The 49,889-nt window shown below is 47.5% G+C and carries 46 protein-coding genes and 1 pseudogene; 32 read left to right on the forward strand and 15 right to left on the reverse strand.

Annotation, left to right across the window (positions count from 1 at the left end):
• The first annotated feature begins 292 nt into the window (after window positions 1–292).
• The gene (locus tag C3B52_RS31545) at window positions 293–1,849 is read left to right on the forward strand and encodes a hypothetical protein (protein ID WP_103110304.1); all 1,557 of its coding nucleotides are present in this window, start codon (window positions 293–295) and stop codon (window positions 1,847–1,849) included.
• On the opposite strand, the gene C3B52_RS31550 is transcribed toward C3B52_RS31545, so the two are convergent.
• A complete protein-coding gene (locus C3B52_RS31550) occupies window positions 1,831–2,358 on the reverse strand; it encodes a GNAT family N-acetyltransferase (RefSeq protein ID WP_103110305.1) in 528 nt (175 codons plus the stop codon). The genes C3B52_RS31545 and C3B52_RS31550 overlap by 19 nt on opposite strands.
• Window positions 2,359–2,380: 22 nt before the next feature.
• Window positions 2,381–2,743, reverse strand: a complete 363-nt coding sequence (locus C3B52_RS31555; RefSeq protein ID WP_103110306.1) for a VOC family protein — start codon at window positions 2,741–2,743, stop codon at window positions 2,381–2,383.
• A 109-nt stretch (window positions 2,744–2,852) separates the two neighbouring features.
• Between C3B52_RS31555 and C3B52_RS31560 the strand changes: the two genes are divergently transcribed.
• The 12 genes from C3B52_RS31560 to C3B52_RS31615 all read left to right on the forward strand — a co-directional run bounded on the left by C3B52_RS31560 (window position 2,853) and on the right by C3B52_RS31615 (window position 14,135).
• The gene (locus C3B52_RS31560; protein ID WP_103110307.1) at window positions 2,853–3,740 is read left to right on the forward strand and encodes an AraC family transcriptional regulator; all 888 of its coding nucleotides are present in this window, start codon (window positions 2,853–2,855) and stop codon (window positions 3,738–3,740) included.
• 164 nt (window positions 3,741–3,904) lie between these two features.
• The gene (locus C3B52_RS31565) at window positions 3,905–5,146 is read left to right on the forward strand and encodes a DNA polymerase IV (RefSeq protein WP_103110308.1); all 1,242 of its coding nucleotides are present in this window, start codon (window positions 3,905–3,907) and stop codon (window positions 5,144–5,146) included.
• On the forward strand, window positions 5,146–5,538 hold the full coding sequence (locus tag C3B52_RS31570; RefSeq protein ID WP_103110309.1) for a hypothetical protein: 393 nt from the start codon (window positions 5,146–5,148) through the stop codon (window positions 5,536–5,538). Before C3B52_RS31565 ends, C3B52_RS31570 begins: the two co-directional genes overlap by 1 nt.
• Before the next feature lie 182 nt (window positions 5,539–5,720).
• Window positions 5,721–7,211 carry an aminotransferase class I/II-fold pyridoxal phosphate-dependent enzyme gene (locus C3B52_RS31575; protein ID WP_103110310.1) on the forward strand — a complete coding sequence of 497 codons (1,491 nt, stop codon included), beginning with the start codon at window positions 5,721–5,723 and terminating at the stop codon, window positions 7,209–7,211.
• Window positions 7,212–7,238: 27 nt separating this feature from the next.
• Window positions 7,239–8,156, forward strand: a complete 918-nt coding sequence (locus C3B52_RS31580) for a pseudouridine-5'-phosphate glycosidase (RefSeq protein WP_103110311.1) — start codon at window positions 7,239–7,241, stop codon at window positions 8,154–8,156.
• 236 nt (window positions 8,157–8,392) lie between these two features.
• Entirely contained in the window at window positions 8,393–9,298 is a 906-nt protein-coding gene (gene cyoA, locus C3B52_RS31585; protein WP_103110312.1) for a ubiquinol oxidase subunit II, read from the forward strand.
• Window positions 9,299–9,335: 37 nt separating this feature from the next.
• The gene (locus C3B52_RS31590) at window positions 9,336–11,309 is read left to right on the forward strand and encodes a cbb3-type cytochrome c oxidase subunit I (RefSeq protein WP_103110313.1); all 1,974 of its coding nucleotides are present in this window, start codon (window positions 9,336–9,338) and stop codon (window positions 11,307–11,309) included.
• On the forward strand, window positions 11,309–11,935 hold the full coding sequence (gene cyoC / locus C3B52_RS31595; protein WP_103110314.1) for a cytochrome o ubiquinol oxidase subunit III: 627 nt from the start codon (window positions 11,309–11,311) through the stop codon (window positions 11,933–11,935). Before C3B52_RS31590 ends, cyoC begins: the two co-directional genes overlap by 1 nt.
• A complete protein-coding gene (gene cyoD, locus C3B52_RS31600) occupies window positions 11,936–12,271 on the forward strand; it encodes a cytochrome o ubiquinol oxidase subunit IV (RefSeq protein ID WP_103110315.1) in 336 nt (111 codons plus the stop codon).
• Between the two features lie 34 nt (window positions 12,272–12,305).
• Entirely contained in the window at window positions 12,306–13,169 is an 864-nt protein-coding gene (cyoE, locus tag C3B52_RS31605; protein WP_103110316.1) for a heme o synthase, read from the forward strand.
• A 35-nt stretch (window positions 13,170–13,204) separates the two neighbouring features.
• Window positions 13,205–13,537, forward strand: a complete 333-nt coding sequence (locus C3B52_RS31610) for a c-type cytochrome (RefSeq protein WP_103110317.1) — start codon at window positions 13,205–13,207, stop codon at window positions 13,535–13,537.
• Window positions 13,538–13,556: 19 nt separating this feature from the next.
• Window positions 13,557–14,135: an SCO family protein gene (locus tag C3B52_RS31615; protein WP_103110318.1), complete on the forward strand. Its 579-nt coding sequence runs from the start codon at window positions 13,557–13,559 to the stop codon at window positions 14,133–14,135.
• Window positions 14,136–14,303: 168 nt separating this feature from the next.
• Here the strand turns inward: C3B52_RS31615 and pdxR are convergent, their stop codons facing one another.
• Window positions 14,304–15,740 carry a MocR-like pyridoxine biosynthesis transcription factor PdxR gene (gene pdxR / locus C3B52_RS31620; RefSeq protein ID WP_103110319.1) on the reverse strand — a complete coding sequence of 479 codons (1,437 nt, stop codon included), beginning with the start codon at window positions 15,738–15,740 and terminating at the stop codon, window positions 14,304–14,306.
• 227 nt (window positions 15,741–15,967) lie between these two features.
• Here pdxR and C3B52_RS31625 point away from each other — a divergent pair, with 227 nt between their 5' ends.
• On the forward strand, window positions 15,968–16,312 hold the full coding sequence (locus tag C3B52_RS31625; RefSeq protein WP_103110320.1) for a YolD-like family protein: 345 nt from the start codon (window positions 15,968–15,970) through the stop codon (window positions 16,310–16,312).
• Between the two features lie 286 nt (window positions 16,313–16,598).
• The gene (locus C3B52_RS31630; RefSeq protein WP_103110321.1) at window positions 16,599–16,880 is read left to right on the forward strand and encodes a hypothetical protein; all 282 of its coding nucleotides are present in this window, start codon (window positions 16,599–16,601) and stop codon (window positions 16,878–16,880) included.
• Between the two features lie 152 nt (window positions 16,881–17,032).
• Here C3B52_RS31630 and C3B52_RS31635 read toward each other — a convergent pair whose 3' ends face one another.
• The 3 genes from C3B52_RS31635 to C3B52_RS31645 all read right to left on the reverse strand — a co-directional run bounded on the left by C3B52_RS31635 (window position 17,033) and on the right by C3B52_RS31645 (window position 19,297).
• Window positions 17,033–17,602, reverse strand: coding sequence for an SF0329 family protein (locus C3B52_RS31635; protein WP_103110322.1), 570 nt, complete (start codon window positions 17,600–17,602; stop codon window positions 17,033–17,035).
• A 364-nt stretch (window positions 17,603–17,966) separates the two neighbouring features.
• Window positions 17,967–18,467 carry a GNAT family N-acetyltransferase gene (locus C3B52_RS31640; RefSeq protein ID WP_103110323.1) on the reverse strand — a complete coding sequence of 167 codons (501 nt, stop codon included), beginning with the start codon at window positions 18,465–18,467 and terminating at the stop codon, window positions 17,967–17,969.
• A gap of 5 nt (window positions 18,468–18,472) precedes the next feature.
• Window positions 18,473–19,297 carry an alpha/beta fold hydrolase gene (locus tag C3B52_RS31645; protein ID WP_103110324.1) on the reverse strand — a complete coding sequence of 275 codons (825 nt, stop codon included), beginning with the start codon at window positions 19,295–19,297 and terminating at the stop codon, window positions 18,473–18,475.
• Between the two features lie 172 nt (window positions 19,298–19,469).
• Between C3B52_RS31645 and C3B52_RS31650 the strand changes: the two genes are divergently transcribed.
• Together C3B52_RS31650 and C3B52_RS31655 are read left to right on the forward strand one after the other, a co-directional pair.
• Window positions 19,470–20,057, forward strand: coding sequence for a TetR/AcrR family transcriptional regulator (locus C3B52_RS31650; protein WP_103110325.1), 588 nt, complete (start codon window positions 19,470–19,472; stop codon window positions 20,055–20,057).
• Window positions 20,058–20,155: 98 nt separating this feature from the next.
• Window positions 20,156–20,713: a hypothetical protein gene (locus tag C3B52_RS31655; protein WP_103110326.1), complete on the forward strand. Its 558-nt coding sequence runs from the start codon at window positions 20,156–20,158 to the stop codon at window positions 20,711–20,713.
• A gap of 34 nt (window positions 20,714–20,747) precedes the next feature.
• On the opposite strand, the gene C3B52_RS31660 is transcribed toward C3B52_RS31655, so the two are convergent.
• From C3B52_RS31660 to C3B52_RS31670, 3 genes are all read right to left on the reverse strand, one after another.
• Window positions 20,748–21,173, reverse strand: coding sequence for a NucA/NucB deoxyribonuclease domain-containing protein (locus C3B52_RS31660; RefSeq protein ID WP_201264970.1), 426 nt, complete (start codon window positions 21,171–21,173; stop codon window positions 20,748–20,750).
• A 181-nt stretch (window positions 21,174–21,354) separates the two neighbouring features.
• Window positions 21,355–22,671: an MFS transporter gene (locus tag C3B52_RS31665; RefSeq protein WP_103110328.1), complete on the reverse strand. Its 1,317-nt coding sequence runs from the start codon at window positions 22,669–22,671 to the stop codon at window positions 21,355–21,357.
• Between the two features lie 187 nt (window positions 22,672–22,858).
• Window positions 22,859–23,746, reverse strand: coding sequence for a DMT family transporter (locus C3B52_RS31670; RefSeq protein WP_103110329.1), 888 nt, complete (start codon window positions 23,744–23,746; stop codon window positions 22,859–22,861).
• Window positions 23,747–23,895: 149 nt separating this feature from the next.
• On the opposite strand from C3B52_RS31670, the gene C3B52_RS31675 reads away from it, so the two are divergent.
• Entirely contained in the window at window positions 23,896–24,771 is an 876-nt protein-coding gene (locus C3B52_RS31675; RefSeq protein ID WP_103110330.1) for a LysR family transcriptional regulator, read from the forward strand.
• A 1-nt stretch (window position 24,772) separates the two neighbouring features.
• Here the strand turns inward: C3B52_RS31675 and C3B52_RS31680 are convergent, their stop codons facing one another.
• Window positions 24,773–25,519 (reverse strand): YwaF family protein, encoded by a 747-nt coding sequence (locus C3B52_RS31680; protein WP_103110331.1) that lies wholly within the window; start codon window positions 25,517–25,519, stop codon window positions 24,773–24,775.
• A 137-nt stretch (window positions 25,520–25,656) separates the two neighbouring features.
• Between C3B52_RS31680 and C3B52_RS37935 the strand changes: the two genes are divergently transcribed.
• Together C3B52_RS37935 and C3B52_RS31685 are read left to right on the forward strand one after the other, a co-directional pair.
• Window positions 25,657–25,782: a hypothetical protein gene (locus C3B52_RS37935; RefSeq protein WP_268811918.1), complete on the forward strand. Its 126-nt coding sequence runs from the start codon at window positions 25,657–25,659 to the stop codon at window positions 25,780–25,782.
• Window positions 25,783–26,126: 344 nt separating this feature from the next.
• Entirely contained in the window at window positions 26,127–27,710 is a 1,584-nt protein-coding gene (locus C3B52_RS31685; RefSeq protein WP_103110332.1) for a PTS sugar transporter, read from the forward strand.
• A gap of 69 nt (window positions 27,711–27,779) precedes the next feature.
• On the opposite strand, the gene C3B52_RS31690 is transcribed toward C3B52_RS31685, so the two are convergent.
• On the reverse strand, window positions 27,780–29,864 hold the full coding sequence (locus C3B52_RS31690; RefSeq protein ID WP_103110333.1) for a helix-turn-helix domain-containing protein: 2,085 nt from the start codon (window positions 29,862–29,864) through the stop codon (window positions 27,780–27,782).
• A gap of 261 nt (window positions 29,865–30,125) precedes the next feature.
• On the opposite strand from C3B52_RS31690, the gene C3B52_RS31695 reads away from it, so the two are divergent.
• Complete coding sequence (locus C3B52_RS31695) at window positions 30,126–31,520, forward strand: amidohydrolase (RefSeq protein ID WP_103110334.1); 1,395 nt, start codon at window positions 30,126–30,128, stop codon at window positions 31,518–31,520.
• Window positions 31,521–31,612: 92 nt separating this feature from the next.
• On the opposite strand, the gene C3B52_RS31700 is transcribed toward C3B52_RS31695, so the two are convergent.
• The gene (locus tag C3B52_RS31700) at window positions 31,613–32,119 is read right to left on the reverse strand and encodes a Gmad2 immunoglobulin-like domain-containing protein (protein ID WP_103110335.1); all 507 of its coding nucleotides are present in this window, start codon (window positions 32,117–32,119) and stop codon (window positions 31,613–31,615) included.
• Between the two features lie 155 nt (window positions 32,120–32,274).
• Between C3B52_RS31700 and aspA the strand changes: the two genes are divergently transcribed.
• Window positions 32,275–33,699: an aspartate ammonia-lyase gene (aspA, locus tag C3B52_RS31705; RefSeq protein ID WP_103110336.1), complete on the forward strand. Its 1,425-nt coding sequence runs from the start codon at window positions 32,275–32,277 to the stop codon at window positions 33,697–33,699.
• 48 nt (window positions 33,700–33,747) lie between these two features.
• On the opposite strand, the gene pdaA is transcribed toward aspA, so the two are convergent.
• Window positions 33,748–34,500 (reverse strand): delta-lactam-biosynthetic de-N-acetylase, encoded by a 753-nt coding sequence (gene pdaA / locus C3B52_RS31710; protein ID WP_373419753.1) that lies wholly within the window; start codon window positions 34,498–34,500, stop codon window positions 33,748–33,750.
• Window positions 34,501–34,788: 288 nt separating this feature from the next.
• On the opposite strand from pdaA, the gene C3B52_RS36950 reads away from it, so the two are divergent.
• From C3B52_RS36950 to C3B52_RS31730, 4 genes and pseudogenes are all read left to right on the forward strand, one after another.
• Entirely contained in the window at window positions 34,789–35,019 is a 231-nt protein-coding gene (locus tag C3B52_RS36950) for a DNA primase (RefSeq protein ID WP_164685008.1), read from the forward strand.
• 112 nt (window positions 35,020–35,131) lie between these two features.
• Window positions 35,132–38,410 carry a DEAD/DEAH box helicase gene (locus C3B52_RS31720; protein WP_103110337.1) on the forward strand — a complete coding sequence of 1,093 codons (3,279 nt, stop codon included), beginning with the start codon at window positions 35,132–35,134 and terminating at the stop codon, window positions 38,408–38,410.
• A gap of 173 nt (window positions 38,411–38,583) precedes the next feature.
• Window positions 38,584–39,751: pseudogene (locus C3B52_RS31725) on the forward strand (CotS family spore coat protein); the annotation flags it as partial.
• A 930-nt stretch (window positions 39,752–40,681) separates the two neighbouring features.
• Window positions 40,682–41,833 (forward strand): glycosyltransferase family 4 protein, encoded by a 1,152-nt coding sequence (locus tag C3B52_RS31730; RefSeq protein WP_103110338.1) that lies wholly within the window; start codon window positions 40,682–40,684, stop codon window positions 41,831–41,833.
• A 256-nt stretch (window positions 41,834–42,089) separates the two neighbouring features.
• On the opposite strand, the gene C3B52_RS31735 is transcribed toward C3B52_RS31730, so the two are convergent.
• The gene (locus C3B52_RS31735; protein WP_103110339.1) at window positions 42,090–42,683 is read right to left on the reverse strand and encodes a hypothetical protein; all 594 of its coding nucleotides are present in this window, start codon (window positions 42,681–42,683) and stop codon (window positions 42,090–42,092) included.
• Between the two features lie 185 nt (window positions 42,684–42,868).
• Here C3B52_RS31735 and C3B52_RS31740 point away from each other — a divergent pair, with 185 nt between their 5' ends.
• From C3B52_RS31740 to C3B52_RS31760, 5 genes are read left to right on the forward strand one after another with little or no spacing between them, the layout of a single operon-like run.
• Window positions 42,869–43,915, forward strand: a complete 1,047-nt coding sequence (locus C3B52_RS31740) for an ABC transporter ATP-binding protein (protein ID WP_201264971.1) — start codon at window positions 42,869–42,871, stop codon at window positions 43,913–43,915.
• Window positions 43,908–44,534, forward strand: a complete 627-nt coding sequence (locus tag C3B52_RS31745; protein ID WP_103110340.1) for a DUF4129 domain-containing protein — start codon at window positions 43,908–43,910, stop codon at window positions 44,532–44,534. Before C3B52_RS31740 ends, C3B52_RS31745 begins: the two co-directional genes overlap by 8 nt.
• Window positions 44,527–45,654, forward strand: coding sequence for a DUF4350 domain-containing protein (locus C3B52_RS31750; protein ID WP_103110341.1), 1,128 nt, complete (start codon window positions 44,527–44,529; stop codon window positions 45,652–45,654). Before C3B52_RS31745 ends, C3B52_RS31750 begins: the two co-directional genes overlap by 8 nt.
• Before the next feature lie 7 nt (window positions 45,655–45,661).
• On the forward strand, window positions 45,662–46,582 hold the full coding sequence (locus C3B52_RS31755) for an AAA family ATPase (protein ID WP_103110342.1): 921 nt from the start codon (window positions 45,662–45,664) through the stop codon (window positions 46,580–46,582).
• On the forward strand, window positions 46,533–47,903 hold the full coding sequence (locus C3B52_RS31760; RefSeq protein ID WP_103110343.1) for a DUF58 domain-containing protein: 1,371 nt from the start codon (window positions 46,533–46,535) through the stop codon (window positions 47,901–47,903). Before C3B52_RS31755 ends, C3B52_RS31760 begins: the two co-directional genes overlap by 50 nt.
• On the opposite strand, the gene C3B52_RS31765 is transcribed toward C3B52_RS31760, so the two are convergent.
• Window positions 47,870–48,850, reverse strand: a complete 981-nt coding sequence (locus C3B52_RS31765; protein WP_103110344.1) for a stage II sporulation protein M — start codon at window positions 48,848–48,850, stop codon at window positions 47,870–47,872. The genes C3B52_RS31760 and C3B52_RS31765 overlap by 34 nt on opposite strands.
• A gap of 67 nt (window positions 48,851–48,917) precedes the next feature.
• On the opposite strand from C3B52_RS31765, the gene C3B52_RS31770 reads away from it, so the two are divergent.
• Window positions 48,918–49,721 (forward strand): RDD family protein, encoded by an 804-nt coding sequence (locus C3B52_RS31770; RefSeq protein WP_235615920.1) that lies wholly within the window; start codon window positions 48,918–48,920, stop codon window positions 49,719–49,721.
• Window positions 49,722–49,889: the final 168 nt, after the last annotated feature.

Consider the following 49,889-nt stretch of genomic DNA (forward strand, 5'->3'; position numbering starts at 1 on the left):
AGGATTTGTTCAATAGCCGTAATTTTTACCGGACCGGAAATCTTTGCTCTGTGAGACATAAAAATGCTCCTCCTTGCAGGTAGACAGTTTTATTATTTCAACTGTCTACCCGAAGGGGAGCATATCAGTAACTCAGGCTAGGAAGGTCTTTTTGTTGCTGTTTCAGCCAACAGGCGGGGCCATGCGGGAAAAGCTTTCTGGAGCCTTTTTAGGGAGGGAGCTGTAACTTTGGATGAGGATGTAGCGTCTATCAAATAGGTAAATACTGTAATTGGAAAAGGGGCGTTTATTCATGTCTTTATTCCTTCGTCAAGGCATGATCGTGTTATTTTGCTTCTCTCTGTTTGCTTTGTCGGGATGCGGCTCTGCTTCAACAACATCATCGGGGCAACCACCGGCCACAGCTGAGCAAGTCTCGGGCTCATCCAATCAGTCTCCGTCATCTGGCGGAGTCTCAGTTTCGGAAAAACCTGATTCCGATTGGAAGCCAGTAGAAATTGCCTACGACTATGCGGCGATGAACGAAGATGTTCTCATTCAATTAAATGAAGAGCCACGGCTCCACTCACCTCTACGGACCGTGGTCGGGGTGAAGCCACAGTCGTATACATTCTTTTTCCGTGAAGCAATGGATCGGGGAAGTGTAGAGGCGGCCATTCGCAAGCACGCCAAAGAGGAAAGCACCAGAGGGGATCAGGGCTTTATCAATCCAGATATTGCGTTTCATTGGGTCCATGATCGTCAGCTGCAATTGCTGGTTACGCTCCCCGAAAAAACAGGTGAAGAGAACCTGTGGCAGGAGTATGTTTTAAACGCTGGCGGCGCCAAGACAGCAAAGGGCTCGTTGATTGGCGATTCGTTTTCCTTCCAGGCACTTGTACTGCCTCCGCAGCAAATTTGGCGAGTGGCGGTAGACGGCAAGTCAAGTGAGAAGCTGACTGATTTTTCCGTCATGACCAACCTGGAGTTTTTAGATCCACATCAGCGCTACGCCATGCTCACTCGATTTACGAACTATTGTGAGTGTGATGCGCTTTACGAGAAGCTCTATTCCGTTTACGACATGGAAACGCATACGGCGACTTCCTATCCTATTGAGCTGTCTGAGATGTATCGCGGAGTGGGAGAGTTTATGGCTGATCGGCGCGGATTCTTTTATGAAATCCCGAAAAAGGGGAAGGATGTACCGAAAAGTGAGTTTGCCTCCAGAATTTTGGTCAATGGGTATGTCCATGGGGTGAGCTTTAGCAAAGATCGAAAGCAGCTGCTGATGGCAGTGGGGAAAGCAGAACAAAAGAAAGATCTTGATTTGGTCGTATTTGACTTGGCAGCGGGAACCGAGAAGCGCTATCCAGGGGTCATCAAAGGCTGGTTACCTACAAGTGAATGGGACGGAGCGGTTGTCCCCGTCAGCTTTGATGATGATGGACGGTTTGTCATGTTTGCCATGCGCAAAGAGGAGAAAAGCTTTGAGGAGGTTCGTCAGCGCTTTGAATGGAAAACGGGCAAGGTGACTAGCTGGAATCCACCTGTGCCCGCTGAAGCCTGGTCGGGTTTTGTCCAAACCGATGATGGTGCCTACCAATATTACTGGAATGCGGGGTTGTTCCAAGGCTCCACCCAGCTTCTCCAGCAGACGGGTACGGGAGCATGGATCCCGGGAACGCATCGCTTTGTATTTGCTGAGGCAGCGCAACAAGGGGAGGGTATGGAGCTGTTCGTATTTGACGCAGATCGCAAGCATAGGACGTTGCTGCTCTCTGGTCTGTCTTACGGCTTTGCGCTTCTCGGTGCCAGCAGCGATGGCAAATGGTTGTATATAGCAACCGATCAGCCACGTATTCCGTAGCCGATGCGATCAGTGTCTGCTGCTCCTTGTTCATACTCGCTTGACAAAATGGATAAGACGATTAAAGATTCGTACTGGTCGCCTGTTTTTAAGCAGTCCCGCAATGTTCCTTCGATGCGAAACCCTTCGGATAGATATAGGTTGCGGGCTCGATCGTTCGTTTCCTTCACGTCCAGCCAGAGGCGGTGAGCCTTCTGCTCGGTAAACGCCCAGCGCTTGATTTCGCGAAGAATGCTTCGACCGTAGCCCTCTCCTTTTGTGGCAACGGTAATGCGCATCAGCTCTATAGCGTCATGAGAATTGGTCAGCCCCGCGATAATGGCATAGCCTGCGGGCTGACCTGTTTCTGTTTTTTCTACAATGAGGTGACGAATGTCTGGATTGGTGAGAGCATCCTGATGCCGCTCCTTGGTCCACGGAATGAGAAAAGCACTGTTTTCCGGGGCATGCTCCAGCTCATAGACGAATGGGATGTCTTCTGGTGTAGTCAGACGCAAGCGGATTGTCATCTGAGTTCCTCCTTTTTTGGGATCAGCATTTGCACACCATCAGCATATTTCCATCAAGATCACGGATGTTAAACCAATGATCGTTTTGAATCGTTCCGACGAGCTCGACATCGCTTTCCTTTAGAAATTGATAGGCAGCCTCGATATCCTCTGTGTTGAAATGAAACAATGGGGCATCATCTGGTTTATGCTGTGGAAAGATTTTGCTATCCAGAATGAGGGTAGGACCATTTTGCATGGGAATGCAGTACAAATGACCAAATAAAATTTCTTGGTCAGCAGGAATATCCAAGAGACGGCAATACCAGTCGCGGGCTTGCTCGATATCGCGGACAGGAACGAAGATCGCCCCAATTTGAGGGAGCAGGGGAGAAGTTTTCATCAGGAGTACCTCTTTTCGTTAGGAATGGTTGAAAACCCTACAAAAACGTGCATGAAATGTCGGATGCCAATTTATATCTTCTGTTAATCTATTGCTGAAGGGAGGTCACATCGTGAATTTGCTTGAACAGATGAATGGAGCCTTGAACTATGTGGAGCACAATCTGACCGATGAAATTGACTTTAAGGAAGTGGCCAGAATCGCTTGCTGCTCGGAGTACCATTTTAAACGGATGTTTTCTTTTCTCGCAGGAGTTCCCTTCTCCGAGTACATTCGGCGCAGACGAATGACACTGGCGGCATTTGATCTCAAGGATAGAAAGATGAGAGTCATAGATGTGGCGATCAAATACGGCTATCATTCAGCTGATTCGTTTGCAAGAGCTTTTCAGCAAATGCATGGGGTAACGCCGACAGAAGCTAGAGATGACGGGCATTCGCTGAAAGCCTATCCACGAATGACCTTTCAGCTAACGATTAGAGGGGGAAATGAAATGAACTACCGTCTGGAAGAAAAAGATTCTTTTCGCATTGTCGGTATCAAGAAGCGGGTACCATTGATTTATCACGGCGTGAATCCCGAGATTGCGTCGATGTGGGCGAGTCTGGATCAGGAAACCATCCTACGATGGAAAAGTCTCTCAAACGTCGAGCCTTCGGGGCTGATCAGTGCATCCACAAACTTTTCCGAAGGCAGGCTGGACAATGGCGAGCTTGATCATTATATCGGGGTTGCAACGACCAAGGACTGCCCGGATATTCCCACTCAGCTAGTAGTTCCGGCTTCGAGCTGGGCCGTATTTGAAGTCGTCGGACCTTTTCCTGAAACACTGCAGGATGTCTGGGGACGTATTTACTCTGAATGGTTCCCTGCCTCCCATTACGAGCAAGCTGAAGGGCCGGAGATATTGTGGAATGAATCGAAAGAAATCACCTCGCCTACGTTCAAAAGTGAGATCTGGATACCAGTCGTCAAAAGGATGGACTCGCATCACCTTTAATGTTTCGCCTATCGTTTGCGAACACCTGCATCTGTACGCAGCAAGAGTGGAAAACATTACCTGATTTTTTTCTCATGATACAGGTATAAACACGAACGTTTGTTTGCTATAATAAGAACAGAAGGAAAAGAGAACATAAGTTCTTATTCGGGGGATGGTTTTATATGCCCAATGCGAACAAACGGATTGTTTTTTTGATCGACATGCAGAGCTTTTATGCGAGTGTTGAAAAAGTAGCAGATCCCGCACTGCGAAATCAGCCGATTGTAGTGGCAGGTGACCCAGAAAGACGCAGCGGCGTGATTTTGGCTGCCTGTCCGATTGCGAAATCATTCGGAGTGGTGACAGCAGAAGCTTTGTGGCAGGCTCAGCAAAAGTGCCGCCACCTGGTGGTCGTACGGCCGAGAATGGAGATGTACATCCGCATCTCCCTGCAGATTACGAAAATTTTTGAGGCGTATACAGACAAGGTGGAGCCGTACTCGATCGACGAGCAGTTTCTTGATGTGACGGGCAGTGTTCATTTGTTTGGTGATCCGATCCAAATGGCAGCCCATATTCGTCAGCGTGTTTTGCTGGAGACAGGGATCAACTGTCGAGTAGGCATTTCAGAAAATAAAGTATTGGCAAAAATGGCCTGTGACAACTTCGCTAAAAAGCAAGAGTCGGGGATCTTTTGGCTAAAGCGGGAGGAGCTCACGGATACGCTCTGGAAGCTGCCGATTGAGAAGCTGTTTGGGGTAGGCTCACGAATGAAGCGCCATTTTCATCGAATGGGGATCTATCAGATCAAGCAGCTGGCAGATTTAAGGCCAGCCGTACTGACTCGTCACTGGGGAGTAAACGGAGAAGTGCTGTGGCGCACCGCCCACGGAATAGATGATTCGCCTGTTTCCATGAATGTGTACGAGACACAAAAGGGCATCGGTCACCACATGACGCTGCCGCGGGATTATCATACTGCTGCAGAGATCAAGGTAGTGCTGCTGGAGCTGTGCGAGGAAGTATGCCGCAGGGCGCGCAGCAAGGAGCTGATGGGCGCAGTGCTTTCCGTCGGTTGCCGAGGAGCGGATTTGGCAGCCGGGACTGGTTTTGGCAGGCAGATGAAGCTAACGGAGTATACCAATGATGTCATGACGCTGTACGAGGCTGCTTGCCGTCTGTTTGATCGGCATTGGCAGGAGACTCCTGTCCGCAGTATTGGCGTCAACCTGGGAGAGCTGGTTCCTGATAACGTGGTGCAGTTGAGTTTGTTTACAGACAATCAAAAGCGTCGTTCACTGGCTCATGCCATGGATGATATTCGCGAGCGCTATGGACCGGACGCTATTTTACGTGCTACTTCCTTGCTTCATGCCGGTCAGGCGAAAGAACGTGCCCGCAAGATCGGGGGGCACTATAAGTGATGGAGCCGATTGTGCCGGAAGAAGAGGGAGAGCAGGAGCTGGTACGTCTGTACATTTTGTTCGGCCTTTTGTTTCGCGTCGCCATGGTGGATCTGGGGCAGGCTCGCATCGTGCAGCTGAAGCTTTCTTATGATGAGATGTTTGATTGGCTTTTTCAGGACCTTTCTCGCTGGGCAGAGAGGCAGCATCACCAGCTGCGTCGGCGGCTGCGGCAATCTGGCTGTGCAGTCGTCAGCACGCAGCGCCAAGGGCATATGTACGTGGTTCAATATCGGCAGCGTGGTTATTTGAGGGAAGCGATGTATTCGATCGAGGTATTGCGAGCGGAGTGTCAGCAGCTCGTCAGTTTGTGGATGAAGCATTATCAACAAGGTGACCGGACCAGTTTATGAGCTGAAGAAAAAGGAGACTTTCTCTAGAGAGGGTCTCCTTTTTTCTGTGTAGAGGGCTCGCTGGTTCAAATGGATGGGCAATTAAAAACAGGATTGGATCATTATTTTTGTGAGTATCTCCTTTATAATCAGCTTGCCATCAGAAAAGAGCGCTGGCACACAAACTAAAAAAGAAAAACAAAATGGATAGTAGGTGGGGAGAGTTGTCTAATCAAGAAAATACGCCATTGTTCAGTGGACTGAGGAAGCATGCACAAAAAAATCCAATCCAATTCCATATCCCCGGCCATAAGAAAGGAAAAGGCATGGACCCTGAGTTTCGAGGGTTTGTTGGAAAGAATGCCCTCTCGATCGATTTGATCAATATTGAGCCTCTCGATGATTTGCATCAGCCAAAAGGAATCATCAAGCAAGCACAAGACTTGGCGGCAAAAGCTTTTGGAGCCGATCACACCCTGTTTTCTATACAAGGTACCAGTGGAGCGATTATGACCATGATCATGTCTGTGTGCAATCCGGGGGACAAAATTATCCTCCCACGCAATGTTCACAAGTCGATCATGAGCGGAGTTGTGCTATCCGGAGCAACCCCGATTTTTTTGCACCCGGCAATCGATCCTGTACTCGGGATTTCGCACGGGATTACGCCAAAAGCGGTAGAGAATGCCTTAGAAAATCATCCAGATGCCAAAGCTGTCCTAGTGATCAACCCGACCTATTTTGGTATTGCGGGTGACTTGAAAAAGATTGTGATGATCGCTCATGCACATGGTGTACCTGTTCTTGTAGATGAAGCGCATGGCTCTCATGTACACTTTCATCCCAAAATGCCGCTATCGGCCATGCAGGCGGGCGCTGATATGGCGGCGAGCAGCATGCACAAGCTGGGCGGGTCGATGACTCAAAGCTCCGTACTGAATGTGCGCGGGAACCTCGTTTCCATCAAGCGTGTTCAAGCTGTATCCAATATGCTGACGACTACCTCGACTTCTTATTTGCTGCTGGCTTCCTTGGATGTGGCCAGGAGGCGATTAGTCACAGTAGGCAAGGAGCTGTTGGACAGGGCGATCCGGCTAGCCGAAAAAACGAGAGCACAAATCAATAATATCGATCATCTCTACTGTGTCGGTCGTGAAATCATTGGACGGAATGGTGCGTTCTCACTAGACCCTACGAAGCTCGTTATTTCGGTAAAAGAGCTTGGTGTAACAGGATACGAAGTCGAAAAATGGCTCCGTGAACGCTACAACATAGAAGTGGAATTGTCTGACCTGTACAACATTTTGTGCATCATTACCCCGAGTGATACCAAAGATGATTTGCAAATTTTGATCTATGCACTGGAAGAGCTGTCGGAGCAATACAAAGAGCAAAAAGGCGAGCGAAAGAAGATCGTGATGCAGCTGCCAGAGATTCCTGTACTTGCAGTTACGCCGCGGGATGCTTTTTACGCAGCAACAGAGTCTGTGCCGATCGAACAAGCTGTTGGCCGCATGATTGCAGAATTTGTGATGGTATATCCGCCAGGCATCCCGATATTCATTCCAGGTGAAATCATTTCGGAAGAGAACGTACGATATGTGATCCGAAACAAAGAAGCGGGGCTGCCGGTCCAGGGGCCAGAGGATGCGGAACTGAAAACACTTCGCGTGATTAAAGAGGATTCGCTATAACGCCCATAACAGAAGGAGGAGTAAGAGATGAAAGAGTACATGAGTTATTCAGAAGAGGTTAAGCATGCACTGGTGCACGATTTGCCGATTGTCGCATTGGAAACAACGATTATCTCGCACGGAATGCCTTATCCGCAAAATAGAGAAATGGCGATTGAGGTAGAGCAAATCATTCGTGACCATGGCGCTGTTCCGGCAACGATCGGATTTATGGATGGAAAAATCAAAGTCGGCCTGAATGCAAGTGAGCTGGAAGAGTTTGCAACAAACAAAGATGTGGCAAAAGTAAGCCGCAGGGATATTCCTTATATTTTGTCCTCCCGAAAAATCGGTGCGGCGACAGTAGCGGCTACCATGATCGGTGCGCAGCTCGCCGGAATTCAAATGTTTGCCACCGGAGGGATTGGCGGTGTTCATCGAGAAGGGGAGATTACCTGGGATGTATCGGCTGATTTGACTGAGCTGGCACAGACCAGCGTTGCTGTAGTATGCGCTGGCTGCAAGTCCATTTTGGATATTGGCAGAACGCTAGAGTATCTCGAAACAGCAGGGGTACCCGTTGTAGGCTATCAAACTAAAGGCTTCCCAGCGTTTTATTCCCGTGAGAGTGGATTTGCCGTGCAAACGAGCATGGAGTCCCCAGAAAAAGCTGCGGAGATGCTGAGTACGAAGTGGAAAATGGGGCTGAAAGGCGGAGCAGTCATTGCGAATCCGATCCCGGAAGCAGACGCAATCCCGTATGAGGAAATCGAGCAAATCATCGTACAAGCTATGCATGAAGCGTATCAATATGGCATTTCGGGTAAGCAAGTGACTCCATTCATGCTAGCTAAGGTAAAAGAGCTGACAAACGGTAGAAGCTTGGAAGCAAACATCGCGCTAGTCAAAAACAATGCAAAGCTGGCAGCGCAAATTGCTGTGGCACTAAAACAAAACGGAAATTAATCAAATACAACAGAAAAAGAATGAGAACACCGCTAAATGATACGTTGGCGGTGTTTTTTTATGCCAGCTACTTTGACGGTCACTTTTTGTGGCTGAATCGTGACATTTTTGCTTCTGTTTCTTGAACTTGGCTGGCTTTTTGACTTTGGCATTGGCTGGTGACACCCCACTCATCCACCTATACAGTAGGACTTGTTTGCAACAGTACCCTGGCAAAGGGGATAGGAGATGAGAACATGAGAACGTCTAAAGCAGTACGGTGTATGGCAGCTTTGTACATGTTATTGCTGATGTTCATAACGACCGGGTGCGCAGAAAAATATGTTGTGCTCGATCCGAAGGGACCCATTGGTGAACAACAAAAAGATCTGATGATTGTCTCAACGCTATTATGCTTGGTCGTAATCATTCCCGTATTGATTCTGACTGCAGTCATTGTGTGGCGGTACCGTGACAGGAAGGGAAGAAAGGCTAAGTATACGCCAAACTGGGAGCACAGTACCACCTTGGAGGCTATCTGGTGGGGGATTCCGATCATCATCATTATTACGATTGGAATTATTACCGTGAAGTACACGTATTCGCTGGAGCCATCCAAGCCTTTGGATTCAACAGCCAAGCCAATTACGATCCAGGTTACCAATCTCGATTGGAAGTGGCTGTTTCAATATCCAGAGCAAGGAATTGCCACTGTGAATTACGTCCAATTTCCAGAGGATGTACCGATCCGCTTCGAGATTACCTCTGACGCTCCGATGAATTCGTTTTGGATTCCACAGCTCGGCGGTCAAATGTATGCCATGTCAGGAATGGCGATGGTCCTTCATTTACAGGCCGATGAACAAGGCGAGTACATGGGATCAGGCGCTAACTTTACGGGGAAAGAGTTTGCCAAGATGTATTTTACGGCAAAAGCGACCTCTCAGGATTCCTTTGATCAATGGGTGAAAGAAGTGAAGGGCTCTTCGCCTGAATTAACACTAGATGGCTATAAAAAGCTGGCTGAGCAAGGGACATCAGATGTTCAAACCTTCTCAGCGTTTCCGGAAGGCTTGTTTGAGATGACAGTGACCAAGTATGCTGCCTCGCACAATCATGGCTTATCGACGCGAGAGATGCAGGAAGTCAAAGTCGATAAATAATCGATACGGCTTGGAAACAGAGAGGAGAGAGTAAGCGATGTGGGATCAGATAAAAGAATTCGCCTCGGAATTTTTTGTGACAGGCGATCCTTTGATTTACGGTGCGGATGTCAGCATTGTTCTCACCATGATAGCAATCGTATTTGTGCTAACGTACTACAAAAAATGGAGGTGGCTGTGGAGCGAATGGATCACGAGTGTCGATCATAAAAAAATCGGCATCATGTACATTATCGCTTCAATCCTCATGCTGTTTCGGGGGGGAGTCGACGCTCTCTTGATGAGGGCACAGCTCGCAATGCCCGACCTGCAGTTCTTGCCAGCGGAGCACTACAACCAAATCTTTACGACACATGGCGTAATCATGATCTTGTTTATGGCGATGCCTCTTATGTTTGGTTTGTTTAATGTCATCGTGCCGCTGCAGCTTGGTGCACGTGATGTGGCGTTTCCGTTTCTGAATGCGCTGAGCTTCTGGCTCTTTTTTGCAGGGGCGATGCTGTTCAATCTGTCTTTTGTCATTGGAGGGTCACCGGATGCGGGATGGCTGGCGTATCCGCCATACTCGGAAAAAGCTTTTAATCCTGGCGTTGGACTGGACTTCTACGTCTGGGGGATTCAGATTTCCGGGATAGGCAGCTTGATGACCGGGATTAATTTCATTGTGACGATTTTGAAAATGCGGACGCCGGGTATGTCCTTGATGAAAATGCCGATGTTCTCCTGGTCTGTCTTATCCAGCTGTATCGCCATTATTTTCGCGTTTCCGATTCTGACGGTGACTCTTGCGTTGTTGTTTATGGATCGTTATGCAGGTACGCATTTTTTCACCCTGGATGGCGGCGGAAATCCGATGATGTACATCAATCTGATCTGGATGTGGGGTCACCCAGAGGTATACATCATTGTGCTACCCGCATTCGGTATTTTTTCCGAAGTGGTAGCGACCTTCTCCAAGAAAAAGCTGTTTGGCTATAAATCGATGGTTTTTGCGATGATCATTATCAGCGTGCTCTCTTTCCTCGTATGGGCGCATCACTTCTTTACGATGGGTTCTGGTGCAGACGTCAATGCTTTCTTCGCTTTGACCACGATGCTGATCGCCATTCCGACAGGCGTGAAGGTATTCAACTGGCTGTTTACCATGTTCCGAGGAAAAATCACCTTTGAAACACCGATGCTGTGGACGGTTGGGATTATCCCGAACTTTGTCATAGGCGGTATGACGGGTGTTCTGTTGTCAGTGGCTCCAGCTGACTTTCAGTATCACAACAGCTACTTTCTCATCGCCCACTTCCATCAGGTCATCATTGCAGGAGTCGTGTTTGGCTTCTTTGCCGGTCTGTACTATTGGTGGCCAAAGGTGTTCGGCTTCAAGCTGAATGAGCGGATCGGCAGATGGGCGTTCTGGCTGTGGAATATCGGCTTCTACTTATGCTTCATGCCGCAATATGCGCTGGGTCTAATGGGTATGACCAGACGGGTATATACGTACGGCTGGGACAAAGGCTGGTTTGAAATGAATTTGGTGTCTACGATTGGTGCCGCCATTATGGGGATTGCCTTTATCGTCCAGATTTGGGATATTGCTCACAGCATCAAGCATTTGCGACGCGATACAACAGGAGACCCGTGGAATGCGCGGACATTAGAGTGGTCGATTCCTTCACCTGCGCCGATGTACAACTTTGCAACACTGCCGCATGTGACCTCTCAGGATGACTGGTGGGAGAGAAAGCTGCGCAAGGAAGCGGGACAAGAAGTTAAAGCAGCTGCGGTTCTGGAACCAATTCACATGCCGAAAAACTCCGGGATTCCATTCATCATGTCTATATTCTGGTTCTTGGCTGGATTCGGATTTATTTTTGACTGGCTGTGGCTGATCATTCCAGGCCTGCTTGGCGTGGCGGTCAGCATGATTATTCATTCGTGCAACTATGACACCGATTACTATATTTCCGTGGAAGAGGTAGAACGCACAGAAGCTGCGATAAGGAAGGTGAACAACTAATGGCAAACATCCATGTTTCCGGTCAAAGCCACAACCAGAGTGGGCATGCCGAGCACCATGGTCATCCGGATCAGGAGGAAATGCGCACATTTGCCTTTTGGATCTACCTGATGACAGACGTGATCTTATTTGCAACCTTGTTTGCGACATATGTCGTGCTGCAAAACAATACAAACGGGGGACCGACAGCAAAAGAATTGCTCCAGATGAACGGGATTTACGCGAGTACATTTATTTTGCTGACGAGCAGCTTTACGAGTGGACTGGCCCTACTTGCCATGCATAAGGGAAAAAAAGCTGCGCTAATCGGCTGGCTCGCGATCACGGCGCTGCTAGGAGCGACCTTCATTACACTGGAAATTACTGAATTTACCCACATGGTCCATGAAGGGGCAACGATTGGCACGAGTGCATTTCTATCCGCCTTTTATACGCTGGTAGGAACGCATGGCTTGCACGTTACTTTTGGCTTGGTTTGGATGATCGTCCTCATGTTTCAAATCGCGAAGCATGGGATTACACCTGTGACGAAGCGCAAAGTGAACATCATCAGCCTGTTCTGGCATTTTCTCGATATTGTTTGGATTTTCGTCTTTACCATCGTGTATTTGATGGGGGTGAAATAAATGGGAAAGCAACACGTATCTGACATGAAAAAGCATGATGGAGAGTCTCATGGATCGCTGAAATCGTATGTGACCGGATTTGCATTCTCTCTATTACTTACGATTATTCCGATTATGGTGCTGGAGAATAATTGGCTGGAAGGCCGGGGGATTACAATTGTTTTCCTGGTGACAGCTGTGCTGCAGTTTATTATTCAGCTGGTCTTTTTCATGCATCTGCGTGAAGAGGAAAAGCCGCGCTACAATCTGATGTCGCTGATCCTGGGGATTTTTATTGTGCTCCTGATTGTAATTGGCTCGATTTGGATCATGATGTACAACATGGTAGCACTATGAATGAGCTTTCACTGCAACGAACGGGGGGATTTGTTTGCTGCGCGACTGGATTCAACTGACAAAGCCCCGGATATTGCAACTCAATCTGTTTGCAGCGTTTGGCGGTTATTGGGTAGCAGCTAAGTGGGTGCCAGACTGGCCACTGCTCTTGTGGGTCCTGCTCGGAACGGCTCTGACGATGGCTTCGTCTTGCGTGATGAACAACCTGTGGGACTGGAAGCTTGATCAGAAAATGGAGCGAACAAAAAATCGCCCGCTAGCAACAGGGCGGCTGAAAAAGGGAGGCGTACTTTTGTACGCCTTGCTCCTCGGTATAGCAGGCGAGTGGGTGCTGTTTTGGAATGTGAACCTGCTGTGTGGATGGCTGGGGCTGCTCGGAATGTTTGTGTACGTGGTGATATACACGATGTGGCTGAAAAGAACGTCGACCTGGAGTACGTCCATTGGTGGTATTTCCGGGGCTATGCCACCTGTTATCGGTTATTGCGCCGTTACCGGTGAGCTGGACGCAGGCGCATGGCTGTTATTCGCACTGCTGTTCTTGTGGCAGCCGGCTCACTTCTGGTCGCTCGCTATCCGGCGAGTGGAGGAGTATCGATCTGCTGGTTATCCGCTGCTTCCTGTAAGAAAAGGGATAGCGCGAACAAAGCGGCAAATGATTCCGTATGTCGTTCTCCTGCTTCCTACCGTCTTCCTGATGTACAAGCTTGAGTACGCAGGTATTTCCTTTGCAGTTGTCGCTTTGCTTGTCGGAGTCATTTGGTCACTCCATACCCTGAGCGGGTTAAAAGCAAAGAACAATGAGAAGTGGGCCAAAACGAATTTTCTTCTTTCCGTCAATTACTTGATGATTGTGTTTCTCGTGATGATTTTGGATACCACCGGGCGTCCATTTTGAGGAGTAAAGACCGAGCAGAAAGGCTGTGTTCTTTCATGAAGAGAGATTCGGTTGTTTATCTGTCTCTTTTCCTTTGTTTTGCGGTAATTTCGGCATGTAGTGACCCAGACAGCATGGAGGCAGCCCCAAAGGCCGCCGCTCAAGCAGATGAGCAGGCAGCCGCGTTATATAAGAAGCATTGTTTATCGTGTCATGCAGCGGATTTAAGCGGCTTAGTGGGTCCTAGCTTAGAGCAGGTAGGGACAAAGCTGACCGAGGAGCAGATCGTTGAGATCATGAACGATGGTGCGCCAGGGATGCCGTCTTTTGCGAAAATGCTGAGCCAGGATGAGATGGAAGCAGTAGCAGGGTGGCTTTCTAAAAATTGAATAGGGGGATGGCTTCACCATGAAACGATTTCTTTTATTATCCATCCTTTGTCTGCTGACAGTGGTGGTGGCCGCATGTGGAAAAGAGAAGCAAAATCCGTACAACATTCAAGTGCAGCCGTTTACGTATGTCGATCAAGAGGGGCAAGCACTTTCGCTGGAGGATCTGAAAAACAAAGTATGGGTTGCTGACTTTATTTTCACATATTGCACGACGGTTTGCCCGACAATGACGATGAACATGGCCAATTTGCAAAAGAAGCTGAAGGCGGCCGGTGTGGACGCAGAGCTGGTTTCTTTTTCGGTGGATCCCGAAAGAGACGATCCTGCGGCTTTGAAAAGCTATTTAAGCAAGTTCGATGCTGACTTTACTAATTGGCACGCGCTCACAGGATATACGTTTGAGGAAATCAAGACGTTTGTTCTTAAATCGTTCAAGTCCACGATCAATAAAGATACAGCTACAGATCAGGTCATCCATGGAACGGCATTTTATTTAGTCGATCAATCGGGAACTGTGGTCGCCAAATATGATGGCATGACGGATAGCACGTACGACGACATCATTAACGATATCAAAATACTGGCAAAGCAATAGCAGAAGGGATTGGGAATAATCAGCAGGCTGTAGACAAAGTGAGCAAGGCAGTGATGACTGCCGCCTACGAATGTGGAGTCGCACGCAAAATTCCCAACCCAGCTGACATTTAAGTGAAAAGCAAACAAACGTGTATGAGAATCAAGCTGCTCATGCACGTTTGTTTTTTTACGATAGGACTGCTCGCAGCGCTTCTGCAAATTTTGCTATGCCAGGAGCGATCTCTTCTTCTTTTGTTCGCGCAAAAGTAAAACGAACATAGCCGGAGTCCGAGCCATACACACTGCCAGGTGTAAACACCACACCTCTGCGAACCGCTTCATCAAACAATTTATTGTCATTGACCTGTGGGATGACTTTGCACCACAAATGCAATCCGCCTTGGGGGATGGTAAAAGTGACTTGATCCGGCAGCTCTTTTTGCAAGGCCTCGATCAATATATCGCGCTTGTATTGCAAACGCATTCGTAGTCGTTCCAGATGCGGCTGAAAATAGTCGGACGCAAGGAAATGAGCAGCGATGCGCTGTGGAACAACGCTTAGTCCAAAGTCCATCTGCTGCCTCGCATCTGCCAATCGCTCGACAACAGAATGGGGGGCAACCATCCAGCCAACTCGCAGGCCAGATGCTGCAATTTTGGATAACGAGCCGATGTAGAGTACCGAGCCGAGCTGATCATATGATTTGAGCGGCATAGGAGGAATACCGTCATAGGCTGTTAAGCTGAATGGGTCGTCCTCGACGATAGGAAGCCCAAGCTCCGTGGCGATGTCGAGCAATTGCATGCGACGCTCCTGATCAAGAAGTTTGCCTGTCGGATTTTGAAAATTGGGGTTAACAAAGATCATCTTGATCCGATTTTTTTTATATAAGGTGCGAATATCCTCGGGTTGAATTCTTTTATGGTCCATTGGAAGACGGAACAACCGAAGGCCAGCTGATTGGAACATGGGCAGCGAATAGATATAAGAAGGGTCCTCAATAGCAACGGCATCTCCAGGAGCCAGCAAGCATTGGGTAATCAAATACAACGATTGCTGGGACCCGGATGTGATCAGGATAGAGGAATCCGTCGTTTGGATATTCCGATAGCGAGACAAATAGGAGACCAGCTCCTCTCGCAACGGCATATAGCCTTGGGGATTGTCATAGCCGAGATATTCTTTAAACTTCTTTTCATTCATCAGCGTACTGATTTCCTCATTCGGTGAGAGCTCTGAATTCAATTCGCCACTGGCAAAGTCGATAAGGCTATTGTCTTTTTGCAGCACTTCTCGAATACGTCGCAAGTAAGGCACATTCGGGAGGAAATGCCCCCCTTCTACATACCTGTGCCAGTTGGGCGTATGCTTCGGTGTTGCTCCCCATTTATACTTGCTCACCCTCGTACCGCTTCCTGTCCGGCTTTCAATGATGCCCATTGCACGCAGCTCTTCGTATGCCTGAATAACGGTACTCCGATTGACGCCAAGCTGCTCGGCCAGTTTTCTTTCGGAGGGCAACTGGCTTCCAGGGGGGAACTCCCCGTAGGAAATCCTGCGTTCCATTTCATCGGCGATCTGATGATAAAGTGTTTGGTCGCTAGAGCGATCTGGTTTCCACATGATGATCACAACCTTGAGTAGTTGAGTTGATAACCCAATCATATCATTCGCAATGCCTTGTCTTTTAAAAAAAGCATTTCAATCTGTTGAACATGGATGGGTCTTTTTTTGCAAAAGTGGATGGGTCCGTGCTTGAAAAACATTGCCAAGATGACAAGAGAGGTTGATAAAATCAGAAGCATCGGATAAAATAAGAACATATGTTCCTTGGAGGAGCGATTTGAACAATGGGAAGCAAAAAAGACGATATCTTTGGTTCGATGAGATTCGTGCTGCCGGAGCACAGAGCTCTGTATGTCGAGCATCTAGAAGATGGAAAGCTAATTCCGCTACCGATTCTGGAGGAGGATGAAATGCAGGAGATTAACAATATGATGCATGAGTCGATCCATTCCAATCAAGCGGTGAAGGTCAGCTGGTGGAGAAGTACAAAAGGGACAATGGGTATAATCGATGAGGCAAGCGGTTGGGTTCAAAAAATAGACACGGACAACCGGCGGATCAAGCTAATGAACCAAGAGGAGATCCACTGGATTAATATGAACCAATTACTCGGTATGAGATGGATGTAAATGAGAGGGAATTACAGGGAGAACAGTGAGAAAAATGAGGACAATCATTCAGAAAATCGACAAAAATGGGTCCCTTTTGAAAAGGCAAGTGTCAAAAAACAGCGTGCCGCGTTGAAACGGTGTGCGTGAGGAAGAGGCGAGATTCCTGAAACGAAAACCGGTCGAAAATCACCGTTTTTCGCGTTTTATTGGCTGCTACGGATTTTGCCAGAACAGGATGTTTCCCTGTATTGTTAGGATATCTTTTGAAGCAGATAATTGATGGATGGGAAAAAGGAGATATTACATGTTAGCACAAGAAATGGGTGTCATGTTCACCAAGCACGCCGATCAAATTACTTCCAAGCGTTGGGGTGAATTTATTCAACAGTTGGAGGAAAAAGGCCTGTACGTTCTCATCGAGACAGACACGATCGGAAGGGTAATGAGTCCATTAGGCGGATTGATGCCGATGCCGTGTAAGAGTGAGACGCTCCATATTCTGACGACGGATGAGCTGCAGCAGCGTGGCTTGCCGCTCGGTCACCACATCGTTACGAAAAGCAAAGACAAGGCAGCAACTAACTAACTGAACAAATGAACGTAGCCTTTCCACCGGAGATGGACGATTTCCGGTTAGGAAAGGTTTTTTGTTGTACACAAAAAGGCACTGGATGTCATTTTACAGTACTGTATTCGTTTTGCAGGGCTCTCGATTGGATGTGAATCAGTTATTTGTTTTCATAAGGCACTAAGACGTAGTTCATAAAAATACTGCACAATTGGATGCTTTACCTTCATTTTCTCGGCCATGTTTACAATTCGCTTTTTTCCAACCCGTCTGTCCACCAAAGCTAGAATATTCAATAGTATGTCATTGCTCGCTATGCTTTCCTCTATAGAAATGGATAAAAATTTATTAGCAACATCGCTAAAATTTGATTTACTTAATGATACCTGTGCTAAAAAAAGCTCCTTTGCATATTCTGATATTTTTCTACTTCTTACAATTACCTTTAGACGATCCTCTGGAACTTTTCCCTTGGTATCTTTTCTGAGAGCTTCAATTTCTTCATTACTGATAGGAATTTGGATATCTGAATCATTTTTAATTTCCAGCTCTGTTTGATACCATTTGATTAAAGAAGTTTTATCACTCATATTGAGCACATTCTTTTTATCTACCGCAATATAACAAAGTCCTGCTTTATCTGGTAAATAACGATAGCCGGTTGCACGGTATTCAACTCTTCCCTGTAACGCAGGACAAAGAAAACTCTCCAGCTGTTGCTTCAATTTGCTCCAGGACATTCAAACCTCCTATGTTCTATATGATAAATACCTATTGAGGTAGTCATTCTATTACCCATAATACAATAACTAACATATAGATCATACATGCTGGAAAATGGGAGTGGCTCTTACCGCGAGCATCTAGCTCATGGCAAGAGCTTTTTCAAGGTGCTGTTGTATGGATTAAAAGATCCAATTCATTATCGTTTCGAACAACAAGACTAGGAGTACACAAGTGACGACACCGACAAGAAACTTTTTGAGGGTAAAATGTTTGAAGCCGTATTGAAAACATAGCAACACATTAAACAGGATCATGGTAATCAAGAGCTGTATCCAGTTGTTCATGCTTTCTACCCCCATTTAGAAAATAGCGGGAGGGTTATCGAGAGTAATCCTTGCGTATGAGAATAAATTCTTCGACCACTTCACCGCGTGAATCAGAGAATCCACTATCCTCACCGGAAATTTGAAAGCCGCATTTTTGCAAAACGCGAATAGAGGCAACATTGTCTTTTGCAGCCCGGGCATACAACGGACGTGTCTTTATCTGTCCTAAAAACGCATGCATTGCCGAGGTAGCTACCCCTTTGCCCCAGTATTCCTTTCCGATCCAATAGCTAACAGATGGAAGACCGAATTGTTCGAAGCTTGAAATATGACCAGCAACTTCCTCATGAAAAAGAATCGTCTGATTGTGGACCGCCGTGTCTGTAAGTATCCGCGTCCAATGTGCAGTAAATGCTGTTTTATCTGTTGGGTCCTTGGCGGTAAAAGCTGCCATGAAATTAGCGGAGGCGTCAAGCTGCTGCTCAAAGAAAATAGGAATATCAGCTTCAGTGACGGCTCGTAAACGGACATTGCTTGTTTTACTGTCTTGCATACGGTTCACCTCATCATTGATTTATATAGATTTACACGGTTCAACCACTCCTCAAGCTGGGCGAGGACTACATTCCTTTGCTCGATCTCCAGCATATGCCCGGCACGATCCAAAATAGAGAATGTACTGTGCGGGAAATGCTTCAGAAGCTCCATATGATCGTAATAGCCGCAAACCGAGTCTTGGCGGCCGAGTAAAAATAAGGATGGCTGTGGATAAGTACTGCCCTCGGCAAAAGGCTCCGCCGAGAAAAAATAGCCGTTGGTGCGCCAGTCTGATGTGAGAAAATCACGGTTTGCTAAAAGACGCCCCGGTTGGACTTCAGACAGGAAAGCATCCAGGTTCTGCTTGGTTTGCAGAATCATCAAGGCTTCAAATGCTGCTCGGATGTCAGCATCAAGAGAAGAGAGGAGCTGATCATCAGACTGTAGGACAGACCGCGTAGGGAGATTGCGCTCCTTTTTATGAAGGGCGGGTGCGAGAAGACTCAAGCCGTCGATCAGCGGCGCCCTTTTTGCGAGAATGCCTTGTGCGAGATAGCCACCGAAAGATTTGCCTACAAGTGAAAAATGCTGATCAGGAAGCAGTGTATCGATGCAGTGCAGGAGTAATTCAAGTAAATCATCAGATGTCTTTATCCAATTCGGTGTGCTGCTATGACCGTGTGCCGGAAGATCCATGTAGATGCGTTGCCAACCCGAACGCTTCTCAAAAAGCGGCTCCACCCACGCTTTCATGGAGCGATGGTCAGTTCCTAGACCGTGAAGAATGACGAGAGGATATCCATTTCCACATATTTCATAGTGAATGTGATTGTTGCCAGGACCCATCTTTCATCACCAATTTTCATTATTTTCCATCTATATAGTAGGGCAGATACAAAATAACTACAAGTCTATTGCAAAAACTAATCAAATTAGTTACTGTGTAGATATCCAGCAAGATAGGTGCTGGCAGACGCATATAAGCTAGATTGCTAACAAAATGAAGGAGGGGAATTCTATGCCGCGAATGGGCTTGGATTTCAAAACAGTAGTAGCAGCAGCGGCAGCACTCGCAGATGAAAAGGGAATTGACGGTATTTCACTTGGAGAATTGGCACAGCGGCTGAATGTACGCACCCCCTCACTTTATAACCATGTGGAAAGCCTGGAGGCATTGAAGCAGAGCCTTGCTATTTATGGCTTGAATCAGCTGTATGAGCAGCTGCAAAAGAGAGCAGATGGACTTGTGGGTGATGCTGCGGTATATGCCATGGGCGATGCTTACGTCTCATTCGCACGAAGTCATCCGGGCTTGTATGATGCGACCTTCCGAGCACCGATTCCAAATGATCAACAGCTTCATTTTGCGCAGCATCAAGTCGTAGAGCTGGTTGGAGAGCAACTGCGTGCATATGACCTAAAAGGCGACAAAGCACTGCATATGATTCGCGGATTTCGCAGTATTCTGCACGGGTTTGCGTCGATCGAAAGCAGTGGTGGATTCGGTCTACCGTTAGACCTTGATGTTTCCTTCAAAATGCTGGTGGATACCTTTTTAGCTGGCGTGCACGCCCAAATCAGGGAGCAAGCAAATGAAAAAGAGTGAAGAAATTTTTTATGCGATGCGGTACTACTTTTTTATGATCAAAAACTAATCTGATTAGTTTTTTGCTAGAAAAACGCATGATACAGGAGGGCCTTATTATGAGGAAATTATCCATTAGCAAAATTGGCATGATTGCATCCATCGCAACCGGTTTTCTGCTCGCTTTTGCACACCTGCTTGAGGAAGCTGCGCAAAATGATACATGGATCATCGTAGCCAAAAACATGATTCTAATCGCGCATCTGGCAATGGTTTTCTCGTTTGTCGCCATTTATGAGTCAGATTCCTCCAAGAACGGCTGGAGAGCAGCGGGTATGCTACTGGCGACAGTTGGGACGATACTCGTTTCAGCGATTATATTCGTGGAAGCCGCAAGTGTATCGATGCCAGATGCCACTAGAGTTCTTCAGGCGGTTGGTGTGAGCTGGGTCACAGCAGCAGGTCCACTACTGTTTGTACTTGGGATGCTTTTGATCGGAACACAGCTGGTCTTGAATGGAGGAAGTGGAGGACTGCTGTTCATTATAGGTACAGTCGTATTTGCCTCCGCCGATTTTGTTGGTCCTGCTGGTTCCGTGGCGATCATCACTGGCTCGGCATTGACGGGAGCCGGATTTGTCTTTGTGGGTGTGAATATGAAAAAAGCCCTCCGATGAAAGAGGGCTTTTGCTTGGCAGCGAAGCAGTGTCATCATTTTACGACCAGTTGGACGCGAGTGCCGTCGGGGTAATTTTCTAGCTGATTGGCTACCCATGAGCCAGCCCCACGATTATCAGAAGGGGAGATATAGGCAATATCGGCACCTTTTCCTCCTTCTTTGCACATCGCCATCGGCCATTCATCTCGGTCCAGTCCAGGCTTGGTAGGGATGCCGCGAAGTGATTCGTCCCGATGCTTGCTTGCATTTTTGCGATCAATCGTACAGACAGCGGATTGTCCTTTTTCAATAGCTGTTTGAATGTGCTTGGCTGTTTCCGGATAACGATCACTTGGAAATTCAAGCACCAAATCTGCATCTGTACTAACCACAGGGGTAGCGGAGTCCTGCTGCTCAAACAGCCAAGACCCGAAGCCGATCAAAAGCGCCAGAATGAATACAATCAGTTTCTTTTGCACGATTTTTCTCCTTTGTTTATTCGCTGGTACGTCTATGTATTTTCCTTTGGAACGGTAGGGAGATTACCGACGCATTGGTTCATTATACCAATAGGTAGCAGCTTTTCTGAACCCCAACCTGCCTTTTTCATACAAAAGTCACCCACAGCAATGAAAACGGTGGATGACGTGGCGATGCGGATTATGTTTCATTCTCTTTTTTGACGGGAACCGTCCGAAACAGGCGAGTCATGCATAGCCAAGCAATAATCGGTCCTGTACCGATGGTAAGGATCAGCCAGTTCAGAGTGGTAGGAGACAGGCTAATCGACGTCACCACCAAAAAGATGACGATTCCTACCAAGCGTCCAGCATCCAGTGAAAACTCACGCAGAACGACATATTCAACCCGATTTCGCGCGCTTTCCTCATTGGTTCCGATCAAATCAAAGATCGTGGAGAGCATCGGGACAGAGAAGAGAGGGTAGGCAATCCCGACCGATATCCCGAAAATGAGCAAGGTAGAGTAGCTGACCTGCCAAAAAAACAAGACGACGGCTCCTGACATGACGATAGCCCCGATAAGCATACCCCATTTGCGATAGCGAACAGTCAGCCATTTGGCAGTGAAATAATAGCTGACGATGCCTACACCTGAAGTGATGAGCCAATAGTTGCCGAGCGTCATTTCACTTTTCGTCGCTATGTAGACCATCAGACCGATGATAAAGCCAAACAGTCCCTCCCGTAAGCCTTGCCCTGCCAAGGCACCTGCAGCAAATCGCCAGTCCGGATCTTCCCGCAAGCACCGGAGGGCAAACGTCCACGAATAATTGCCCTCAGACTGACGCTTTTTTAGGAAAAAGCTGATGATCACCCCGACGACGAAGAGCGCCAAGGAAAGCCCAAAAATCAGCCTATAGCCGCTATTACCAGTCAAACGGGTAATGAGCAGTCCTGAAATCCATGGCGCCAGCATGCCGCCACCTGATGCCAAAAGTCCAGCCCAACCGTTGAAACGATCGCGATTGTCGGCACTGGTAATTTCAAAATAAACGACGTTAAAAGCCAGCCAGAATAAACCGACAGCCATTCCCTGAACCAATCCGAGCAATGGGGCATACGCTACCGCCTTGGGACCAATCCAGAGCACGAGTAAGTAAAACAGTGCCGATACAGCCATTCCCGCTCGGAGAATATTCATCTTATTCCCTTGCTTGGCATACCAGCCTGCTAACCAAAAGGTCAGTGCCCCAACGAGATGAGTGGTAAAAGTGAACCAGGCAATGGGCGCAAACTGGCTTTTCACCTTCCAGAGATAGACGTTGACGAAAGTACCGGATAATGCACCAGCAGTAATAAACAGGACGTTTACCAAGAGCAGCAGCCTGGATTGATTATCGAGCTGTCCCGGCTTATGCGGCTCGGTGGCTGTGCTATGTGGACGGGACCAATCCAGCCCCGTCTGTTGTGGAGGGTGGCGAAAGGATGGGAGGCGGCCCTTTGTTTTCTGGTGCATACGTTACCCCCCAGTTCATAAAGTAGGATACCTGCTTGCACATAACGTGCCCCAAACCTACTTTCTTTCAACGAGAAAAAGAAAATTACCATCCATTTCTTTTGATCATGGATAGGAATTTTGAGCAAAAAAACACCGACTCTGTTGAAAGAGCCGGTGTTTGGTAAGGGCGTTTCAGAGCATCCGATCAGACAGACAGATGGCCCTCCTGTTTATTGCGCCGCCATTTGCTCAGATCAATCTCTGCAATCAATACACTGAGCAAAACAAGTCCAGCACCTATATAGCCCCGAAGCGTGAGAGTTTCCCCTGTGAGCAAAAAAGCAAAAAGAGCAGCGAATACAGGCTCTAATGAAAAAATCACGCCTGTATGAGCGGGAGTGGTATATTTTTGAGCCACTGTCTGAACGACAAAACCGATCGCGCTGCACAAAATACTCAGGGAAAGAACAGCCAGCCATGACTGCGACGTATGTGGCAGTGTTGGCGTTTCAAATAAAATCGAAAAGAGTATGCCAAACAGGGCAGTAAAACCAAGCTGATAAATACCGAGCTGAATCGTATCGGACTGGCTGGCCCATCGTCCTGTCACAATGATATGTGTAGCGTAAAAGAGTGCCGCTGCTATGCACAATAAATCGCCCTGGCTAATCCGCAGCTCGGAGCTTAATGTCAATAAGCCGATGCCAACCATGGCGAGGCCTGCGCCAATGAATACGCGCTTTTGTGGCTTGTTGCGCAAAACGATCGAGAGAATAGGTACGAAAATGACTGTGAGACTTACCAGGAAGCCAGCCTGTGAAGCTGTCGTGGTTTTGACGCCACTGGTGACGGTAGCAAATACACCAAACAGGATTGCTCCTAAAATAAACGCGTGTAGGATTGTTTTTCGATTCGTGCTTAGCAAGCGCCGATAAAAAAAGGCAGCAGCAAGTAAGAAGGCAATGCCAAAGCGTACGCCGATCAGGTTATACGTTTCCAAATCCTTCAAACCCATTTGCATAAATAAATAAGAAGATCCCCAAAAAAGGGTACACATCAAAAGAGCCAAATCGGCTTTTGACTGCGGTTTCATGTCGAGCCTCCTTGCCCAGCAGGTCAGGGCGATGTCTATGATGAACAGGGGTTGTGCATTACTCAGTATACGGGTATCTTTTAAATAAGAAAAATGAATGTTTATCATGTTTTTCATGAACAAAATCGATGGATGGGAGGCGAAAGGATTTGAGTCTCAGCAAGTTCGAAGTATTCATTTCGGTGATTGAATCAGGGAGCTTGACTCGTGCAGGAGAACAACTCGGGCTGACTCAATCGGCCGTTAGCCATGCCATAGCAAGCCTGGAGAGGGAGTACGGGTTTTCGATTTTGAGCAGAGGCCGGTCTGGTATTAGCTTGACAAGCAACGGAGAGCGACTGCTTCCGTACATGCGAGAGATGCTGCGAGCCCATGAAAGGATGAAGCAGGAGATAGCCTCGATCAATGGTATGGAGGTCGGAACGGTGAGAATCGGAACGTTTACGAGTGTCTCTACCCAATGGCTGCCGGGGATTCTGAAGCGATTCCAGGACAACTATCCAGCGATTGAGATCAAGCTGCTGGAAGGGTATTACGACGGAATCGAAAACTGGATTCAGACGGGAGAGGTGGACTTTGGTTTTGTCTCGTTGCCGACAACCGAGGAACTCGAGACGATTCCTCTGAAAAAGGATCAGTTGTATTTGCTCGTGACAGACGACCATCCGCTGTATGATGAGAAACAGGTCCATGTTAGCCAGCTGGCAGAGGAAACCTTTATCATGCCGAAAGCAGGGTGTGACAATGACATCCAGCGGCTGCTTGCAAAATATAACCTGCAGCCGCGGGTCAAATATGAGGTTGGGGACGATCATGCGATTATTTCAATGGTGCAAAATGGGCTGGGAATCAGTATCCTGCCGGAAATGATATTGTTTCGGCTGCCTGCAAACATTCGCATGATTCCTTTGGAAGGGGAGCATTATCGCTCACTCGGCGTTGCCGCCATATCATTTACCAAACAGTCGCCGGCAGCCAAACGATTTTTGCAGCATGTAACCGAATGGGTAGCCGAGCAAAAATAGACTACGAAGATAAATCGTGTGTTTGCTGCTTGGATGGACTCTTTTTACCAGCAAAGGGCATGTATAAAAGTGTAAACAGAGCAAATGCGACACCTTCCAGCGAGAGTATGTACCAAGGATATGGACCTAAGAAATCAATCAGACTGGCGTTCTCTGGCTTATGCGACACAAACAAATAGTTTCCACCTGTCCAGTTGTTCACTAGTAGGGCAATAACGAGCAGTACATTAAGAAAAACCATTGTTTTCCAAACAGAGCGAAAGACAGGTCGATACCCCTCAACCCAGGTCATGTACAGGCAGGCGAGAATGATTCCTGCATGTGCAAGGAAAAAATGGAAGAAGCGAAAATGAGGAAACGGATAAAACAATTCGGGTGTGATCAATGCTTGCGCGGCACCACCAATCCCGGCAAAAAATGTGATTTCATACAGGCTGTAATTTTTGGTAATAAGCAGCAAAGCCGAGAACAGCAGGGTGACACTGCACAGCTGTAAAGGCAGTGTAAATGCCGCGGACCAGCTGTCCGTATATACATGCCATAGCTGGAAGCACACCTCGGACAGGATGAGAAGTCCTGCGAGTGCATAGCGCGTGAATTTGCCAGCAAAGGATGTCTGCCATTTATGCCGATAGAAATAAAGAATAGCGATCAAAGCGAGCAACAGGATGAGTGAAACGATATGGGAAGGCGAGAACAGACGAAAGGGTTCTCCTGAGATAATTAAAGAAAAATAAAGGGAATGCATGGTATCCTCCTGAATTCTTTATTATTTTTTATAATTGAAAGAATTCACAAAATTTTAACACAAAACACCTTATATGATATAAAGCATCGGTTATAATATAAATAGACTACATTACATCATTGAGAGGAGATATAGTCTTGAACTTGGTGCTGACTGAAAAACAATGCAAATCTTGCCAGGCTCGCTTAACGGAATATGAAATTGAGAACAACAATGCTCTCTGCATGGAATGCTATAAAGATGAGCAAGACGAGCAAAAGTAGTCACAACATGAAGAAAGGCAGCCTGCTGCCCCACATGAAATATATGCAGTGAGTCAAGCCCTCTCTTTTTATAGAGAGGGTTATGATTTTTCAGGCAACTTCAAGTGTTCCCCAAACGACTTCATATTGACCCTCCATTTTACAAATCCTCCTTTTTGGGCGAGAATGCCAAAACAACCACCAAATCATACCATATTTCCGTTTTATTTGAAAAATTCGCTCCAGATGATTGAATGCTTGTATGAATAGAAAGAATCTATTGAATTTACTCATTCACTTCACTAAACTAAAATGATAATGAGGTAACGCTTTACTAAAATGAATCAAAGGGAGACAGAAGGCCGATGAAACGTGTGGCTATTGTGGGAAGCAGTGGAGGGAATTTGTATAACCTCGGTGGGAAGGAACCAGAGAAATTATTGAAAGAGATCATCAACCAAGCGATGGCTGCAGATATTCACATTGCGAAAATACAGTTTATCGCAGCTCAAGGCTCGATGGATATGGCGGGAAAAGATACGCTATCTACAGTCTATTCATGGGACGATGAGGCAAATGAAATCTTGTCCCTGTTTCGGGGGACTTTAGAAGAATGCAATCAGTATGTGCGGACGCTAGACGAGGCTCTTTCTACTGAAATAAAAGAGGGACGAGTAGACGGATTAATCAGCATGAGTGCCGACCCGGATGGAGCCAATCAGCATGCGATAATGGCCTCGGTGGAAAAACAAATCGCGATTGTCGGTACTGGTGGGACATCTATGGCGTTGATCAGTGCCAAAGGAGCAAACGTGGTGTTAACCTCAGGTACAACAGGCACGACAAATCGGACAAGAGCGATCAGCTTTATGACAGCGCTGTGCAAGCACTGGGGAATCTCCTATCGCCCGATCATTGGTGAATCAAACGGGGCTTCAGATATTTCTAACAATCCGTGGAAGCGAATCAACATCCGGGGAATCATGATGTCGTCTCTACCAGGCTTTATCGCTCTAGCCCTCATTTTGGCGCTAAGTAAAATTCCGGGGCTGGATATGCTCAGCAGCGTGTTCGATGTGCTCATCAAAGCCCTGCCAGTTGTGATCGCAGCCATCGCGGCCAAGCAGGTATCGGACATGGAAGAGGTTTCGGTAGTAGCTGGGGTTTTGGCAGGTGTCTTGTCCATAGACGGAGGGATCATTGGGGGAATGATCGGTGGGATCGGCGCTGGACTCCTCGTGAATGTCCTTTTCCGCAAATGTATTGAATGGCGCTTCCCAACAACAACTGTAAATATTATTGCAGGCGGCGTATCCGGTCTTGTGGCTGGCTTGATTGTCTTTTATTTGCTTGCACCGATTGCGTTACAGGCGGGGGAATGGGTAAAAGTGTTGATCGAAGGCGCCGTTTCTGTAAGTCCTGTCGCCGCCGGTTTAATCGCCGGGCTATTGATCTGGCCAGCTATCATCGGAGGAGTTTACCATGCAGCGATTTTACCTATCGTGCTTTTGGAGATGGAAAAGACAGGGAACAGCTTTCTCGGAGCTGTCGACATGGTTGGCTTGGTCATGGTCTCAGCAGGAATTACGCTTGCTAATATCGTCTCTCCACGAGATAAAAGTGAAGCGACAGTGGCGACTCCAGGTTTTTTGATTAATATGGGCTTTGGAACGTTTGTCGAAGCAGCTTATCCTTTTATGTTCTCCAACAAGGCTGTATTTGCAGGAGCTATCATCTCTTCGGGTATTGCCGGAATGATGGTAGGTGTATTTGATGTCAGAGGAACCGCTTATGTTCCATCTGTGATGGCACCCCTTTTGTCCAACAATATGATTGGATTTGTTGTTGCAATGGCAACAGGTCTGGTCTGTGCATTCTTGTTTACCCTTCTGGCGAATCGAGTAGCGAAAAAAAGGGGCAAGCAATCAATCGAAAAGCTCAGCGCGTGAGGCATTCTCGATTCAAATCAAACACCCCAGGCTTCCTGTTATCAGGTGGAGCTTGGGGTGTTTGGCGTTTTAATACGTTTGACTCAGATGGCAGGCCAAATACAGCTTGAGCCAATCTTCCGGGTCGTCGAGATCGAGATCCAGAATTTCCTCGATCTTGCGGAGGCGGTGGTAGAGCGTGTTTGGATGAATGTGCAGCTGTTCTGCTGTAACCGAAGTAGAGCGATTGGCAGAAATGTACGCTTTTAACGTTTGCTCTAATTCGCTTGCCTGTGCTTTTGTACCGCGCAAGGGCGCTAAAATCTCCGTAATAAACTGCTCGATCTCCTCGGGAGGCTGATTGAGGAACAGGCGATTAATGCCGATTTCTTCGTAACGAATCATACCAGGCTTGTTTCGGGTAAGCAAAAAAGAGAGTGATTTGCTCGCTTCCTCCATGCTTTTGGCTGTATTCGCAAGCCCAGCATATACGCTACCGATACCGACATGCAACAGGGGCGTATCCTCGTTTTCCCACTGCTTGAAAGCGGTAGAGAGCTTTTGGATGAGATTTTTTTGAGTTCGTGAATGATCTGTGTGGAGAACGATTGTAATTTTTTCATGGAAGTTAAAAAGTAATCCGTTTTTTAATCCCAATGCCGTATGCAGCGCAGCGATCAGTCTTCGGCGACAGGCCTCTTTTTGTTTTGCATCCTGTTTATGATGGCTCATTTGGATCAAGACGACAAAAAAAGGCTGCGTAGCGGAAAGCCCAAATTCCTTTGCTTTGACGACGATGTTAGTTGGTTCTCGGAACAGAAGCAGCTCGTTAAAAAATTCATGGCTCTTTTTGTAGGAGAGCTCTGTCAGCGAGTACGTATTGATCATCTCGAGCGCGACTATCGCCCCAGCTTGTTCGAGCACGATGATATCGAGCTTGTCCAGTGGTCGATGCAGCTCAACAACGAAGCAGCCTAGAGTGATGCTGCCATTGGTAATCGGAAATAAATGATAGCAATTGCCAGTTGGCAGTGTGATTTCACGCGGGCTGCCTTGACGCTCCCAGCTGGAGAAAATAGGAAAGCTGGTAAAATGCTTTTCGATTGAGGTTTGGTCAGGAAACCACCGATTCTCAGTAAGATCGATCAACGCAGTTGGCAGATTGAGCATTTTGCCTATTGTTTTGGTGATGGTGCTTAAATCGGCTTCCTGGAGTGAGAGCTGGATAAATTTTTCGTGAATCTGGCTTCGTTTGACCAAATACTCATTTGCTTTGCGCTGCTCGGTATACAATTTGGCGTTATAAATCGCGATTGCGGCGAGGTCGGCAAACCCTTGCAAATGGCGGAGATCCTGCCGTGTTAACTGTCGTTTGGCTTTGATCTGATGAACAATCATCACCCCGATTGTTTCTTCGTTCATGGAGACCGGCACAGCCATCACAATCGGCTGATCAAATTCCACATTCTCTGTCACCGAAGCGTTTTTGAGCTGCTCCATGCTCTCTGGGCGAATGTTTTTCATCGCTTCTCTGGATTGCTCCCGATCAAAAATACGCCCGATACCTTCTTGAAATACTTTTCCGGTAATCCCTTCTCCGATCGCCACTTTGAAGTCGTAAATACTGGAACCCATGCCGATGCTCGCTTTCGGGATAAGCAAATTTGCATGTTGATCGTAGAGCATCAGAAAGCCACGATCGACCGCAGGAATGGCCTGCATCGCATTTTTCATAATATGCAGCAGCAACTCGTCTATATCTAGGGAAGCAGTCAAGGAGCGCAGCCCTTGGAGCCATTGATCATGCTCCAGCCATTGATGGAGGGAAGCTTGTCGCAGCAGGGTGTACCTGACATGAACTACGAAGTGATCACAGGAAGATTGATCCTCGGGCTTGTCACAATACAACAAGGCACGAACCGGAACAGATTCGGGAGACTCGGTATTAAATACGAACAATTGGCAGCCTTTTTCGCTATCAAACCGCGTTGAATAATCGAACTGGCTAGATGGTTCAAAATCAGGCCAGCTCCATTCCTCGCAGGCAGGCTCTTCTATTAACATTTTGTTCTCTTGGAAATAGGACCAATGTTGATGGGCCGTGGCAGTCCAAATGTGACAGGAAGTCATGGGGAATCTGGCATGGCCTGTATGAGCAGGGGTATTTGGCAGCATAGCTTACTCTCCCTCTTGCAAAAATCAATGCGAAATGCTCGTGCACTCTTCCTCTTTTTTTCTGTTTGTCCACTACGAAATCCTGTTTGTGATGAAAACTTGAAGGATAAAGAATTAGAGAAATACACAATTAAATCAAGAGAACATGGTAGATTTCCATAATGCTATTCCTCCCAAGCGTTTTTACAATAAAAGCATATATAAGGTAAAAAGCTGTGAACGGAAGTCGAAGAGAGAATCAAGAACAGAGGGGGAGTAGATATGGCAAAGTCAGATATTACGAGCTGGATTGAGGCAAATGCCGATATGTTTACCGATATGTCCAGAAAGATCTGGGAGAATCCAGAGCTGGGATATAAAGAAAGCTTTGCCTCCGCGCTTCAGATCTGCACGCTTCAGGAGGCAGGATTTCAGATTCGTACCCAAGTAGGCGATGTGGAGACTTCTTTTATTGCAGAATACGGATCGGGTAATCCTATCATCGGTATTTTAGGTGAATTCGACGCACTACCTGGCTTATCGCAAGAGGTCAGCCCTGTTCATCAGCCACTGGTTAACAACGGTCCAGGACATGGCTGCGGACATAATTTGCTGGGAACGGCAGGAGTAGAGGCGGTTATCGCCCTCAAAAAGAGAATGGAAGCGGAAAAGATACCAGGCACCATTCGTTATTATGGCTGTGCGGCGGAAGAATTGCTTTCCGGCAAGACATTCATGGCACGGGCAGGCGTATTTGATGATTTGGACTGCGCGCTTACTTGGCATCCGGGCAGCGGAAATACGACCAGCAATGTACGATTTCAGGCATTGTCAGCAATCGAGTTTTACTTTTCCGGGGTAACCGCTCATGCCGGATCCGCTCCGCATCTGGGGAGAAGTGCCTTAGACGCTGTAGAGCTCATGAACGTAGGCGCGAATTATATGCGAGAGCATGTCCCAGACGGAACTCGTATTCATTACCAGATAACAAATGGGGGCATGGCACCTAATATCGTGCCAGATAACGCCAGCGTCTATTATTTCCTGCGCGGAGGAAGCCGCAAGCAGGTGGACGAGCTGCAGGCCCGTTTGATCAAGATCGCACAAGGTGCCACGCTGATGACCGAGACGTCTGTTCGGTGGGAGATCAAGGCAGGCTGCTATGATACATTGCCGAATCTTGTTTTGAATGAGCATATGTATTTACAGGCAGCAGCGGCAGGACAGATGGAGTTTACCGAGGAAGAAGAGCTTTTTGCCAAGCGGCTTTGCCAAACAATCGCGCCTGTAGCAGCTGAAGCCGAAAAGGATGGCGCCAAACAAGACAGCCTTTTGGATTCTCGCTTTTATCACGATGTAAATCAAGTAGGAAAACTCTTCGGGGCATCGACAGACGTAGGAGATGTCTCCTGGATTACTCCTGTGGGACAAGTGACGACGACGTGTGCGCCGCGAGGGATTCAAGTGCATACATGGCAAGCGACTGCCTCTTTCGGCTCCACAATCGGCATGAAAGGGATGCATTACGCAGCAAAAATCATGGCGCTTGCTGCCTACGATCTGTTACGTAATGAAGATGGCATTTTGGAAAGAGCCAAAGCTGAGTTCGCTGCAAGCACCAATGGATTCTGTTATCGTGCGGGAATACCGGACGATGTAAAGCCGCCAAAGCTATAAGAAACAAGGTATCAAGTTAGCTTTGTGTGAACAAATATAAAGCAAAAACACCATGCAGGAAGAATCTGCATGGTGTTGCGCCGAGATTCCCATCATTTTTCCGGCAAAGGAATGATAAGCTCCATTCGGCGACTGCCGTCCTTCATGCTCGTTTCAAACAAAATCAGCATGAGTGTTGTATTCGGATCAGCCTTTTTCACTTTCACTGTGTGGGTGAAATCGCCCCATTCAGGAGCGCCAGCAGAGGTTTGGATCGAGCCCTGGGTCAGTTCATTGTGTCCGTCCTCTACGACGTAGCTGACTGTTCCCTCAAACACTTGTGCCTGACCTTTTACTTCAAACGTATCTGTCCCCGTTTTCTTAACGGTAACGTTTCGGAAAATATCATTGGCATAGACGCCTTCGGATGAATCAGGCTGCTCTGCAGCTGGAGGTTTTTCAGCCGGTGTCTGTGGCTGTGCAGGTGTTTCAGGCTGAGTGCTAGGTGTCTCTGGTTGGGTTGTGGTAGGAGGCGTTTGTGGCTCCACTGAGCTTTGCGTGCCACCTGTGCAGCCCTGGAGCACTCCTACGGTCAACAGCAGCAAAAGAAACTTTTTCATGGTATCCCTCGATTCTGTCGGTTTGTTGTGAGTCCTACCTGCTAGTAAGACGTAAAAATGAAAGCGTTTGTTACAAGAAAGGGCTATCTTAGGCGAACTGTGATAGAATGGGGAGGAAGCAGTAACCACTATCCTAGAAAGCTGGTCGAAAAAGAATGGTACAACAAACGTATCGAATTGAAAAGGATTTTCTCGGGGAGAAGGAAATTCCTGTCGATGCCTATTACGGCGTCCAAACTATGCGTGCGACGGAGAACTTTCCAATCACAGGATACCGTCTACATTCTTCACTGATCATCGCAATGGCAATGGTAAAGAAGGCAGCAGCGATTGCCAACATGGAAGTATCTCGACTGAATCCTCGCCTCGGCAATGCAATTGTCCAAGCTGCAGAGGAAATCATTGAAGGACAATGGCATGATCAGTTTATTGTAGACCCGATCCAAGGTGGAGCAGGCACTTCCATCAATATGAACGCAAACGAAGTGATTGCCAACCGCGGACTTGAGATTTTGGGAGAGAAAAAAGGAGATTACTTCAATCTCAGCCCGAATACACATGTCAACATGTCTCAGTCCACGAATGACGCATTCCCGACAGCGATTCACATTTCTACACTGGACCTGTTGGAAAAGCTGCTCGTAACGATGGAAGCGATGCATGATGCATTTGGCAAAAAGGCAACAGAATTTGATGATGTAATCAAAATGGGACGGACTCATTTGCAGGACGCTGTTCCAATCCGTTTGGGCCAAGAGTTCGAGGCGTATCGTCGTGTGCTGGATCGCGATATCAAAAGAATCAAACAATCTCGTCAGCACCTGTATGAAGTAAATATGGGAGCGACTGCTGTAGGTACCGGTTTGAATGCAGATCCGAGTTACATTACGACAGTTGTGGAGCAATTAGCGAAAATTACAGGCTTCCCACTGACAGGAGCGGACCATCTGGTTGATGCAACACAAAACACAGATGCCTATACAGAAGTTTCTGCTGCACTCAAGGTTTGCATGATGAACATGTCCAAAATTGCCAACGATTTGCGCCTGATGGCATCTGGACCACGTGCAGGACTGGGAGAAATCTCATTGCCAGCTCGCCAGCCAGGTTCTTCTATCATGCCAGGGAAAGTAAATCCGGTTATGGCTGAAGTGATTAACCAGGTAGCTTTCCAAGTCATTGGGAACGATCATACCATTTGCTTGGCTTCCGAGGCAGGACAGCTGGAGCTGAACGTAATGGAGCCAGTACTCGTCTTCAACCTGCTGCAATCGATCAGCATTATGGACAACGCGTTCCGTGCATTTACGAAGTATTGCCTGGAAGGAATTGAGGCAAACCGCGAGCGCATGAGAGAATATGTAGAAAAAAGCGTTGGCGTCATCACTGCCGTAAACCCGCATCTTGGCTATGAAACAGCAGCGCGCATTGCACGCGAAGCCATTTTGACTGGGAAATCTGTTCGTGAGCTGTGCCTCCAACACAATGTATTGACGGAGGAAGAGCTGGACTTGATTTTGGATCCATTCGAAATGACACATCCAGGAATTGCTGGTGCGTCTTTGCTCGATCGCAATTAAGCAATGCAACGAAAACTCCCGTACCTAACAGGCGGGAGTTTTTGTTCGTTATGGTGTTGGTTTCTGGTTCGGAAGCTGATCCAGGCTTTTAAATTCGTAGCCACGTTTACGTGCTTCGTCAATAATAGAGCCAAGAGCTTCAGCGTTATCCTTGGAGACAGAATGCAGAAGAATGACTGCACCAGGGTGAAGCTGAGCCATGACGCTATCGTACGCAAATTTCGCACCGCGCTGGACCTTCGTATCCCAATCCTTGTAGGCAATTGACCAAAATACGTTTGTATACCCCATATCCTTTGTCACAGCCAGCGTACGGTCACTAAAAATTCCGCGAGGTGGACGTAAGTACTGCATCTCACGCTGTCCGGTGACTTGTGTGACAGCCTCTTTGACTTTCTCGAGCTCTTCCTTGACCTTTTGATTGGAGATGGTAGTCATGTCTGGATGGCTCCAAGAGTGATTCCCGATCAAGTGTCCTTCTGCTGTCATGCGCTTCAGAAGCTCCGGCTGTTCCTTCACGTAATGACCGGTCACAAAAAAGATAGCAGGAACCTTCCTGACTAGTAACGTGTCTAATATCGAAGGGGTAAAGCCGTTCTCGTAGCCATTATCAAACGTCAGGTACAGCTCCTTTTTCGATGTATCCCCAAGAAAAACTGCCCCATGTCGATCTACAATCCCTTTAAATCCTTCTTCTGTAATGGAGGGCAACTCGCCGTTCTTACTTTTTTTAAAGCCAAAGTGATACGGATGATCCTGGTAGGCTACAGCAGACTGGAGCGGCAGCGCAAGGAGGAGCATTAGACTCACAAAGATGATATGCCACTTGAATCGTTTGTCCATACCGGAATATTCACGTCCTTTCCCTTCCCTAAACGAAATGTTTCTTTCCATTGAAAGTTTGTCCAGTCCCTATCCAATTATGTAAAGGATTCATAGCCGATCAGGAAGTGTACAGCATCCTTGAAAAATAAGTAAAAAGGGGGCTATTGTCCAAACCACTCCTTGTCATTCGTCATATAGTATCAAAGTCAACGGTGATCCGCTGGCGCTACAAATGTGAAATCATCCAGTACCGGAGGTGTAGTCATGGGGCTGAATTGGTTAAAGTATTTGCAAAACGAAGTTGGCGATGATGACGACATTGAAGAGATTGAAGTGAAGATCGAATACGAGGATGGAACCAAAAAGAAATGGATCTTCACAGGCGACCAAGATCCTGTATATGAAGATGGCGAAGATGAAGACGAGGAAGGCGACTCCGAAGAAGACGATTCCGAAGAAGACGGTTCCGAGGACGACTCAGACGAGGAAGATTAATCGAGATAACGATTCTCTTTTCAGGATGGGAAAAGATGCGTCATAGCGGCGCATCTTTTTTCTCGATCTGTTATCATTTAGATACACCGCTTGAAAAGAAAGGGTAAGGAAGATGAGCTTTACACTTAGTGAGCAAGTCATCAAAGCATTATGTGGGCGGATTTCCTATGAAAAAGGAAAAGCCTACTATCGCGCAAGAAGAGTCACGATTAATCACTACGATCCGCAACCACTTGTTGTTGAGGCGACTGTAAAAGTAGGAAACATCAATTATGAGGTTCATTTAGAGATGGATGGGAGTGTCATGGAGGCTTCCTGCACCTGCCCCAGACTCCGTTCTTATGATCATTACTGTCAGCATGTGGCTGGTGTGCTGTTGCAAATAAAGGATATGGTTGGTGATCGTCGCTCAAACTCTGCGCTAGCTCCCAGGCAGTATGGAAACGATGAAATGGCTTCAACCAGAAGCTTGTCCAGAGAGGAGCAACTAACGAGTGGGGTGCTTGGTCTTTTTGAAGCCAAACGACCTCGACCGAGTAGCTCGCCCAGTGCTTTGCGTGATACGAGAATATGCCTGGAAGTAGAATTCTCGTGTAAAATTTTCACCTACGGCTATCGGAAGCTCATGTTTGGTATCGAGCTAAAGGTCGGAGCCAAAAGGCTGTACATTGTGAAAAAAATTCGAGAGTTTTTGGAGAGTCTTCACAAGCGTGAGGTGTTTGTTTTCTCCAATCATTTTACGTATGACCCACAGCTTCATCGTTTTCAAAAGGAAGATGATGTGATATTGCAGCAGTTGATCAGCATATACCAACATGAAAATGTGTACCGGGAAACAACGACCAGCCTGCCAACAGCGAATAGCATAACTGGCGAGCGGATGCTGCTTGTCCCACCTAACTCCTGGGAGCCGCTTCTTCCCGCGCTTGTCGCTGCACAAGCTGTACAAATCGAGAGTGGCGATGGTGTGTTTGTTCCTTTAGAGATGTTTGAAGGTCCTATTCCGATTCAGTATACCTTTGACCAATCGGCAGACGAGGACTACCAGCTGGAAGTGCTTGGATTGGACAATATTACCGTCATGGAATCGTATTGTGCCCTCTTGATCGATGGCAAGCTGCTGACCGTCACAGCGGAGCGGTGTAGCCGTCTTGCCGGACTGAAGCAATTGCTGGAGAAGCATAGAAGAGTGAGTATTCCTATTTCCTCTGAGCAAATGGAAGCTTTCATGGTCCAGGTAGTTCCGGGACTGATGAACCTTGGGAGTGTCCACATCGCCCGCTCTGTCTCAGATCGAATCGTACAAACCAAGCTAAAAGCCAAGCTGTTCCTGGATCGAGTGAGAGATCGCCTGCTGGCCGGGCTCGAATTTCAGTATGGTGATATTGTCATAAATCCACTGGAGCTGGAGCATCAGCAACGTGGTACTGACCTGATCCTGATGAGAGATGGGGAAAAGGAAAGACAAATTTTGGATATCATGGAGAGAAGCGCTTTCTCCAGAACGGAAGGCGGCTTCTTTTTACAAGATGAAGAGGCAGAGTACGACTTTTTATATCATGTCGTTCCGCAGCTCGAAAAGCTTGTGAGTGTGTATGCCACGACTGCTGTAAAAGTTCGACTGCACACAGGACATGCCACACCAAAGGTAGTCGTTGATGTGAAAGCACGCACCAATTGGTTGGAGCTGTCTTTTGAACTGGATGGCGTGCCGGTATCAGAGATCCGCCATTTAATACAATCCTTAGAAGAAAAACGAAAATATCATAAGCTGCCAAATGGAGCGCTCCTGCCATTGGAATCAGAGGCATTTCAGGAAATGTCCGATTTTATTGATGGAATGGGCATTCGCAATCGTGATGTGGAAGGGGCATATGCCCGGATTCCTGTTGTTCGTGGGCTTCATGCCATGGATGCGTCCGGACATGGCAAAGTAATTCAATTGGGAAAATCCTTTCGTCAAATGCTCGATCATATGCGAAATCCCGACCATCTCGACTTTCCGTTACCAGATTCGCTGGAACCGATTCTGCGCGACTATCAAAAATTCGGGTTTCAATGGTTAAAGACATTGGCACACTATCGATTTGGTGGGATTCTGGCAGACGATATGGGGCTGGGCAAGACCTTGCAAAGCATCGCTTTCCTCCTCTCTGTACTGCCAGAAATAAGAAGCGAGGAGCGGCCAGCATTGGTTGTCTCTCCTGCCTCTCTCGTATACAACTGGCGAAATGAATTAAAAAAGTTTGCACCAGAGATACGCACAGTCATTATCGACGGAAACAAAACCCAGCGCAATCAATTGCTCCAGGATGTATCCGAAGCAGATGTTATTATTACTTCCTATCCACTGCTTCGCCGCGACAGTGAGCAATATGTAGAGCAGCCTTTTCATACGCTGATTCTGGACGAGGCACAAGCATTCAAAAATCACACGACCCAAACCGCCCATGCTGTGAAAAGTCTACAGGCTCAGTATCGCTTTGCGCTTACGGGAACCCCGATCGAAAACAGACTGGAGGAGCTGTGGTCAATCTATGATGCGGTGTTTCCAGAGCTTTTTCCGAGCAGAAAAGCTTTTCATGATTTGCCTCGGGAAGTCGTGGCGAAACGAGCGCGTCCTTTTTTGCTGCGGCGGGTGAAAAGTGATGTGCTAAAAGAGCTGCCAGAAAAAATCGAGTCTCTGCAAGCGTCTGAGCTTCTGCCTGATCAAAAGAAGCTGTATGTGGCCTATTTGGCACAGCTGCAACAAGAAACCTTGCTGCATCTCCAAGCTAACAGCTTCCAAAAAAATCGCATAAAGATTTTGGCTGGCTTAACGCGGCTGCGCCAGATTTGTTGTCATCCTGCGTTGTTTGTTGAAAACTACGAGGGGAGTTCAGCCAAATTCGAGCAGCTGCTTGAGATTGTAGAAGAGTGCAGAAGCGCAGGGAAGAGAGTGCTCGTATTCTCCCAGTTCACTCAGATGCTAGGGATGATCGGGAGAGAGCTAGGGTATACAGGCGTACCGTTTTTCTATCTCGATGGCAATACGCCAACGGCTGAGAGGGTTGAGCTATGCAATAGATTTAACAATGGAGAGCGAGATTTGTTCCTCATGTCATTGAAGGCTGGAGGAACCGGGCTGAATCTTACGGGGGCAGATACGGTTATTTTGTACGACCTCTGGTGGAACCCTGCGGTAGAGCAGCAGGCAGCAGACCGCGCTCACCGAATTGGCCAAAAGAAGGTCGTACAAGTCATTCGCCTGGTTGCACAGGATACGATGGAAGAAAAAATGTATGAGCTTCAACAAAAAAAGAAAAATCTCATTGAAGAAGTCATTCAACCGGGACAAGAAGCGTTGTCTGCATTAACGGAGCAAGAAATTCGAGAATTACTAATGATTTAGGGTGGATGCCTTGACCTGTTTGTTTCAGCGGGTCAAGGCTTTTTTTGTATGGGAAATGGAATTTACTGGTGAATGGAATACTTAGATATTTGTCCGTTTCGGGTTCAAAATACAGCGAATAGCTTATTAAGAATGAACCGTGCTTTTAGAAAAGGGAATACGGGGGGAATGGTATGGAACAGTACATGATTAAGCCATGGGATACCCGGGATGGAACCCAAGCAACTCCTGTCGACTGGGATATGCAAGTGCCTCCAGAAGTAGACCAACTGGCGGATTTGGTCAGCCAGCAATACGATATGACCGTTCATAGTCGGACTCTGATCACATCAAAGCCTGATAAGGGTGGGGCTATTTGGCGCATTGAGACAGACAAGGGTCCTCGCAGCTTGAAAGTCTTGCATCGTACGCCAGAACGCAGCTTATACAGTGTAGGATTACAAGATTATGTCGTCAAGCAAGGAGCAAGGGTGGCAGCCCTTATTCCAGCAAAAGATGGAAAGCTGTTTGTAGAAATGGGTGGAAAGCTGTGGATTGTTACTGACTGGATTCCACTGCAACCCGCGAACAAGGTAGATTTGGTCGGTGCACAAGAGCTCTGCTTTGGACTCGGTGAGTTTCACCGTCATACCAAAGGCTACGTACCACCACTCGGTGCGAAAAACTCTTCTCGACTATATCGCTGGCCGAACTACTATCAAAAAATTGCAAAGAAAATAGGCTGGATGCGCGAAATGGCGAAAGCCTATCCGGAAACAGTCGCAAGTTAGTCCATCTTAGCGGTGGTCGATCAGTACGAACAACAGGCAAAGGAAGCATTGGAACGGTTAAAAGCATCAGCTTATCCGAAAATGGTTTCCATGGGCGAGCCGCATTGGGGACTCGTTCACCAGGATTACGGATGGTCAAACGGACAAAATGGTCCAGGTGGTCTATGGGTAATCGACCTGGATGGCGTTTCGTACGATTTGCCGTTCCGGGACCTACGCAAGCTCATCACAAGTACGATGGATGATATGGGGACTTGGGATGTAAGCTGGATGAGGGGCATGATCGAGGCCTATCATAAAGCAAATCCTCTGGACAAAGAGTCATTTGAAGTTTTGTTGATCGACATGGCGATGCCAAATGAGTTTTATAAGCATTTAAAAGAAATGTTCTTCGACCCGGTTACTTTCTTGAATACAGAGGCAGAGTCGATCTTGCAGCGTGTACTGGCTACAGACCAAACCAAGAGTCAGGCACTGGCAGAGCTCGCAAAAGACATAGAGAAATATTCGTCCGGAAACTACGAGGAATTGCTGGCTGTGCGTGAGCCTCAAAGCAAGGCATCGGATGTCGCCTGGGATCAGCAGAGCTGGGTTCTGCAGCCCCAAGAGCAAAGCGATACGACTGCTGTTGAGACTCCAGCCGCGCAAAAAGATACGAAAACCAAGACCACGATCAAAGTCAGCAAGAAAAAATCTGCAAGTAAAGATAGCAAAGTGACATCAGGCAAGAAGGAAAAACAAGGTGAAAAGAAATCGAAAACTAGCAGCAAGAAAACGAAGAGCGAGAAGACCTCTGCTGGAAGTGTAGAAGAAGTGAGTACCGCCGACCAGGTTGCTGCGATCGAAGAACAAGTGCAAGCAGTCACAGCCAAGCAATCGAAAGCAACGACAAGAGGGCGTTCACGAAACAAACGGACTGCCGGAGTCGAAAGAGAGCAAGTGGCTGCCGAAGCGAAAGTCCAGTCACAGGACGATATGGAAACTGCGCCAGCAGCGACACTCAAACAGCCTTCGGCGAAACCGTCTACTACATCCAAAGTCATTGATCTAACACCACACTTGGCAAAGCGCAACGTGAAAAATGCGAAGACCAAAAAAGATGTTGGCAAAAAATCAGATACAAGTGCCAAGCAATCTGCGAAGAAAAAGGTATCCTCCGCTACTAATGCACTAAAGCCAGTCGGTAAACCCAAGACAAAGGCTGTTCAAGCAAAAGCTGCACAGGTAAAAAGTGCTTCTGAGCCACTACGCAAAGCGAAGGCTGGAAAACAAGGAGTGGCGAAACTCAGTCAATACCGCAAGAAGTCTGCAAGCTCAGCAAAGCGGGCCGTTTCTCCTGCAAAGACTCAGCGTGCACCAGTCTCAAAAGCACTCGCCTATTCAAAAGTGGCTGCTCCCAGCCGGAAAATGGCAAATGCACGGGCGCAAAAGCCACGTGCCCAAAAAGGATTGAAAGTGGCTAGAGGCAGGTAATAAGCCGTATGAGGAAAGGAGAATTTCGATGAAAGTAGTTATGATATGCACGGAAAAGTTGCCCGTGCCTCCCGTACGAGGGGGTGCGATCCAAACCTATATTGCTGGAATAGCAGATTTTCTAGGGCAACGTCACAATTTGACGGTACTAGGGACAACAGGTCCTTCCTTACCTCTGGATGAGCAGATTGGCAATGTCCGTTATGCACGGGTAAATGGTATGGGGATATTTGAATCCTATGCCGAAGAAGTGATCAAATTTTTGCAAGCGAATACGTATGATGTGATTCATGTTTTCAATCGACCACGCTTGGTGCCAATGATTCGAGAGGTATGTCCGAATGCTCGGATTATGCTGAGTATGCACAATGATATGTTTGATCTGGCAAAAATTGATCCAGAAACTGCTGTAAAGACAATTGCCGAAACGGAAACGATTATTACGATCAGTGATTACGTAGGGCGAGTAATCGGCTCTCTCTATCCAGAATCTGCAGGAAAGCTGCGTACCATCTACTCTGGAGTGGATTTGCAAACGTTTGTCCCTTGGGAGAAATCTCAGGCTGCACGCCAAATCAGACAAGAGCTGCGAACGCTGCACAATCTTGGAAACAAGCAGGTCATCCTGTTTGTTGGTAGACTTACGCCGAAAAAAGGCGCGGATATTTTGGTGAGGGCGATGAACGATCTGCATCGTCAGCACTCCAATATTGCGCTTGTATTGGTTGGGGGCTCATGGTACGGGGTAGATAAAGTCAGTGACTATGTTGCTTATGTACGCTCATTGGCGGATCGGTCTCCGATACCGGTCATTACAACCGGTTTTGTTGCAGCAGAGGATATCCACCATTGGTTTTGGGCTGGCGATATCTTTGTTTGTCCGTCGCAATGGGAGGAGCCGTTGGCACGTGTCCACTACGAAGCGATGGCGGCAGGGCTGCCTTTCGTCACAACCAAACGTGGTGGAAATGCAGAAGTCATCATCGGCGGAAATGGCTTGCTCGTAGAAGAGCCAGAAAATCCACTTTCGTTTTCAGCGCAGCTGGGTACATTACTCGCCAGCCGTGGCTTGCAGCGGAGTATGGGAAGCAGTGGAAGACGATTGGCAGAGGAGCGTTTTACGTGGGAACGCGTAGCACGTGAAGTTCTTGAAGTATGGGAATCCAGACGGTCAAGGTAATGCATGTGGGACAAGTGCCCACAAAAAGCAAATAAAAATCAGGAAGGTGGGCGTAGAACCCATTTTTCCTGATTTTTTTGTATCGAGTGGATATTGAAGCTGATGCCTGTCCATAAAAATGAGAAGTGGAAGAGCTGGCTGGGGGAGACATAGCAATACCGCTCCCCCCCCCCCCCCCCCCCCCCCCCCCCCCCCCCCCCCCCCGCCGCAACAGTTGATCTGGCATCATTGATTTCGATGTGAAATTGAACAAAAGCTACCCTGATGCCAGATGGCGATTATGGCGTTCGCCTGTGCGTTCCACTAAGGAAAATGGGACAGCTTCACCTATTGTTGGCTGCTCAGGTGCGGTTTCCTTGGCAGGTAGCTGGAGATTCGGAATGATCGCCACGATTCGATTCAGAGGAATCAAAATGCTTCGGCCATTGTTTGGCAGAGAGCCACAAGAATGCAGCTCAATCATCCCTTCATCAACTCGTACCAAAGTTCCTCTTCGATAATCGCGTCCCTCTGGTCCTAAGTCCGTAGTCAAGATCAATTCAACGGTTTGATTTTCCCTCTTGCATTTGCGTAATTCCTTGCGCAGCGCACACAGACTTGCATCTTCTACACTCTCTTCCTTTTCAACATCTACCTGAACAATGGGAGCCGGAATAATGAGGGGCTTTGGCGCTTCTATTTGGACAGTAGGAGCTTCTACTTGAACAGTTGGAATCGGTGTATTGACGGATACGTGAGGTGCTGGAGTAGTGACGCGTACGTTGGGAGCACGAACATTGACGCGAAGCAAGCGATGTGCATGTCTTTTTCCAGTCCAATTCCTTCTTCTTTTTTTCCTCGCAGCTTTCAATGTATACACCTCCTTTAGTCCATGGTTCATCATATTCAGTAAAAAGAAGGGCAGTTATGGACAAATACCCTAGAGCGGAAAAAAAGGCAGGAAATCTTTAGCATATTTAGAGGAAATTCTTAAAAGGAGAGGAAAATCGTGTATACTATTCAGGTAATCCCAAAAAGGATGATGGAGGTTTCGCAATGAATCAATCACCACTTGCTCCCATGGGAGTAGGAAAGCTGCTTGATCGCAGTTTCTCAGTTTACAGGCAACACTTTTCTGCTTTTTTCCTGTTGGCCTTAATTTGGTTCGGCCCCTTTTTATTACTGCAGCAATTTATGATGGTCGATATAGGCAGCATGCCATTTCTTGTGCAAGATTCAGATGGTTCCGATTTTTGGGAAGCGCTCGGTAATCGGTTTATTGGTCAAGAAGAAATGGTGACAGACAACATTGCTTTGCTTGTGACGTATTTAGTTCTGGTTGTTCCGTTGATGACCTTGGTTGGTTATCCGCAGCTTCTTTCTGTAGCGACGATATTGACACAAAGGGCTATAAAAGGGGAGCCATTGCAACTAAAGGACGCCATGAAGCAAGCTTTGAGTCGGTTCTGGCCATTGGTAGGAAGTACGGTGGTTTACGGACTTATCGCCATCGGGGTCATGATCGCGTTCTTTTTGCTGTGCATGCTGCTTTTCTTTTTGCTGGCCTTTGCCGTTGGTGGAGCTTTTGACCCGTTTTTGTTAGCTGGCAAGGATTCGAACCCGGTATTTATGGTCTTACTGTTCATCTTTGGCTACTTTGCATTTATTATCGGTTCGATCCTTGTCCCGGGATATTTCCTCTTGCGTTGGAGCTTTTATATGCCGGTCGTATTGTTTGAAGGAAATGGGATTGGGATTGGGGAAAGCTGGAATTTGACAAAAGGGAATTTTTGGAGATTGCTTGGTCTTTTCCTTGTCTTAAGCTTGCTGTACTCCATTTTCTCTGGCGGTGTGCAGGCATTGATTACAGGAACGATGGGGATGTCAATCGTTGCACAGCTCGTTCTTGTTCTGCTCTCCTGCCTATTGATGCCGTGGATGTCGATAGTGTATGCGCTGGCGTATTTTGATTTGGTTGTACGTAAAGAGGGAACTGATTTACAATTCATGCTTAGCAAACAAGCAACCGAGGATAGCGTGACACCTCAGCCTCAGCCTCAACCTCAACCTCAACCAAGCGAATCGGGAGCTCCACATGATTAGGGTCATGTCGCTAGTGCAGGACAAAGAACGCTTACAAGAAATTTTGTCCCAGGATGAATTCACGCGCCATCAATCAGAGGGTGAAAATCTGCTGCAAAAAGGAATCAGGTATTTGATTGAATGGATCGCCAAACTGTTCGAATGGACGGAAATACCTGCAGGTGCTTCCAGTACAATTTCCACATCGTTCCTTATTGTGGCAGGACTGGGGCTCGTGTTTGTCATTTATTGGCTGATGAAAAGGATTGTGTGGGAGCAGAAGCGTCAGCAGGCTTTATTTGTGCATGGAGAAAAGATTCGTGCATATACGGATTACTTACGAGAAGCAAGAGAGCTGGGGAAAGAAGGAAAGTGGCGCGAGGGAGAGCGGTCACTGTTTTTGGCCCTGCTCGTTTATATGCAGACAAAAACATGGATTCGAATCGAAAAGTGGAAAACCAACTGGGAATACGCTGACGAGCTCCAATTGAATCAGCCGCGGGCAGAGGAGCTGTTCAGACGGCACGCCAGAACATTTGATCAAGTTTGGTACGGTCAAGCGGTGATCGATGAAACCCTGTTTTGGGAGCGATTAAAGGAGCTTGAGGTATTTTGCCGCGAGGAGGGACAGCATGGCTAACCTGCGAACCTATCGCGTGGGAATTGTGGTTGCGATTGCGCTCTTTATCATTGTTGGCTGGTTTGCGATCAAGCCGGCAGCAACGAATTACCCGCCTTTTTTGGCTGTATCAGCTCAGCCAGACGGAACCAAAGCACTCATGATGCTGCTTGAGGAAAAAGGGAAAAGCGTCAAGGAATGGCGTCAGCCGATGCGATTTTTGCCCAATAAGAAAGGACAGCTTCTCTTGTCCGTGGCACCAAGCAATCTGCAGCCAAGTGAGCTTGAGGAAATCAGCACCTGGGTAGAGCAGGGGAATCACCTGATTTTGTTTGATAAAAGCCCGCAGGAATGGGGAAGTTTTCCATTCTCTACGCAGGACATAGAAGATGAAAGCACCAAAGTACGAAACATCAGAGGAGCGCTGCTTGGTGAGGGCTATTCCGGGCTGGCAAAATCACTCGTAAGACTAAGTGAAAATGAATCGATGGAGGCACTGGTGTATGACGACCAAGGAATTTTAGCTGGTCGAACGCAAATTGGCGAGGGGAGTATGACTCTCTTTCTAGTGCCTGAATGGATGACTAATGCCCAAATTCAAAAATGGTCTCATTTTGAAGCCATTTGGCCCTATCTACATGGGGAGTGGTCTGTTATTTGGGTGGACGAATACCATCATGGCTTGCAGCAAAAACCGGGACTTCTGGCCATTTATCCTGGCTGGCTAATTGCGATCTGCCTCCAACTGGCAGCTGCACTGCTGCTTTATGTGTGGTGGCAAGGCAAGCGCTTTGGTCCCGTCTATACGCTGCGGGAGTGGACTGTTCGCCGCGGAGATGAAACGCTTCTCGCGATAGCTAGATGGTATGAACAAAGAGCCCTGGCACGAGATGCACTGCTACATAGAGAGACGTATTTGCGTCAGCTCATTCATGATCGCTGGGGTTTGCATCAACGGGCGGACCGCTCTGAAATTCTACGGATAGCGAATACCAAATGGAAAGAGACCGACGTAAACAAATTGTCTCATCTGCTGCAGCGGCTGGAGCAAGCAAAGGCTGGAGAGAGATATACGACGAAAATGCTGCTCGCGGACAGTCAATTGCTGGACGAAATGAGTAAGCGTTTTGAGAAGGAGTGACCATAAGATGGAGCAATTAGTGCTGCAAATGGAAAAAGAGCTGGTAGGTCAGCGTCAAAATATTCGATTGCTGATCACTGCCTTACTTGCAGGCGGACACGTATTACTTGAGGGTGTCCCTGGTATCGGGAAAACGAAAATGGTCAAGACGTTGTCGAAGCTGATTGGCGGAGAAAGCAAGCGCGTCCAATTCACGCCTGACATGATGCCGTCTGACATCATCGGTCATGTCGTCTACAACATGCAAACCAATCAATTTGAAACAATAAAAGGTCCCGTTTTTGCCAATTTGCTGCTCGCGGATGAGATTAATCGGACACCTCCCAAGACACAAGCAGCACTGTTAGAAGCGATGGAGGAAGGACAGGTTACGATTCACGGAGTTACCTATGCACTGCCTGACCCATTTTTTGTGGTAGCTACCCAGAACCCTGTTGAATACGAGGGGACGTACATCCTGCCAGAAGCACAGCTTGATCGCTTTTTGTTCAAGCTGACGATGCAATACCCGAGTCATGAGCATGAAAAGCAAATCTTGAAGCAGCACGTACCGTGGGAGAAAAAGCATACAAGCACAGACGAGCCAATATGCACACTCGAAGAAATCCTGGCACAGCGGAAAAAGCTTCAGGAAGTCGTGGTGGATGACTCCATCCTGGAATACATTACAACCTTGATTCGAAACACGAGAGAGACGAAGCGATTGCAATTGGGAGCGAGCTCCCGGGCTGGGATAGCCGTTCTCATGGCGAGCAAGGCATGGGCCCTGCTTGACAACCGTCTTTATGTGACGCCTGACGATGTCAAAATGGTAGCTCGCCCTGCACTGCGTCACCGTCTTATTCTTTCACCGCAGGTAGAATTGGAGGGGGGCACAAGTGACCACATCATCGACGAGACGTTGGCGGCTATTCCAGTTCCTCGCTGAAGTACTGGCTGATCGCTTCGTTCTGCCGACAAAGCGACTCATTATTTTGGTTTTGCTCGGAACCCCGCTTGCAGCGACTGGGTTTTGGCTGGACGTAGGCTACACGATGTTTTGGTTGTACAATGGCTTGATTTTACTTGCCAGCGTGATTGACTGGGTTACCTTGAGCAAACGAAGTGATTTGGCCATAAAGCGCATTTTGCCCGAGCAGATCGACCTTGGCCAAAGGTTTTCCATACAAATCGAGCTGGATAATCACAGTGGACAGTCGGTTGCGTATTTGCTAGTGGATGATTTGCCGCTCTCCTTTGAGGGAACAGCGCCGATTGCAGGGAAGCTGGACACGGGGCAGACAAGGATCGCGTACACCACTCGTGCTAGCGAAAGAGGCGAGTATTCCTTTCGCTGGCTCTACTTGCGCTGGCATGGAAAAATAGGACTTTGGTACAGACAGAGTCGTTTTTCATGTGAACAATCTCTCAAGGTGTTTCCTGATTTGTCGGCAGTTCGCGGATATTTGGCATCTATGCAGGAGAGTTTGATTGTTGATGGCAAAAAGATCATGCGCAAGGCGAAATCAGGGTCGGAATTTCATGCGATTCGCGAGTACGTTCCCGATGATGATCCGCGCTTCATCAACTGGTCTGCGTCCGCACGCTCGCGAAAGCTCATGACGAATCAGTATCGTCCTGAGCATGGTAAAGTGATTATGATCGTGATTGATTGCGGCAGGCTGATGGGAGTAGAGCTGGATAACAAGACGAGGCTGGACATTTCAATCGAAGCCGCATTAACAGTGGCTGCCGTAGCGCTTCGCCAAGGTGATCAGGTTGGACTCCTCGCCTACTCTCATGAGATCAAGGCGTATATACCACCTGGAAAAGGACTTCGCCACCTGCACACGCTCGTTTCTGCGACGTATGATCTAAAAAGCGACTTCGTTGAGGCGGATCCAGCCAAGGCCTTAGAATTTTTGCATCGTCAGCAGAAAAGAAGGAGCCTGATCGTCCTTTTCTCCGATATGGAAAACTATCTGGTAGAGGATCAGCTTGGCAGCTACTTGTGGAGGATGCGACGTACTCATCTGCTTTTGCTGCTTTCACTGGCTGATCCTCTCTTGCACGGCTGGAGTCACATAGAATCAGCAAACAGCCGATTGGCGTTCGTCAAATCAGTAGCTCAGCGCTTCCAGCTAGATCGCAGAGCCTTTCAACAAAAAATGACCGGCGCGGGGATCCAGGTACTGGACGTTCCGGCCGATCAGATGACATTGACAGTGGTGAATACTTATTTAGAAATCAAATCGAGAGAAGCGCTGTAGGTTTGCCGCTTCCGTGCGATTAAATACCAGCCGATCAGAATCAGCAACGTTAGCAAAGCAACAGCGTATTTTACCTCAAGCGAGAGGGAAGACGGTGTGATATAACCCTCGATGATGCCAGCGATGACAAACAGGGGAAGTGTGGCTAGCAATAACTGTGCTGATTCTTTTGCCGCCTCTAAAAATTGATATTTTCGGGCAAAGCGACCGGGAACAAGCAAGCGATAGCCCATGTGCAGTCCAGCACCGCCAGCGATAAAAATAGCAGTCAATTCTATGACGCCATGCGGCAAAATGTAGGCCCAGAAAGCATAGCTGCTGCCAGCTTGATAGTACACGGCTGCAAGGGCGCCAACCAACAGCCCGTTGAAAAGCAGTAAATATATCGGGAATATCCCAAGAGTTATGCCGCTGACAAAAGCAAGCATCGCGACCTTCATGTTATTCGTCATGATCATCGTAGAGATGACGGGGCTATTAATGGAAGTATGACCTTCCCCCAGACGCGAGGGATCGATTTGCTCAGCCATCCCTTGTGGCAGTACGTAGTACAGATTTAGCGGATCAACCATGACTGCGGCAAAGCCGGAGATGCCGCCAATGATAAACAAGAGGGTAGCCATCCCGATAAAGCTTAATCGTTTGTCAATCAACCGCATCAAATGGCTCCCGAAAAAATGGGTCAGCTGCTGAAGGCTGCCCGAATGCTGCTTGTAGGCGATGTTATGCGCTCGCGAAACGAGCTGGTTCAGGTAGAGCGTAATTTCGTTAGACGGATGATAGGTACGAATATAGGCCAGATGGGCAGAGGCCTTTTTGTACAAAACGGTCAGCTGATCGATGTCACTTGCCTCAATTTTGCGAGGGTGACGGTCAAAACGCTCGACGAGCTGCTCCAATTTGGCCCATGAGGTTTTGTGTTTGTGCCAGAAAGACGTTATATCCAAGAAAATTCCTCCTTTATAGACAGGGAACGAGAGGGTGAAGGAAAAAGGGATGAATGATTGGACACCGATGAATCAAAGTACGAGAGAAGCTTCTGTCGTTACACCAGAGCATGTTATGCTGCGATTTCAGACGGCTGGTGTAGGCAGTCGCGCTGCAGCACTTCTCATCGACACGGTACTGCTGCTCTTGGTTAATCTTACTGTATTTATTTTGTTCAGTATAGTTTTCTTTGGGAAAAATGATCTTTTTTTCCTCGAAACGGAAAATTATGCAATCGCCATCGCCATATTCTTTGTTTTCGTGCTCAATTTTGGCTACTACTTGTTTTTAGAAGCTTTCTGGGGAGGACAGACGGTCGGGAAAAGATGGCTGGGGATTCGTGTTATTCGTGACAATGGTCAACCCATTACATTTTTGTCCTCGGCGATTCGCAATTTGTTTCGTATCGTAGATATGCTGCCCACGGGCTATTTTCTAGGGGCGATCGTTTCCTTTTTTCATTCAAGGGATAAGCGTATCGGGGACTTGGTAGCAGGAACGATTGTCGTCATGGAAAGCGGACAGACCCCATCGTTCTTTCAAAAAAGAAGAATGAAAAAGCTGCAAGAACAAGTGAGCATGGAACCGTTATCCCTTAGTGAGGTACAGAAGCAAGCGATTACTCGGGAGGACTGGCAGCTGCTCTCGACCTTCATTTCCAGACTTTCTTCCCTCTCCAAAGATAAAAAGCAAGAGCTGGGGCAGCAAATCGCTGCTACATTGTCCAAAAAGCTGGGCATGGAGGAAGTGGCGATGGTAAGAGAGAATCCGCTCTTATTTTTGCAGGGACTTTATAACCAATTACGTGATGAATGGAAATTAGGAAAATAAGCCTTGCCACGAAAACCGCCGTAGTTAGGCGGTTTTTTACATGTGCGCCCAGCATGGGCGTTATCTCTAGGGTTAAAGTCCCGAATGGTGAAGGCAGTAGTAACCATTAGCCTAAGACAAGGGTGTCCACCGTGAGGTGGAATCTGAAGGAAGTTGGCGGCAAACCTC

Source organism: Brevibacillus reuszeri (genome assembly GCF_002897295.1).
Lineage (GTDB): Bacteria > Bacillota > Bacilli > Brevibacillales > Brevibacillaceae > Brevibacillus > Brevibacillus reuszeri_A.

Coding starts and splice junctions, on each gene's coding strand:
- C3B52_RS31545 (WP_103110304.1), top strand. CDS start 293: ATGTCTTTATTCCTTCGTCAAGGCATGATCGTGTTATTTTGCTTCTCT.
- C3B52_RS31550 (WP_103110305.1), bottom strand. CDS start 2,358: ATGACAATCCGCTTGCGTCTGACTACACCAGAAGACATCCCATTCGTC.
- C3B52_RS31565 (WP_103110308.1), top strand. CDS start 3,905: ATGCCCAATGCGAACAAACGGATTGTTTTTTTGATCGACATGCAGAGC.
- C3B52_RS31570 (WP_103110309.1), top strand. CDS start 5,146: ATGGAGCCGATTGTGCCGGAAGAAGAGGGAGAGCAGGAGCTGGTACGT.
- C3B52_RS31575 (WP_103110310.1), top strand. CDS start 5,721: ATGGATAGTAGGTGGGGAGAGTTGTCTAATCAAGAAAATACGCCATTG.
- C3B52_RS31580 (WP_103110311.1), top strand. CDS start 7,239: ATGAAAGAGTACATGAGTTATTCAGAAGAGGTTAAGCATGCACTGGTG.
- cyoA (WP_103110312.1), top strand. CDS start 8,393: ATGAGAACGTCTAAAGCAGTACGGTGTATGGCAGCTTTGTACATGTTA.
- C3B52_RS31590 (WP_103110313.1), top strand. CDS start 9,336: ATGTGGGATCAGATAAAAGAATTCGCCTCGGAATTTTTTGTGACAGGC.
- cyoC (WP_103110314.1), top strand. CDS start 11,309: ATGGCAAACATCCATGTTTCCGGTCAAAGCCACAACCAGAGTGGGCAT.
- cyoD (WP_103110315.1), top strand. CDS start 11,936: ATGGGAAAGCAACACGTATCTGACATGAAAAAGCATGATGGAGAGTCT.
- C3B52_RS31610 (WP_103110317.1), top strand. CDS start 13,205: ATGAAGAGAGATTCGGTTGTTTATCTGTCTCTTTTCCTTTGTTTTGCG.
- C3B52_RS31615 (WP_103110318.1), top strand. CDS start 13,557: ATGAAACGATTTCTTTTATTATCCATCCTTTGTCTGCTGACAGTGGTG.
- pdxR (WP_103110319.1), bottom strand. CDS start 15,740: ATGTGGAAACCAGATCGCTCTAGCGACCAAACACTTTATCATCAGATC.
- C3B52_RS31625 (WP_103110320.1), top strand. CDS start 15,968: ATGGGAAGCAAAAAAGACGATATCTTTGGTTCGATGAGATTCGTGCTG.
- C3B52_RS31630 (WP_103110321.1), top strand. CDS start 16,599: ATGTTAGCACAAGAAATGGGTGTCATGTTCACCAAGCACGCCGATCAA.
- C3B52_RS31635 (WP_103110322.1), bottom strand. CDS start 17,602: ATGTCCTGGAGCAAATTGAAGCAACAGCTGGAGAGTTTTCTTTGTCCT.
- C3B52_RS31640 (WP_103110323.1), bottom strand. CDS start 18,467: ATGCAAGACAGTAAAACAAGCAATGTCCGTTTACGAGCCGTCACTGAA.
- C3B52_RS31645 (WP_103110324.1), bottom strand. CDS start 19,297: ATGGGTCCTGGCAACAATCACATTCACTATGAAATATGTGGAAATGGA.
- C3B52_RS31650 (WP_103110325.1), top strand. CDS start 19,470: ATGCCGCGAATGGGCTTGGATTTCAAAACAGTAGTAGCAGCAGCGGCA.
- C3B52_RS31655 (WP_103110326.1), top strand. CDS start 20,156: ATGAGGAAATTATCCATTAGCAAAATTGGCATGATTGCATCCATCGCA.
- C3B52_RS31665 (WP_103110328.1), bottom strand. CDS start 22,671: ATGCACCAGAAAACAAAGGGCCGCCTCCCATCCTTTCGCCACCCTCCA.
- C3B52_RS31670 (WP_103110329.1), bottom strand. CDS start 23,746: ATGAAACCGCAGTCAAAAGCCGATTTGGCTCTTTTGATGTGTACCCTT.
- C3B52_RS31680 (WP_103110331.1), bottom strand. CDS start 25,519: ATGCATTCCCTTTATTTTTCTTTAATTATCTCAGGAGAACCCTTTCGT.
- C3B52_RS31685 (WP_103110332.1), top strand. CDS start 26,127: ATGAAACGTGTGGCTATTGTGGGAAGCAGTGGAGGGAATTTGTATAAC.
- C3B52_RS31690 (WP_103110333.1), bottom strand. CDS start 29,864: ATGCTGCCAAATACCCCTGCTCATACAGGCCATGCCAGATTCCCCATG.
- C3B52_RS31695 (WP_103110334.1), top strand. CDS start 30,126: ATGGCAAAGTCAGATATTACGAGCTGGATTGAGGCAAATGCCGATATG.
- C3B52_RS31700 (WP_103110335.1), bottom strand. CDS start 32,119: ATGAAAAAGTTTCTTTTGCTGCTGTTGACCGTAGGAGTGCTCCAGGGC.
- aspA (WP_103110336.1), top strand. CDS start 32,275: ATGGTACAACAAACGTATCGAATTGAAAAGGATTTTCTCGGGGAGAAG.
- pdaA (WP_373419753.1), bottom strand. CDS start 34,500: ATGCTCCTCCTTGCGCTGCCGCTCCAGTCTGCTGTAGCCTACCAGGAT.
- C3B52_RS36950 (WP_164685008.1), top strand. CDS start 34,789: ATGGGGCTGAATTGGTTAAAGTATTTGCAAAACGAAGTTGGCGATGAT.
- C3B52_RS31720 (WP_103110337.1), top strand. CDS start 35,132: ATGAGCTTTACACTTAGTGAGCAAGTCATCAAAGCATTATGTGGGCGG.
- C3B52_RS31730 (WP_103110338.1), top strand. CDS start 40,682: ATGAAAGTAGTTATGATATGCACGGAAAAGTTGCCCGTGCCTCCCGTA.
- C3B52_RS31740 (WP_201264971.1), top strand. CDS start 42,869: ATGAATCAATCACCACTTGCTCCCATGGGAGTAGGAAAGCTGCTTGAT.
- C3B52_RS31745 (WP_103110340.1), top strand. CDS start 43,908: ATGATTAGGGTCATGTCGCTAGTGCAGGACAAAGAACGCTTACAAGAA.
- C3B52_RS31750 (WP_103110341.1), top strand. CDS start 44,527: ATGGCTAACCTGCGAACCTATCGCGTGGGAATTGTGGTTGCGATTGCG.
- C3B52_RS31755 (WP_103110342.1), top strand. CDS start 45,662: ATGGAGCAATTAGTGCTGCAAATGGAAAAAGAGCTGGTAGGTCAGCGT.
- C3B52_RS31770 (WP_235615920.1), top strand. CDS start 48,918: ATGAATCAAAGTACGAGAGAAGCTTCTGTCGTTACACCAGAGCATGTT.